Source organism: Labrenzia sp. OB1, assembly GCF_001624695.1.
Taxonomy (GTDB): Bacteria; Pseudomonadota; Alphaproteobacteria; order Rhizobiales; family Stappiaceae; genus Roseibium.
In genome coordinates, this window is sequence record NZ_JSEP01000003.1 from 398381 (window position 1) to 454295 (window position 55915).

The following is a 55915-nucleotide window of genomic DNA, read 5'->3' on the forward strand; positions in this document are numbered from 1 at the left end:
ACCGACCCGGATTGCGGCGGTCAGGGCCGCGCCGGAGGAAATACCGACCGGTACGCCTTCGGTCCTGGCGACCTCGCGGGCCATGGCGAAGGCATCCTCGTTGGCGATGGTCTGCACTTCATCATAGACGGATGTGTCCAGAATGGACGGGATGAAACCCGCGCCAATGCCCTGGATCTTGTGCGGCCCCGGCTGTCCGCCGGACAGGATCGGGCTGTCCGCCGGTTCCACCGCAACCACATGCACATCGGGTTTGCGCGTCTTGAGCACCTGGGACACGCCGGTGATGGTGCCGCCGGTGCCGATGCCGGAAACGAAGACGTCCACCTTGCCGTCCGTGTCGTTCCAGATTTCTTCCGCCGTGGTGTTGCGGTGAACTTCCGGGTTGGCCGGATTTTCGAACTGCTGCGGCATCACCGAGCCCTCGATCTCGCCCAGCAGCTCCTCGGCGCGGGCGATCGCGCCCTTCATGCCTTTCGGGCCTTCGGTCAACTCCAGTTCCGCGCCCATGATCTTGAACATCTTGCGCCGCTCGACGGACATTGTCTCCGGCATCACAAGGATCAGGCGGTAACCCTTGGCGGCGGCAACGAAGGCGAGAGCGATACCGGTATTGCCGGATGTCGGCTCCACCAGTGTGGTCTTGCCAGGAACGATCCTGCCGCCAGCTTCCATCGCCTCGATCATGGCGACACCGATACGATCCTTGACGCTGGAGATCGGATTGAAGAATTCCAGCTTGGCCAGCAGATTGCCCTTCACGCCATGAGTCTTCGCGAGACGGTCCAGTCTGACAATCGGCGTGTCGCCGATGGTATCCGTGATGGAGGAATAGATTTTTCCCCGGCCGCTGGTCTTGATGGTCATCGATGTCTCCCTGGAGCAACCTGTTCGCGTTGGCAGCACAGGAAAGCCGTGCAACCCTGATTGGTTGGTGGGCTAAGATAATACGGCCATTGGAAACTTTTAAGGGGTTTGAGATCCCTTTACCGCCGCGCGGGTAAAACCTTTTTTCCTGAAAAGCTCATGTTTTGGAAAACAGCAGGTCCGGAAGCTCCGTCATGGTCTCGAAAAGCACCGCGCCCGCCGCCCGCATCGCATTCCGGTCGCAGGCCGGATCCTCGACAAAGGCGAAGGCGCTCATGCCGGCGGCTCCGGCAGCCAGGACGCCCGGCACGCTGTCCTCGATGACGGCGCAGGTGTCCGGCCGGTGGCCCATCATCCGGGCGGCAAGCAGAAAGACATCCGGTGCGGGTTTGCCTTTTTCGCACTCCTCGGCCGAAAACAATTTGTCGCTCAAGCGCGGCAACAGACCGGAGCTGCCGAGCGTCGTTTGCATTTTCCGGTATTTTCCCGAAGAAGCGACGCAATAGGGCACCTTGCGCCGGTCCAGATCGTCCAGAACCGCCTCGATGCCGTCAATGGCGGCCACACCGGCCTTGAAGGCCTCCAGATCCCGGACGCGCACCTGGTCCGGCCAGTCTGACGGCAGGGCCAGGCCGGTCAGCTCCTCGACAAGCGCCTGCACGTCTTCCAGTGTCCGGCCCATGAACTGTTGCTGGCATTCCGGTCCGGTCATCGGATAGCCGAGTTCCGTAACGATGGCGGCCATGTTCATGTTCGCCATGCGTTCGGTATCGACGAGAACGCCGTCGCAATCAAAAATGACAAGACTTGGCTTCATGAGAGCTCCCCGGCGGTTCAGCTTCGGCCGGTCGAACCGAAACCGCCGGTTCCGCGCGCGGTATCCGTCAGGTCGGCGACTTCCTGAATGTGCGCCTGAAGCACGGGTGCGATCACCATCTGTGCAATCCTGTCGCCGCGGCTGATTTCGAACGGCGCGTCGCCGTGATTGATCAGAATGACTTTCACCTCGCCGCGATAATCCGCGTCGATCGTTCCGGGCGTGTTCAAAACGGTGACGCCGTGTTTGGCGGCAAGGCCGGAGCGCGGCCGGACCTGTGCCTCGAAGCCGGCCGGCAGGGCCATGGCGAGTCCGGTGGGAACCAGCGCTCTCGCTCCCGGAGCAAGAATCAGTGATTCGCCGACGGCGGCGAGAAGATCGAGTCCCGCAGCCAGATCGGACTGATAGGCGGGAAGAGGCAGGTCCTTGCCGTGGTCAAGGCGCTTCAGTTCCAGGGAAATTTGCATCGTCGGTTTCCGGCTGTGAGGTACCGGCTGAGTGACGATATTCGGCGCGTGCTGTCAAGAAGCGGACAGTAATTGCGGTAAGCATAATGATTGAAGAAATAGCCATACCTACTTGCAGTCGCGGCGTTCTCCTGAAACACTCCGGCGCATCACGATAGTGCCACGGCTGCGGGCCGTTTTGGGAGACAATCAATATGAGACAATTGATATTTGCGATTATGGCCTTTGCGATGCTTGCATCGGCGCCGGCCGTCGCACAGACCGTCGGCTTCGCCGAAGCCATCAAGATGCTGGGCGCGAGTTGCGGCAAGGACATCGAGACCTATTGCAAGTCCGCTTCCCTTGCCAACAACGGGATCACCAACTGTCTTGAAGAAAACAAGGCTAAGGTCTCTGCGCAGTGCAATGCCGACCGGGTGACTGTCCTGTCGTTGATCCGGGAACGCCTGGCAGCCCAGGCATCGGTCGCCAAGATCTGCAGCCGCGACTCCGCGCAATATTGCAAGGGTGTCAAGGAAGGCGCCGGACATATTCTTCGCTGCCTGTTGAAAGCCAAACCTTCCGTCAGCGCGAAATGCAACACCGCCATCGATATGGCCGGTTACCGCTAACACCGGTTTTTGGAGAATACCTATGAGAACATATCTTCTGGCCGGTCTTTCGGCGGCAATACTCGCCGTTTCCAGCGTCGGCGTTGCCGCACAAACCAAACTGAACCGCAATGAAATCATCAACTCCCTTCAGGGTGCGCAGCAGGAGGTGGACCTGACCGCCGACCAGATGCAGAAGGCGGCGATCGAGAATATCCGGAAATATCCCGGAGCCAATTCTCCGCACGACATGCCTCTGTCGGCCAAGTTGGCGACTTTGCGCCAGTTCAATGTCGAAATCACCTTTGACTTCGATTCCGCCCGCATCCGCCCGGAATCATACGAGACGGTCGGGGTGATCGCCGACGCGCTCCACACGCCATATCTGCAGGGACAGACCTTCGTCATCGTCGGTCATACCGACGCGAAAGGCCCGCGCCAATATAACCTGGACCTCTCCATCAAACGCGCGCAAGCAGTGCGCGAGGCGCTGGTGACAACCTTCCAGGTCCCGGCGCAGTATCTGTTTGCCGTGGGTCTTGGCGAGGAACAGCTACGCGATCCGTCCAAGCCTGATGCGGCAATCAACCGGCGCGTCCAGTTGATCAACCTGGGCTATAAATAAACAGCTCAGGGCAAGGCAGGCTCAAAGAAGCCTGAACGATGCCATGGTTTCCCGGTTGATTGTTCAAAAATCCGGAACAAATAATCTCCGGAATACGATCTACCGGGAACCGCCGAACTCTCTATCTTCTAAAGACAATAAGATGGAGATCCGGGGAGTGGCACGGTGACAGACATGCAATCCGGCGGCGGCGCGATGTTTTTTGCGCACGGCGCGCCGACGCTCGCGCTGGAAGACACGGCGGCGAGCCGCTTCCTGAAGTCCTTCGCCGCCGGCCGTCCGGAGCCGAAGGCGATCCTCATTCTTTCTCCGCACTGGGAAACAGACGGGCTGAAGCTGTCCGCGCCTGGACCGTTGCGCACCTATCACGACTTCCGCGGCTTTCCTCGGTCCCTCTACCAGATTTCCTACCCTGCCGTGGCAGGTGAGGATCAGGTCGGCGAGGTCGCGCGCCTGCTGAAAGCCGGCGGCCACGAGTTTGATCCGGACAACAGCTGGGGTCTGGATCACGGCGCCTGGGTGCCTCTTTCGCTTGCCTACCCGGCGGCCGATATCCCTGTGAGCGCCTTGTCCCTGCCCCACGACAGCACTCCGGCTACGCTTTTTGCCCTTGGGCAGACCCTTGCTCCTCTCAAGGAACAGGGCGTTCTGATTGTAGGTTCCGGCAGCACGACCCACAATCTCGGTGAGATCCAGCCGCAAGGCTCGGCGGTGCCGGACTGGGCGACAAAATTCGACCTCTGGCTGGACGACGGGCTGCAAACCGGCTCTATCGACAGTTTCAGCGCTCTCAACTCCGGACCGGAATTCCGCCGCAACCACCCGACGGAAGAACACCTCCTGCCGCTTTTCTTTGCCTTCGGAGCGGGAGGACCGGATCGAAAATCGAACCTCCTGCACCGCAGCTATGAATACGGCACGATCAGCATGAGCTATTTCGAGTTCGCCGGGCAGGCCTGACAGCCATCTTCTCCCGCTGCTTCATCAACTCACGTGTGGATCGCTTCAGGATTACGAAAGGTCTTTCAGAGATTCAGCCGCCCGGGCGATGATCCGCCGAGCAACCTCGGCCTTGGACATCTGCGGCCAATCGTCAACGCCGCTGCGGCTGACGACGTGGATGGTGTTGGCGTCCCCACCCATGATGCCGGTCGCCGGGCTGACGTCATTGGCGACGATCCAGTCGGCATTCTTTCGTTCCAGCTTGCCACGGGCGTTGCCGATCAGATCCGTTGTTTCGGCGGCAAAGCCGATCAGCAGCTTTGGCCGCAGGCTTTCATGGTGACCGATGGTGGCCAGGATGTCCGGATTTTCCGTGAGCTCCAGTGCCGGGGGCCTGCCACTTCCGTCCTTCTTGATCTTCTGCGTGCCTTCGCTCGCCATGCGCCAGTCGGCGACGGCGGCGGCCATGATGGCGATATCCGCCGGCAGCGCGGCCTCCACCGCTTTCAGCATCTCGGCGGCCGATTCAACCTGAGTCACAGCCACATTGGCCGGGGCGGGTTGAGTGACCGGTCCCGACACCAGTGTCACCCGCGCGCCGGCCGCGTAAGCCGCCGCCACCAGGGCGTGTCCTTGCTTGCCGGAGGACCGGTTGGCGATATACCGCACCGGATCGATCGGCTCGTGGGTCGGACCGGAGGTGATCAGCACATGCTTTCCGGCAAGCGGCAGACGTCCGGCTTCCAGATCCCTGTCCCGCAGCACGTCCTGCACGGCTGCGACAATGTCCAGCGGCTCACTCATCCGGCCTGTTCCGGCCTCGCCTTTTTCCGCCATTTCGCCTGCGGCAGGCCCGCAGAAGCGGAGGCCACGGTCTTCAAGAACCGCCAGATTGTGCCGGGTTGCCGGGTTCTGCCACATTTTCGGGTTCATGGCTGGGGCGGCCAGAACAGGCTTGTCTGTCGCAAGCAGCACCGCTGTCGCCAGATCGTCGACGATGCCATGGGCCACCTTGGCCATCAGGTTCGCAGTCGCCGGGGCGACCAGGATCAGGTCGTGATCCCGCGCCAGGCGGATATGGCCGACGTCATGTTCGGCTTCCCGGTCGAACAGGCCCGTGAACACCTTCTCCGCCGACAGCGCGCCGACCGCCAGGGGGGTGATGAATTCCTGCGCGCCACTGGTCATGACCGGAATGACGCGGGCACCGCGTTCCTTCAGCCGACGGATCAAATCGAGGGACTTGTAGGCCGCGATGCCGCCGCTGATGATCAGCACGATCTGTTTGCCGCTCAGCATCTTGACCCCTTACTCCCGGTGATGGCGGTTAACGTCAGAACCCGGACCGGAAATCCCTCGGTGCCGGAGAGATCACCTGCGCGCCGCTGCCGGTGATCTGGTAGACCGCGAGGCCGCGTTGGTTGAGGCCATTGGATTGGAAGCGGAACAATCCGTCAATGCCGATGAAGCCGTCGCGGTTGGTCAGGATGTTCTGCTGAAAGCGCTGCTGCCCGGCAGAGCGGGTCAGGCCTGCGGCGAGTGTCACACCATCATAGACGAGGCTGGCGTTGCGCGGCGGAACCGATCCATAGGCACTCTGGTAGCGCTGTGCGAAGGCCTGAAAGCTCTTGTCTTCCGGACCGGCAAACCAGGCGCCGGCCAGCACAGGGTTGCTTTTTTCCTGCGCCGTATCCCACTGACCCGAACCGAGCAGCTTGACGCGGCCTAGATTGGCGTTCTGGCTGACCAGCGTCTGCACGACGAGACCCGGAACACCGCCGGCTGCCGGCACGAACAGGGCATCGATGTTGTTCAGCACCGGTTGCAGTGCCTGTGTCTTGGCGACCAGGTCGGATGTGTCGGTGCCGTTCAGTTTGTAACGCTGGATGGTGGCGATGCGGCCGCCCCCCTGACCGACTTCCTGGCGGAACGCGGCCTCCACGACAGCGCCGTAGGAGCCTTCGGGAATGAGGGCGGCATAGGAGTTCTTCTGCTGGCTGTTGGCATAGCTGATCGTGCGCTTCACGTCGCTCTCCGGCAGGAAGCTCAGCAGATAGACACCTCTTGCGGCGACCGATGTGTCCGTCGAAAAGGCGATTACCGGCACGCCTGTCGCACGCGCAGCGGTGGCGGCGCCGGAAACGGCGGGGGCGAACACGGGACCGAGGATGAGTTCCGCACCCTCCGAAATTGCCGCTTGCGCTGCGGCCCGGCCGCCTGCGGACGTGCCGTTGGTGTCTTTCACCAGCAACTGGACATCGGCGCTCGGGAAATTCTGCAGCGCCAGCGTGGCGGCATTCTTGAAAACCGTTCCGATGGAAGCGTTGCCGCCATTGCTCGACAGCGGCAGCAGCAATCCGACGCGGACACTGCCTGTGCCGATCACCTCGCCGGTGACCGGTGGCTGGGCTCCGGGCTGCACCTGGTCCCCCGGCAACGAGCCGAGCGTTGAGCCCATGCATCCGGCGAGCAGCATCGCACTGGCGCCCGCCAGCACCGACTTCAAAACCAACCGTCTGTGCCGATGCACGTTTTTGCCCCGCATTCCACTTGCCCTGTTCTGTCGTCACACTTACCAAAAGACTTACGTATTCACTGCAGGCATGTCCAGTTTTAGCGGTGTTTCAATGCCGTATCCGCCTGATCAGCGGTGGATTTGCCTTGCATCGGCTGCGTCCAGCAGGTAGCGCAAGGAAGAAATCTGTAACCCGGAGACCGGATTCGCCGTTTGCCGCCGTCCTGTCAGGACCGGCCTGCCTTCAGGGCTTGCGCAGGATGGCAGGAGATCCGGACCAGCGTGAAAGGACGCCCGATGGGCACCGACAGTCCCCCGCCGGCGGCGGACAAGAACCGCTACAGCCTCTCCGAACACGCCTTTTCCGCGCCCAATCTGGAGCCGGCGCTCTACATCGTCTCCACCCCGATCGGCAATCTCGGCGACATCACGGTGCGGGCGCTGGAGACACTGGCCGCCAGCAGCGTCATCGCCTGCGAAGATACAAGGGTAACCGCCACTCTGACGCGGAAATTCGGTCTCAAGACGCCGCTTCTTGCCTACCACGAGCACAATGCCGACAAGCAGCGGCCGAGGATCCTGGCGGAGCTTCAGGCCGGAAGGGCCGTCGCCCTTGTTTCCGATGCAGGCACGCCGCTGGTCTCCGATCCGGGCTACCGGCTTGTCCGCGATGTGGTGGCGGAAGGTTACAACGTCATTCCCGTTCCGGGCGCATCCGCCCCGCTCGCGGGTCTGGTCGCCTCCGGCCTGCCGAGTGACACTGTTCTCTTCGCCGGCTTCCTGCCGCAAAAAGGCGGACCGAAAAGCAAGCGCCTGGCGGAGCTCGCCCGGGTTCCTGCAACGCTGATCTTCTTTGAATCCCCCCATCGCACCGGTGCGACCCTTGCCCTGATGGCCGAAACGCTGGGCGGGGAACGGGAGGCGGTGGTGGCGCGGGAAGTGACCAAACGCTTTGAAACCTTCGAACGCGGTTCGCTTGCCGAACTGGCGGAGCGCTTCGCGGACCGGCAGGTCAAGGGTGAGATCGTTATTCTGATCGGCCCGGCGGAGGAAAAGCCGGAAGACGAAGGCGCCGATCTGGATGCGTTGATCATGGAAGCGCTTGAGGACATGCCGGTCAGCACGGCTGCCAAGAAAGTCGCCAAGGCAACCGGACTTGACCGCAACGAGGTCTATAAACGGGCGCTGGACCTGAAATCGGGGGACGCCTGAATGGCGCGCGGACGCGGCGGCCCGGATACCGAACAACGCCGCCGCGCCCATGCGCTCGGCCTGTCCGCCGAAACTTTCGCTGCCTGGTATCTGCGCCTGACCGGCTGGCGGATCCTCAAGCGTCGCTACAAGACGAAGGCGGGTGAAATCGACCTGATCGCCAAGCGCCGGAAAACCGTCGCTTTCGTTGAGGTCAAGGCCAGAAAGACCCGCCGGGCGGCGGTCGAGGCCGTGTCGCCGGCAAGCCAGAAACGTATTTCGCGCGCCGCCAGGATATTCGTTGCCAAACACCCCAAAGCCGGTTTTTTCACGCTCCGCTTCGACGTGATCGTCATCCGCCCCTGGGCTCTGCCGGAGCGGATCGCGAACGCCTTCGAGGCCTGGGAATAGACGCCACTCCGCGTCCTACTGGACAAAGCCGACCCCGCACCGCATATCTGGACCAACCGTTCTCATATTCCTTGGCGCATTCGCTGCGTCCCCGCCGGGAGTTGCCTCATGGCTTTGAAAGTTGCGGTCCAGATGGACCATATCTCGACCATCAACATTGCCGGCGACAGCGCCTTTGCGCTGATGCTGGAAGCGCAGGCGCGGGGTCATGAGCTGTATCATTATACGCCCGACCGGCTCGCCATGCGCGGCAACGAGGTGTTCTGCACGATGGAACCTGTGAAAGTGCGCGATGAAAAAGGCAGCCATTTCACCTTCGGCGAAAGCCTACGTTTCAATATGCGCGAGATGGATGTGGTGCTGATGCGCCAGGACCCGCCCTTCGACCTTGCCTATATCGCCGCGACGCACCTGCTTCAGAAGATCCATCCGGACACGCTGGTGGTCAACGACCCGATGGAAGTCCGCAACGCGCCGGAAAAGCTGTTCGTCACCGAATTCGCCGACCTGATGCCGCCGACCCTGGTCACGCGGGACAAGGCGGAGATCGATCTCTTCCGCGAGGAATACGGCGACATTGTCATGAAGCCGCTCTTCGGACACGGCGGCGCGGCGGTCTTCCGCATCACGCAGGACGATCTCAACTACGGCTCGCTGTATGATTTCTTCGCCGCCACCTTCCGCGAACCCTGGGTTATCCAGCAGTTTCTGCCCAACGTGAAACACGGCGACAAGCGCATCCTGCTGGTCGATGGCGAATTCGCCGGGGCGGTCAACCGCGTGCCGGCAGCAGGCGATTTGCGCTCCAACATGGTGCGCGGCGGCGCCCCCACCGACAGCGACCTGACCGACCGCGAGCGCGACATCTGCGCCCGCCTCGGCCCGTCCTTGCGCGAAAAGGGCCTCATCCTGGTCGGCATCGACGTGATCGACGGCTGGCTGACGGAAATCAACGTCACCGCCCCCACCGGCATCCGCGCCATCCGCAAGCTCGGTGGCCCGGACGTTGCAGCAATGGTGTGGGACGTGCTGGAAGCGAAGGTGAAGGTCTGAGCCGCAAGGGTCACGCGCCTCCGCGTGGAGACAGGAGTGTCAGGCACAGGTGGCAAGGCTTTCTTTCAGCGGCTGTCACCCCGGCCAAGCGCAGCACTGAGCCGGGATGACAGCCGAGGGTGGTACTCAGCTATTCGGTTCACTCAACAGAGTTGATGACACCTGAGAGGAGAACAACCGCCCCTACTCAGCCGCTTCCGTCTTGATCACGCCGCGGCGGATCTGGTCTTCCTCGATGGATTCGAACAGCGCGCGGAAATTGCCTTCGCCGAAGCCTTCGTCGCCTTTTCTCTGAATGAATTCAAAGAAGATCGGTCCGATGACGGTTCTGGAGAAAATCTGCAGGAGGATCTTGGTCATGCCGCCGTCGACAACGCCCTCGCCGTCGATCAGGATGCCGTGACGTTTCATGCGCTCGATCGGTTCTTCATGGTCGATGACCCGCCCGTGGGACATCTCGTAATAAGTGTCCGGCGGACCCGGCATGAATCTCAGCTCGTTCGCGGCCAGCCTGTCCGTGCTGCCGTAAATGTCGTCCGTGCCGACGGCGATATGCTGGATGCCTTCGCCGTTGTATTTCTTCAGATATTCCTCGATCTGGCTGGTGTCGTCCTTGGATTCGTTCAGCGGAATGCGGATCTTGCCGCACGGGCTGGTGATCGCCCGGCTGACGAGACCGGTGATGCGCCCGTCGATGTCGAAATAGTGGATCTGCTTGAAATTGAAGAGATCGCGGTAAAAATCCCACCACTTGTCCATGTTGCCGCGAAAGACGTTGTGGGTCAGATGGTCGAGGTAATAGAAGCCGACACCCTTCGGTTTCGGATCGACCTCGCCCAGCCAGTCGAAGTCCTTCGAGTAGGCCGAGCCCTTTTCGCCATAGGTGTCGATGAAATAGAGCAGCGAGCCGCCGATGCCGACGATTGCCGGGACGTCCAGCGTCTTGTCGTCGCCTTCATAGGGTGTCGCGCCCTTTGAAACGGCGTGCTCGAAGGTCTTTTGGGCGTCGACCACCCGCCAGGCCATGGCCGGTGCGCAGGGACCGTGCGTATCGACGAAACTCATGCCGTGGCTGCCTGCTTCGGCGTTCAGCACATAGGTGATGTCACCCTGACGATAGAGCGTGATGTTCTTCGTCTTGTGCTTCGCGACCGGCTCATAGCCCATCTTGCGAAACAGCGCGTCCAGCTTTTCAGGCTCCGGATGGGCGAACTCGACAAATTCGAACCCGTCCGTTCCGGCGGGATTGTCATCGGTGATTTTCGCAACCGGTGCGTCGTGCGGAAACGGTCCCAAGGCGGGCTCTCCTCTGTGTGTTCGAGTGTTGGGACAAATATGCCGTCAAAGACACGCAGCAGGTGTGCAAAGCACGTGAAATTGCATAAGATGTTGCGTGAAATGTGTAAAAAATCAATGAGACATGCATGACAATTGCATTGGACGTTTATGACGTGAAACTTCTGACTGCCCTGCAGGAAAACGCCGCGCTCACCAATGCCGAGCTCGGCGATGTGATCCGCCTTTCCGCCAGTCAGGTGTCCCGCCGTCGTCAGAAACTTGAGGAGGCGGGGATCATCCGCCGTTACAGGGCGGCGCTCGACCCGGAGGCTCTCGGGCTGAACGTCACGGCCTATGTCGGCGTGACGCTTGGTGCGCACAGCAAGGAAAACGCCGGCAAGTTCAGGGACATGGTCAAGGCCATGCCGGAGGTTCAGGAAGCGCACACCCTGACGGGCGACGTCGACTACATGCTGAAGATCGTCGTGCCGGACCTGAAGGCCCTCAGCCGCATCATCAACGACGACCTTTTGCCCCAGGAAGCCGTCCATCACGTGCGGTCGTCAATTGCCATGGAAACGCTTAAGGACGACAACCTGCTGCCGCTTGCCCGCAGATGATCTGCGCGGCATGTTTGCAGGGATTTGTATTGTGAACTTGCGGGACTTGCAGAAAATCCCATTTGATAGGACGACAGACATTCACCCCCTTCGGGGTTATTTCAGGGAGACACTTATGTTCGACGCAAAATCCTTGCTGGATCAGTTTCTGGGCGGCCAGGCTTCAGACCAGTCCGGCGGCCGGGGCGGTTCTCAGCGGGGAGGGTCCGGTGACCTTCTCTCTCAGGGCAAGGATTTCCTGTCGTCGCAAGGCGGGGGGCTGGCGCTCGGCAGTCTTGCCGGGTTGATGCTCGGCAGCAAGTCCGGCCGGAAAATCGGCAAGAAGGCGGTCACCTATGGCGGTCTCGCTTTGGTGGCGGGTCTCGCCTACAAGGCCTATCAGGGCCACAAGGCCAACCAGCAGAACACGCCGCGCCCGCAATACCCCGCCGACGCGCCGATCCCGGTGGAAGACGCGCGCGGCAGCGCTTTCGATCCGCGCGAGCAGCCGGGCGGTGAAAACCAGGTGGCTGTGGCGCTTCTGACGGCGATGATCTCCGCTGCAAAGGCGGACGGTCATATCGACCGTGAGGAACAGGACCGGATTTTCTCCAAGATCGACGAGGCCGGTCTCGACAGCGAGGCCAAGGCTTTCCTGATGGACGAGTTGCGCTCGCCGCTCGACCTAGACAAGGTCGTCGCCAGCGCCACTTGTCAGGAAACGGCGGCGGAGCTCTATGCCGCCTCCCGCCTCGCCATCGATCCGGATCATCCCGCTGAAAAGGCCTACCTGCAGATGCTGGCCGCGCGGCTGCAGCTGGATGCCGGTCTGGTTGACGAGATCGAACTTGCTGTCAGGGAAGCGGAAATGGCGCAGTGAGCAGCCGGATCCCGTAGACACAGGACTTCGGGAAACGGCCGGTCACAAGGACTGCCACGAGGACGGCCGTCTCAGCTACACATATGGGAGGCATCCGCTCCGCGCAGGAGCCGGTGCCTCCCAGGTTCGTTATTGTGCGGTGTTGGCCTCTATCAGCTCCAGCGCGCGTTGATAGAGACCACTGCCGTCGAGACCCCTCTCATTCATTTCGGCAATCCATTTTTCCCGTGTGGGGGTCGCTGCCTTCTTCCAGAGGGCGACTTCCTCGGGCCCGAGATCGATCACCACTCCCCCTTTCGCGATGGCATCATCCCGGGGCGCGGCATCATCCAGTTGCATCTGTTTTCCGGCGAAGGCCGAAAACTCCAGACCGGAGTTGTTGTCGATCACCGCCTTCAGATCGTCCGGGAGCGCATCATAAGTGGCCCGGTTCATCGCCAGGACGAAGGTTGCGGTGTAAAGGGCGTCGTCTCCGAAGCTTGTGTGATTGTCGACAAGTTCGTTGATCTTGAGCGCGCCTGTCACCTCCCACGGCACCACCGTGGCGTCGATCACTCCCTTGGAAAGCGCTTCGGGAACTGCGGGGACCGGCATGCCGACCGGGGTCGCTCCCAGGCTTGCGAACATGTCGTTGGTTACACGGGTCGGCGCCCGCAGCTTGACGCCCTTCAGGTCGTCCAGAGAACCGATCGGTTGTTTGGAATGGATCAGCCCCGGGCCGTGAACCCACAGTCCCAGGACCTTCATGTCCTTGAAGTCCTGGTCCAGCATGGTTTCCTCCGCCAGTTGCCAGAAAGCACGCGAGACGGCCTCCGCATTGGTCATGACGAAGGGCAGTTCGAAGACTTCCGTGCGCGGGAAACGGCCGGGGGTGTAGCCGGGCAGGGTCCAGACAATATCGGCAACGCCGTCGATGGCCTGGTCGATCAGTTCCGGCGGCTTGCCGCCGAGTTGCATGGCGGGGAAATGCTGAACCTCGATCCGCCCCCCGGACTCTTCCTGGATTCGGGCCATCCACGGTTCGAGAATGTTCTTCGGGACGCTCGCCTGGGGCGGCAGCATCTGGTGGAGTCGCAGCGTGACATCCGCGGCCATGGAAGCGCCCGTTGCGCCCGCCAGCAAAAGGCTGGCTGCCAGGATCGGTCCGGCGGCGGCCGGCATAAGGTTCCGGTAGTTCAGCATGATTTCCTCCCTCTTGATTATATGGCCGGCGCTGTTGCGCCGGCCCGGTTTTGTCCTTGTTCTTTTGTTCAGGCCAACCTGACAGGCAGGTTCAGCGGGCCGCGGAAGCCGAACCCGCTCCAGACCACGTCTTCCGGCTTGTCCAGGCTCATGCCGGGAAAACGGTCGAACAGCATCGGCAGCATGATGTCCCCGACGGTGCGACGTGAAACATGGACGCCCGCGCAATGGTGCGGCCCGTTGCCGAAGGCCTGGTGCGGCACCTTCCGGCGAAAGACATTGAAGGATTCGCCGTCCTCGTGATCGTCCTCGTCGCGATTGGCCGAGGCCTGGATGGTCATCAGCGTCACGCCTTCGGGAATGTCGATGCCGTCGATTTCAAGGTCCCGCGTGGCCCGCCGCGAGGAGGCCTGAATCGGAGCGACCCAGCGCACACCTTCCTCGAACGCGTCGCCCCAGGCTTCCTGTCTCTTGACTTCCTCCAACTGGTCCGGGTTGGTCAAAAGCCCGTAGACGATGGTCGCAAGGGCGTCGCGCGGCTCGTTGATGCCGCCGCCAATGGCGATCTTGATGTTGGCGAATATCTGGCTCATCGGGATCGGGTCGCGCGCATTCAGCATCATGGACAGAGCGGAATTGTTGGGCGTTGCGCGATGACGCGGCACGAGGTTCTCGAACACGGCATCCATTTCGGCATTGGCCGCGTCCGAGCGCCGGAACGGTCCCTCGGCGAAGCCGAAATTGCCGGCCCCGTCGATCAGCACTTGCGACCAGCGTTGCATGTCGTCGTCGCCGACGTCATCGAGACCGAGGATATGCGCCAGTATCCGTGCCGCCAGCGGACCGCAAAGCTCCGTGAAAAGATCGACCGTCTCACCGCGCGGCAGCCGGTCAAGATAGTCGGCGCATATTTTCCGGTAAAGGCCGGCCCAGTCGGTGTCGATGACCTTTGGCGAATAGGCCCGCTGCATCGCCATACGTTCGCGCCGGTGTTGGTCGCCGTCCTTGCGCATCAGGGTGTGGGCGCGAAACGCTCTGCGCATGGGCGTTACCGGATCGTCCGAGCTGAACAGCACCGGATCATCCTTCACCATCCTGGTGTGTTTCGCCTTGGTCAGAAAGACCCGGTTCGCCGCCGGCACCTGCACGATGGGTGTCTCCGCCCGCATCCTTCTATAGATCGGATAGGGATCCCGTGTCAGTTGCGCGAGAGTCAGCGTCTCGTCGACGGGTGCTGTCGCCATTCGCCATCTTCCTCCCAAATCCGGCCGATAAGCGCAGTATTTCCGCCCTGATAAAATCAATCAATACGATTGACTTTATAGATTGCATCGAATTTTTTGATGCAATGGTGCAGATGGCGCTGAACCATCGACAGGAGAGGCGTGATGACGATGACGGTAGATCCCATGGGGGTCGATTTTCGGGCCTTGCAGGTTCTGGTGTGCGTGCACCAGCTTCGCTCGTTCACCCGGGCGGCCGAAGAACTGGGCGTCAACCAGTCCGCCGTGAGCTATACGATCAACAAGCTCAGGCAGGTATTCCAGGATCCGCTGTTCATCCGCCAGGCGCGCCGCCTGCACGCCACGGTCCGCTGCGAGGACATCGTCCAGCAGGCCAGGCGCCTCACCAGCGAATTCCGGCAGTTGGCCGCGCCACCCGACTTCGACCCGGCAATGGCGAGTCAGAAGTTCACCATCGCCTGCAACTTCTATGAACGGGTCCTGATCATTCCGGAAATCGTGCACACGTTGAAACGCGAAGCGCCGAATCTCGAACTGGAAATCATCGATGCGTCCGGAATCGGACATGAGCGCCTGTTGCTCAACGAGGCAGATCTTCTGATCGGTCCGTTTGAAAGATCCGGCCCGCATTTCTACCGGCGCGACCTTTACCAGGACCGCTATGTCTGCCTTCTGGATCCTGCCCATCCCAATGCCGGAAAACCGTTGAGTCTGGACGACTATCTCGGCCTCGATCACGTGTTGGTCACCTATGGAGGTCAGTGGCGCTCCCGCTACCTGATCGAACTGGAACGTCTGGGCAAGGACCTGAAGGTAGCCCTGCGCGTGCCCAGCCCGGCCGGGCTGGAACGCCTGGTGTCGGGGTCTGATCTGGTTGCGACCGTGCCCGAACGCCTGTCAAAAGCTGTCGGCGCCGGGCTTCGGGTGGTCGATTGTCCGGTCGATACGTCGGTCACGATCGGTCTGGTCTGGACGACCCTCAACCACCGCTTTCCGGTTCATATGTGGGTGCGCGACATGGTCTATCGCCTGAACAGCAGGGCCCGGAAGGAAGGCTAGATCCCGGCATCCGGAACCCTGAAGACAGCCCCCCAAGGCCTCAGGCGGGCTGCGGCCCCACATAGTGTGAGGACGGCCGGATCAGCTTGCCTGTTTGCTGCTGTTCCAGAACATGCGCGCACCAGCCGGGCGTACGGCCTACGGCGAACAATGGGGTGAACAGGGTCCGGTCGATGCCGATCGCATCCAGAAGGACGGCTGTATAGAACTCCACATTTGTTTCCAGCGGCCGGTCCGGCTTGGCCTGTTTCAAGGCGGCCAGCGCTGCGGCTTCGATGTCTTCCGCCAGTTTCACTTTGGGATTTTCCGCTCCAAGCAGCCTCAGTCCCGCCTTCAGGACATCGGCGCGCGGATCGCGCGTCCGGTAGATCCGGTGGCCGAAGCCCATCAGCCGCTCCTTGCGGGCAAGGGCCCCGCCGATCCAGGCTTCCGCGTTTTCCGGCTGGCCGATCGCGTCGATCATGTCGAGCACCGGGCCTGGCGCGCCGCCGTGCAGCGGGCCGATCAGGGCGCCCATCGCACCCAGAACCGCCTGCTTTAGGTTGGCCTGCGTTGAGCCGATCACCCGCGCGGTAAAGGTGGAAGCGTTCAGTCCGTGATCGAGAATGGTCACCAGATAGCGGTTCAAGGCATCAGCATGACCTTCCGGTGGCAGCGCGCCTGTCAGCATTCGCAGAAGGTCCGTGGCCGTATTCAGCGTACTGTCCGGCGCGACCGGCGCCAGTCCCGACGCGATCCTGTGGGATGCCGCCAGAAACACCGGCAGCGCTCCGCTAATGGCGACCGCATCGGACAGACCGCGTTTCAGTGGCAGGGCGGCAAGTCCGAGCTGCATGCGCTCGAAAACCGAAAGCTCGGGCGCTGCATCTTCAAGCAGCGGAACGACTGCGAAGGCGGCGGTGCGGGCCTGTCCGAACGCCGTGCGCAGGGAGCGGTCGCCGATCGGGTTGAAATCCTTCCAAAGATGCTCGACCGCCGCCTCGAAAGGCATATTTCCGGCAAGATCCTCTATTGTCTTGCCGCGCAGGATCAGGACGCCGTTCAGGCCGTCGACATGGCTCAGCTTCGTGGTGGCGGCAACGACGCCTTCCAGTCCGGCGGTCGGATCCGGGGTCATGTGGGCGGGATTCGGCGCTTCGGTCATGATTATCTCCTTATTTGTTTGCGTCAGATAACGAGAACCATTTGCATTGATCAATGTTGATAAATACAATCAATGTATGAGCAAACCGATCTACCTCTCAGCCCGCGAAGCTGCCGCCGAACTCGGCGTTCAACCGGCGACCCTTTATGCCTACGTCAGCCGGGGATTGATTTCTTCTGTGGCCGGTCCCGGCAAACAGCGCCGCTACGACGCGGCGGATGTCAGGCGTCTGAAAGGCCGCAAGGCGGAAGATCAGGCCGGTTTGCGGCCCTTGACGGGCGATCCGGTTCTGGAGACGGAGCTGACGCTTATTTGCGAGGAAGGCCCGGTCTACCGGGGACGGCGCGCGACCGATCTCGCGGAAAACTCCTCGCTGGAAACCGTGGCGACCCTGCTCTGGGGATCGGAGGACGATCCCTTCGCGGAAAGCGCGCCTGAAAAAGCGCCTGACCTGCCGCAGGCACTCGGCCCTCTGGACCGACTGATGATGGCGCTTGCCGCCTGGCCGCTGCAGGACAGGGCTGCCTTCACCCATGCGCCGAAACTCCTGCAGACCAAGGGCGCGGCGCTGCTGCGCTATGGAACCGCCGCACTCCTGAACAGCAAACCGGTGGCGGTACCGATCCACACCCAGTTTGCCGAAGCCTATGGCGTTTCGACCGCCGCCAGGAATGCGATCCGGGCTGCGCTGGTGCTGTCCGCCGATCACGAGCTCAACACCAGTGCCTTCGCGGTGCGCTGCGCTGCATCCACCCGCGCGCCGCTGCATGCGGCTCTGCTCTCCGGGCTCGGAGCTTTCGCCGGCCCGCGCCACGGCGCGGCGTCCGACCGGGTGACCGCCTGGCTCGCGGATCTGACGCCGGAAACGGATATTGAGGCAGCTCTGTCCGACCGGCTGGGCCGCGGTGAAAGCCTGCCCGGTTTCGGCCATTCCGTCTACCGGGAGCGGGATCCGCGCGCCGACTGCCTGTTGGATCTGCTGATCCGCAACGAACGCAGCCACCCGTTCGTCGAGCGGCTGCCGCTGCTGATCGATGTCGCCGATGCGCTTTACGGTCGCGCGCCCAACATCGACTTCGCCTTTGCGGCAGTGCAGAAAACCTACGATCTGCCCAGGGACGCCGGTAAGATCATCTTCTGTGCGGGGCGGATCAGCGGCTGGATCGCCCATGCACTCGAACAATATTCCTCCCCCGAGCAAATCCGGCCGAGAGCCGCCTATGTCGGCGAGCGATAAATCCTGAGCCAGACATCCTGCCGGCGTTGAGATTGATTTTGTGTCCTCGACAGATCTAACGTGTCCGGGAGGAATTCGGATTGGGGGGATTGGCGGGTGGCGGAGATTTTCACGCATGTTGTCAATGTCATGCTGCCGGTGCTGCTGTGCGTGCTGGTCGGCTACGGGCTGGCGGTTGCCAAAGCGCCTTTCGACCGGAAGATGCTCGGCGCTCTTGTGTCCTATGTCGGTTATCCGGCGCTGATCCTGTTTCATCTTGCCAAGCAGCACATCCAGCTCGACACCTTTCTGATCGTGCTGTCCGCCGCTGCCGGGTCGATTTTCATAGGCGGGGTCGTCGGGTTCTTCGTTCTCAAACTGCTGCGGATTTCCGTGAAGGCCTACCTGTCGCCGATGATGCTGTCCAACGTCGGCAACATCGGACTGCCGGTCACAACCCTTGCGTTCGGGCCGGAAGGAGCCGCCGTCGCCATCGGGTTTGTCATCGTTGTGCTGGTGGCGATCTTCACCATCGGCATTGCCCTGCCCATGGGCCGCCCGGACTTTGCCACGCTTGCCCGGCAACCGGTCATCTACGCGGCCTTCGGATCCATTGCCCTGATGGCCAGCGGCTGGAAAATACCCGGTCCTATCGATCAGAGCCTTGAAATTCTGGCCGGTCTCGCGATTCCCATCATGCTGCTAACCCTCGGCTACAGTCTCGCGACGTTGAAACTCGGCGGCCTGACACGGGCGGTCCTGCTGTCCGTCATTCACATCGCGATCTCGGCTCTCACGGCATTCGTTCTGACCTGGGTTTTGAACCTCGACGGCAAGATTGAAAGCGTCGTCATCGTGCTCTGCTTCATGCCGCCATCAGTCGCCACCTATCTGGCGATTTCCCAGTATCAGCAGGAAGAAGCGCCGGGTGTGGCCGGGTTCATATTCGTTTCCACTATTCTGACGCTGGTGACGCTGCCCGTGGTGCTGACCTATTGGGCCACAGGATAGTCATTCAGGGCCTTGATTTCAGGAAGGATTCGAAATCGACAGCCTCACTCATGCGGTCGAAGCACCCGAAGGCTCCGCCGTCCTTGATGTCAACGGCCGCCTCGGTGAAGGCCCTGTAGGCAACCCGGGCGAGGCCGGCGCCGATGGAAACGCGGGTGACACCCATATCGCCGAGTTCCTTGCGGGTGAGATGAAAATTCGGGCGGCCGCCCAGAATGTTGAGGGGCGCTTGTACGGCGTTCAGAATTGCGACGATCTGGTCCTTTTCCTTGACCTCTGGTGCATAGACACAGTCCGCGCCGGCTTCCACGAAGGCGTTGAGCCGCTTGATGGTTTCCGCCATCTCGTACTCTGTCTGCACCGGCCCCTCGCTGCGGGCCGTCAGTACGAAGTCGGGGGCCAGCCTGTTTTTTGTGTCGACTGCCGCCCTGATCCTTTCCACCGCCAGGTCAAGGGAATAATGGGGATGAACCGGATCGGTGGTGTAGTCTTCGATCGAGCATCCCGCCAGACCGACCTCGATGGCGCCCCTGACCGTTTCCGCCACTTCTTCCGGGCTGTCGCCGAAACCGTTCTCCAGGTCGCCGTTCACCGGCAGGCTGGTTGCGGCGATGATGTCCGCAGCATGTGCGAGTGCGGCGTCCCGGCTGATCAGACCTTCGGCGTCCCTGACCCCTTGCGTCCAGGCATAACCCGCACTGGAAGTCGCGATCGCATCGAACCGCATTCCATCCAGAATGCGTGCCGAGCCGATGTCGAACGGGTTGGGCATCAGGAAGGCCCGGCCTTTTTCATGCAAGGCCCTGAAAATTGCACGGCGGTTGGCGGCGGTCGGCATGACATGACTCTCCCATAAGTAGAAATAAGAGCTAATATATATATCTAAAGTTTAAATCAGCCCATGAAATTCATGACCGGCGACAATCCCCGAGGATGGCCGCTTCCGGAAGAGCCAGTTTACCGGGAAACATGGCGCCAGTTGGGGGACGGTTCGGGGAAAGCCGGAATTTGCCGGAAGCCTTGCGGAAAGTTGGCCCGCGAACTCCCGCAGGACAGCCCCGTTGACCGGCATTTACATGCCCGTGCGGGTGACTCTCGCGGCAAAGCAGCCACGGCGGGCGTAATGAACGTGGATGTAATCGGCATCCGGGTTGGTGAAAAACCTGGCGATCAGATCCGCGGCGTTCTCCCCCTCGACAATCTCGGCATCGATGATTTCATGTCTGACGTTGAAGGCTCGCACGGACAGAAGACGGCTGGAAATGGAGTGCGGGACCGATCCCGGCTCCGGGTGGCTTTCCTTCGCGCCCTGCCTGACAAAGATGGCATGGCTGGCACGGTAGGGCGTTCCGTTCGGCTGGTGCTCGAAATTGAGCAGGAATACCCGTTCGCCCGCTTCGGCATCGGCCAGGGACACGCGGCAGGGAAATGCGCCGTCCGAGATATGAACCTGGATATTCCGTTCTGCGAGTTCACGCTCCGGCAGGTCGTCCAGATAGGAAAAATCGGCTGCGGGAAGCGGGTGGATCTGAAACATGGACCAGGGTCTCCTCAAGTGATCTGAAGCGACCCTGGACCCGTGCGCTTTGGGAAACGACCCGATTTGCGAGCGTGGTGGCAATCTCGAGTAAAAACTTTTAGGCCCGCTCCTGCTGACGGTGCCAGCTGACCAGCAGGATCATGCCCATGATCACCAGATACGGCAGATAGAAACGGGTTTCGTAATGCGGAAACACCAGGTATTTGGCGCAGATCGATGCAAACACCGCATAAAGCAGGACTCTGACCCGATCATTCAGTTCCGACGGCGAAATGCATTTGGCGAAAAACAGCACTTCCGCGAACAGAAGCGCGAGCCAGGTCTGGCTCATCAGCGATCTGACCGTCGAACGAATGAGCATCACAAGATACCCGGAAACGGAAAATGGCGGGTCGAACCCTTCAAGGGTCGGTACGTATTCCACATGGGTGAACCACATGTGGATCCACCAGCCGGGATGATCCGCGCCGCCGGTCAGCCAGAGATAGGTGGCGAAACTGACGGCGAAGCAGGCCGTCATGCTCCATCGCCCGGGGCCGTAGATCGCGGCAAAGACGAAAAACACGCCGATGAAGGCGAGATGATCCGGGCGGACAAGAAAAGCGCCGAACAGGCTGACCGCTGCCGGCAAATCGAACCGCTCGAGATAGAGATAGGCCGCAAGCGCCAGGAAGACCGTGGCGTAGAGGTCCGGCGACAGCAATTGCGCCGCATCTCCGAAGGCCGAAGTGACCAGCAGGGCCACGACAACGGGCCCGTACATCAGTGTTCCGCTTCGCGCCATCCAGACCAGCAGAATGGCTCCGACAGCGACAGCCGAGGCCAGCGAAATCATCCGCAAAGCCTTCACCGGATCCATGAAACCGGAAAGCAGACGCGCGGTTTCCACATAGAGGATCTTGATCCGGTAAAAGCCGAGCATGGTGGCGAAGGCGTCCGGATCTTCCGCCTGGCGGATGCGGTAGGCGCGGTCCTGCGTCAGGGTCAGATATTCGCCCTCGGACACATTGTCCTTCACGAAGGCATAGCTCTGCCGGTGCAGCTCCGTCGGGTCGTTCACCTCGGGTTCCAGGACCGTCGCCGTATAGGCGAACATGTCCCAGTTGGAGAGCGGAAAGACGTGAACGACTGCCGCCGTCATGGCGATGAACACGCAGAAGATGCCCGCCCCGATCCAGGACCGCAGCGGTTTGTAGATCCGGTGGAGAAGTCCGTAGACGGCAAGGAACGTTCCCTCCAGGCTGCGCTGGGCAAGATTGGGCAATGGCTGAAACTCCCCGGTTGGTTGTCCCGGGTTGTCGCATTTCATTGTAAGAATTTCGTAAACAGTCGCGGATTGACCAGCCGTGATCGGTGCCCGTCCGCTCTTGAATAGATGCAGCGGCCGGATTAGCTACAAGGGTCTGGATGCAACGCCCGGGGGATTGATGTTTCAGCGCCTGTTCTTTGTCTTGTGCGTGCTCGCGGCGGCCGCTCTGCCGGCCCCCCCCGTGTCGGCCACAGACGAGAGGCCGCTGACCGTGTTTGCCGCCGCCAGCATGCGGGAAGCCATGGAAGCCATCGCGGACGCGTTTGAAGAAGAAACTGCTACGAAAGTCGTTTTTTCCTTCGCCGGTACGGGCACCCTGGCCCGGCAGGTGGAGGCCGGAGCCCCCGCGGATCTGTTTGTCTCCGCCGACGCCGCCTGGATGGACTACGTCCGGGACCAGGATGCAGTCAGCGCGGACACGATTGTCGAATTCGCCTCCAATGGGCTGGTTCTGGTCGGACTCGAAGAAAGCCCTGTCCTGGAACTGTCACCGGAGAACCTGCATGCGGTGCTTGAGACCGGACGGTTGGCCATGGCCGACCCTGAAACGGTTCCGGCCGGGCGCTACGGCAAGGCGGCACTGGTAACCCTCGGCCTCTGGCCCGCAGTGTCCGCGCGGCTCGCGCCTATGGAAAACGTCAGGATCGCGCTTGCCTCCGTTGCTCGTGGAGACGCGCCGCTCGCACTGGTCTACCGGACGGACGCCATGGTCGAGCCAGCGGTCGCCGTGGTTGCGGAGTTGCCACAGCAGAGCCACCCTCCGATCCGCTATCTTGCGGCGCTGACCAGTTCCAGGACACATCCCGCTGCACCCGCCTTCCTGGAGTTCCTGAACGGACCGCGCGCACGGGAAATCTTGCACTCACTGGGGTTTCTGACCGATAAGGTGAATTAATGTACGTTGCCTGCTCATGATTTCATGTGCAGGCAGGGTGCTTTGAGCGGCCGGATTCCGGCCGGTCTGAAACCGGCAGATTGAGCGCACGTGAACTTTTTTCATCTTCAACCCGCCGAATGGCAGGCTTTGGCCCTGACCGTGAAAGTAGCCGCCGCGGCGCTGCTGGTGGCGCTGCCGCTTGCCGTTCTGGTCGCCTATCTGTTGGCGCGCTACCGGTTTCCGGGACACGGCATCGTCAATGCGCTTGTGCACATGCCGCTTGTGCTGCCGCCCGTCGTGACCGGCTACCTGCTGCTTCTGGCCTTTGGCCGCAAGGGACCTGTAGGCGCATTTCTTTCCGAAACCTTCGGCATCAGCTTCGCGTTCAACTGGACCGGCGCGGCCCTCGCGGCCGGTGTCATGGCGTTTCCCCTGATGGTCCGCCCGATCCGCATTTCCTTCGAGGCGGTCGATCCCAAGCTCGAGGCGGCAGCCAAATCCCTCGGCGCCCATCGGGTGGTCGCTTTCCTTACGATAACTCTGCCCCTCGCCGTGCCGGGCATACTCGGCGGCGCGATCCTGGGATTTGCCAAGGCGATGGGCGAGTTCGGCGCGACGATCACCTTCGTCTCCAACATTCCCGGCGAAACCCGCACCCTGGCGCTTGCGCTCTACACCGCGACCCAGACACCGAGTGGTGACCTCGCCGCCTTCCGCCTGACGCTGATCGCCGCCGTCGTGGCCTTCGCCGCGCTGATCGCCTCTGAAGTTTTCGCCCGCCGTCTGCGCCGGAGAATTGGCGGCGATCATGATTGACATCAATATCAGCGGCCGTGTCGGCCGGATGGACATCGTGGCCCAATTCGAGGGGCGTGGCGGTGTCACGTCCCTGTTTGGACAATCCGGTGCCGGAAAGACCACCGTAACCAACATGATCGCCGGTCTGGCGACGCCCTCCTCTGGGCGTATCTCGGTCAACGGTACGGTCCTGTTAGATGGGGACAAAGGCATCGACTTGCCGGTTCAGGCAAGACGCATCGGCCATGTCTTCCAGGATGCACGCCTGTTTCCACACTTGAGCGTTCGCGCCAACCTCACGTATGCGCGCTGGGCGGGCCGCAGATCCGGGACGCGCGATTTCGACGAAGTCATCGATCTTCTCGGGCTGAAAGACCTGCTCGATCGCAAACCCGAAACGCTTTCCGGTGGTGAACGGCAGCGGGTTGCCATCGGCCGGGCGCTGCTGTCCGGCCCGCGGCTGTTGATCATGGACGAGCCTCTGGCGAACCTCGATCACGCCCGCCGCAATGATATCCTGCCCTATCTCGACCGGCTCTGTGTCGAAGCGGGCATTCCGATCCTCTATGTCAGCCATTCCATCGAGGAGGTGACTCGCCTCTCCAATACGCTGGTGCTCCTGTCGGAGGGCAGGACGCAGGCTTACGGTCCGGTCGCCGAGATGCTGGCCCGCGAAGATCTGGTCCATGTGACAGGCCGCCGCGAGGCGAGTGCGCTTTTGAGCGGTACCGTCAGCAGGATCGACGCGACCTGGGACCTTGCTCATGTCGATATTGGCGGCCCGGAGCTGCAGATCCCGGGACTGGCGGCCGCAGCGGGCGACGCGGTCCGTCTGCGCATTCTCGCCCGTGACGTCGCACTCGCCGCCGTCCCGCCGGAAGGTCTTTCCATTCGCAACGCGCTCACGGTGACAATCGAAAGCATTTCCGGAGAGACGGGACCATACGCGGAAATCCTCTGTTCCCTGGCCTGCCAGACGATCCGCGCCCGCATCACGCGGGCTTCGGTTTCGGATCTCGGACTGAAACCCGGCATGACCGTGACCGCGCTGATCAAGAGTGTTTCGATAGACCGGGGGCAGAGCACGCTGGCGCCGCCGGTATCCGTGGAGACCTGAATTGCAGGCAAACAGACAGCTGCCCTATACTGCTGCGATGACACGCGGACCCCGGCGCCGAACATGGCGCAATCTGAAACTGGGGATCGGGGTGGCCATGGTGGCCGTGAGCCTGGCGATCCTTTGGCTGACCGGGCTGGCCAGCCTGCGCCTGACCCTGGCCGAAATCGAGACCCGGGCGGAGGCCAATCTTGCGGTGCAGGCCGCCGTTCTGGAACGGCTTCTGGACAAGTTCCGGCTGCTGTCGCCGCTCCTGGCGCGCGGACCGGAAACGGGTCGTCTTGTGTCCGGCCTCGACATTGCCATGGACCGAACCATCACCGCCGTCGCGGCCGGCATGTCCGGCGCCGAGGAAGTTTGGCTGATGGACCCGCTCGGCCGCGTCATCGTCACGAGTCAGCACGGTGTCCCATTTGGAGCGATTGGCGGCGGCGCCTCCATTGCCGAAGCTTTCGGGCAGGCAAGACAGGGCCAGCTCGGGCGCCAGCTCATTCCCGGAAATCCGCAGACCGCGGCCAGCTATGTGTTCGCGTCGCCACTGCGCAACGGCGACCAGCTGATCGGCATTCTGGCCGTTCGCGTCAGTCTGGAGGATGTCGAACAGGCCTGGGCCCTGAGCAAGGATCCGATCCTGGCGCTGGACGAAGAAGGCCGCGTCGTGGTGACCAATGTGCCGGGATGGCGCGGTAAGTTCGTCTCCGAACTGGATTTCGGGCGGGATATCGCCCGCCTTTCCGGCCCGGGCCGTCTCAGCCTGATGTTGCCCTCTTCCGGAGGGGCGAACAACTACATGCCCCTGACCACATCCCTTCCCGTTCTGGGCTGGGCTGTCAAAACCCTGGCCAGCGTCGACGATGCACGCCAGCAGTCGGCCTGGGCCATGGTCGCCGCGCTGCTTGGCTGCGTGATCGCGGCGGGCGGTCTTTGGACCGTTCTTCTGAGGCGGGAGGAATTCAGCCGCCAGATTCGCCGTGACAAGGCTGTCTCCCTGCGGCTGGAACGTCGGGTTCGAAGCCGTACAATGGAATTGCGCAAGGCGAACGAACTTCTGGAAGAGGAAGTGCGCGAGCGCGAACAGGCGGAAACCAATCTGCGTCTGGCCCAGGCCGAACTGGTGCAGGCGGCGAAACTCGCCACCTTGGGACGGATGTCGGCGGCCCTCAGCCACGAATACAACCAGCCGCTGGCGGCCATCCGCTCGGACGCGGAAGTCGCCGGAATGCTGATCGATCGCGGCAGGGCGGAGGAAGCCCGCGCCAACCTCACCCGGATCGGCGGCATGGTCTCCCGCATGGCCGAAATCGCCAAGACCCTGAAAGGCTTCACCCGCAAGTCCGGGACGGAGATCCGGGCTGTTTCGCTTCGCAAGGTGATCGACGAGACGTTGTTGCTGCTGCAGCCGCAGATCAAGCAGAGCGCGGTCGAGGTGATCGCCGAGCTTCCCGAAACGGACATCATCGTCAGGGGCGGGCAGATCCGGCTGGAGCAGGTGATGATCAATCTGCTTTCCAACGCGCTGGACGCGGTCGGCGACCGGGAGCGGCCACAGGTTACTCTGGTGCTCCGCCGGGAGGGCAACGATGCCGTCCTGAGCATCCGGGACAATGGTTCCGGCATAGATGAGGACGTCATGCCGCAGATCTTCGATCCGTTTTTCACCACCAAGGATGTCGGCGCGGGACTTGGGCTTGGCCTGTCGATTGCCTATAAGATCGTTCATGATTTTGCCGGCTCGCTGAAAGTGGCGAACCGGGAAAGCGGCGGCGCGGAATTCACGATGCGGTTGCCGATCGCGGACAAACAGCTGCTGGCGGCGGAATAAGGCACACCATATGGACCAGGCGACGGTGCTTTTGGTTGACGACGAGGCGGATCTGCGCGGATCGCTTTCCCAGGGGCTGGAACTGTCCGGCCAGAAGGTTTTCGCATCGGGAACGCCGGAAGAGGCGCTGGAGTGCATCACTCGCGGGTTTTACGGAGTACTGGTGACGGACATCCGCATGCCTGGCACGGATGGCTTTCAGGTCATGAAGCGCGCCTTCGAAATCGACCCGGCCCTTCCGGTCGTCCTGATCACCGGTCACGGCGATGTTCCGCTGGCGGTCGAGGCGATGCGGGCAGGCGCATATGATTTCATGGAAAAGCCCTTCTCCGTGTCCCGGCTAGCTTCCGTGGTCGAGCGTGCGCTGGACAAACGCCGGCTGGTTCTGGAGAACCGCAAGCTGCGCGAAGAACTGGCCGACAGGACCGGGTTGGAAAGCCGTCTGGTCGGGCGGACGCCGGCCATGGATCTGCTGCGCCGCAACGTCATGGCGCTTGCCGCCACCGATGCGGACATATTGATCCTCGGCGAAACAGGGTCCGGCAAAGAAGTCGTTGCGCGGGCTCTGCATGACGAAGGACCGCGCCGTAAAAGACCGTTCGTTGCCCTGAACTGCGGTGCGCTTCCGGCGGAAATCATCGAATCCGAGCTCTTCGGCCACGAGAAGGGCGCCTTTACCGGTGCCAGCGGCCAGCGGATCGGCAAGCTCGAGCACGCCCATGGCGGCACGGTGTTTCTCGATGAAATTGAATCCATGCCGCTGGAACTTCAGGTCAAGCTTCTCCGGGTGATCGAAACCCGGACGATCGAGCGGCTCGGGTCCAACCGGCCGATCGAACTGGATGTCCGCTTCATCGCGGCCACCAAGGAGGATCTGGAGACGGCCGGCAAGCAAGGCCGCTTCCGGCTGGACCTTTTCTACCGTCTCAACGTTGTGAATGTTGAAATTCCGCCGCTGCGTGAGCGTCTTGAGGACATTCCGCTGCTGTTCCGCCATCTGGCCATCGAGGCCCGGGCTCGCTACCGGCGCGAGATTCCCGATATCGACGAGGAGTTCCTAGCCGGACTCATGACGCGCGACTGGCCCGGCAATGTCCGGGAATTGCGCAATATCGCCGACCGGTTCGTGCTTGGACTGGAGCCGGCCGGTGCGCCGCGAACGGCAGGCGGTTCATCCCTTTTCGATCAGGTCGCTTCCTATGAACGGGCGCTCATCTCCGCCGAATTGAAGCGCAACGACGGCGCCATCAAACCGACCTACGAGCATCTCGGGATTTCCCGCAAGGCTCTCTATGAGAAGATGCGCAAATACGGGCTCGGCAGGGAGGAAGTGGCTCTCGACTAGATTTCTGAGCCCTCGATATGGATCGGCATGTCACAAACAGCGTTCGCCGTGCGTCTCTTGAATGTTACCCCCGAACACATGGAAGACATTCATGACCAATGCGACGTCCATCAACTATCAGCAGTTCATCCCCTCGGTCTTGCAGAGTTTCGCTGCTGCAAACGGAGAAATCGGCAAGACGGACCTTGAACCGAAGCTGCGCCACCTGATCGACCTGCGGGCTTCCCAGATCAATCAATGCGCGTTTTGCGTGAAAATGCACACGAAAGAAGCGCTTGATGCCGGCGACAGTCACGAGCGCATCGAGCACCTGACCGTCTGGCGGCACGTGACGGATTTCACACCCGCGGAAAAGGCGGCATTCGCCTGGACGGAGGCCTTGACCAGCCTGGACGTTGAAACCGACTATGAAAGCCTGCGCGCTGCTTTGCGCGAGCATTTCGAAGATGCCCAGATCAGCGCCATGACGTCGGCTATCGCCATGATCAATCTCTGGAACCGTATACAGGTGTCGAACCATTGAAATGAGCGGGATTTCAGACAGCGGCCTTTTCGAAGCCGCCCGTCCGCGCCTCCTTGGCCTGGCCTATCGCATGCTGGGCTCCATGGCGGACGCGGAAGATGCGGTTCAGGACACTTTCGTCAAATGGCAGAGCGTTGAGAAGGCGTCGATTGTCAACGCCGATGCCTTTCTGACGGCGGTCTGCACCAATCGCTGTCTGGATCTGTTGAAATCTGCTCACAGGAAGCGGGTCGACTACGTCGGCCCGTGGATCCCCGAACCGCTTCATATCGAGGCAGAGGCAACGCCGGAAGGAGACCTGGACAGGGCGCAGTCGCTGACGACCGCCTTTTTACTCTTGCTGGAGCGTCTCAGCCCGAAGGAGCGCGCGGCCTACCTGCTTCGGGAGGTCTTCGCCAAGCCCTATGGCGAGGTCGCGGAGGCGCTGGGTATCAGCGAAACGGCCTGCCGCCAGCTCGTCTCGCGCGCCGGCAAACATATCCAGGACCCGGCGTCTCGTTTTGTGCCGTCGCCGGACCATCAGCAGCGCATGCTGGGCGCCTTCATGAAGGCACTGGAAAGCGGCTCCACCGAGCAGCTCAGCGGGCTCCTTGCGGAATCGGTTCAGTTCCAGTCCGACGGCGGCGGCAAGGCGACGGCTCTGGGCCGTGTTCTCGAAGGTCGGGCCGGTGTTGCCAAATATGTTGCGCGGATCATGTCCAGGCTTTGGGGCGGAGGTCCCGTTAAGCCTTGCGATATCAATGGATTGAAGGGATTCCTCCTGCTGGAGGACGCGCGTATCGTGACGGCTCTGACGCTCGGCTACGACGGCGATGGGCGGATCGACCGGATCTTGATTATCCGCAATCCGGACAAGCTCAGGCGCATCACAAGCCCGCTGCGGCACGATCCCGCCAGTGGCGCGCTCTGGCAGTGAGGCCGCAGCTTGCGCTTCAAAATGTGTCGATTTCGACACATTGGCCCCCTGACATGCGTCGCAAACGACCCATCATCTGCGTAACGAACCGCACTAGGTCTTCAATCAACACTTTGTTAATCTGCGGAAACAGGCGCTTTTCAGGACGCTGCAAGCACTTGGCACGGCTATTGCGATGATTGCGCCGACCAGCCAACGTGCTGTCCGGTCAGAACGGCCGTCATTCCGAAATGTCTGGGAGGACATCCGATGAAAAAATTCGTTCTCGCCGCTGCTACTGCGGCGACTTTTGCTCTGTCGGCGAATGCCTATGCGGCCGACGCCTGCGATGATGGCGAAATCGTCATCAAGTTCAGCCACGTGGTTGCCGCGACAGGCCACCCGAAGGGTGACGCCGCTACGATGCTGGCCGATCGGGTCAACAGCGAAATGGACGGCAAGGCCTGCATGCAGGTGTTCGCCAACTCGCAGCTCTTCGATGACGACAAGGTGATGGAAGCCCTGCTTCTGGGCGACGTTCAGCTTGCCGCACCGTCCTTGTCCAAGTTCGAGGCGTATACGCTGAAGTTCCGCCTGTTCGACCTGCCGTTCCTGTTCCAGAACCTGGACGCTGTCGAGCGCTTCACGACTGGTCCGGACGGCAAGGAGCTTCTGGGTTCCATGACCGACTACGGCTTCCTGGGTCTCGGTTACTGGAGCTCGGGCCTGAAGCAGTTCTCGGCCAACAAACCGCTTCTTCTGCCCTCCGATGCTGAAGGCCTGAAGTTCCGCGTGCAGACTTCCGACGTCGCGGTCGCCATGATCGAAGCCATGGGCGCCAATGCTCAGAAACTGGCCTTCAAGGAAGTCTACGGCGCGCTGCAGACCGGCGTGGTGGACGGTCAGGAAAACTCCTGGTCCAACATCTATACGCAGAAGTTCTTCGAGGTTCAGGACGGCATCTCGGAAACCAACCACCAGCTGCTGGCCTATCTGCTCGTCACCTCCGACGAGTGGCTGAACAGCCTGGAGCCTGACGTTCGCGAGCAGTTCCTGACCATCGTCGAGGAAGTCACGTCCAAGGCAAACGGCGCGGTGGCCGAAAAGGAAATGGCCAACCGGGCTCGTATCCTGGAAGCCGGTTCCACCATCCGTGAACTCAGCCCCGAACAGCGCAAGGCCTGGGTCGATTCGATGAAGCCGGTCTGGGAAAAGTTCGAAGGTGACATCGGCAAGGAGTTGATCGACTCCGCCGTCGCATCCAACAACGCCAGCTGATCGCGAATCGCAATCAAACTCGGGAGGGCCGGCGGGAGTATCCTGTCCGGCCCTTCTTTCAAGGATCCCGCCACCGCAGGAAACGCGGACACGGGGAAGCACAAGGGCCGGTAGGCCTGTTGGGGGGAACGCATGCAACGCGTCGACAATTGGGTCACGCGCTTCGAGGAAGGTGTCCTGGCCTTTCTCCTGGCGGCGATGACCATCGTATCCTTCACCCAGGTGGTGGCGCGGTACGGATTCAATTCCGGCTGGACCGGGGCCCTGGAATTCACACGCATCCTCTTTGCCTGGCTGATCCTGTTCGGCATGAGCTACGGCGTGAAGATCGGATCGCATCTGGGTGTCGATGCGGTCATCCGCCTGTTTCCCAAACCGGTGTTCCGCGTGATCGCCGTTTTTGGCGCGCTGTGCGGCGCGGTTTATGCCCTCACCCTGCTGCACTCCGAATGGCTTCATATTTTCGGACTGAACACCCGCGGCGGCGCCATCGACTACTGGCAGAAGATGTACAAGATCGGCATCGGTCTGGACGATCTGCGCTATCCGCAGGCCATCATCGACAATTTCGGAACCCAGGAACGCGTCCAGCGCTGGATCGCCTATCTGATCCTGCCCATCGGCCTGGCTCTGTTCCTGTTCCGCTGCCTTCAAGCGGCCTGGCAGATCATCACTGGTGAGCGCGAGATGATGATCGCCGCACACGAGGCGGAAGACCTCGTTGCGGAAAACAAAGACATTCTGAAGGACTGAGGCCGGACCGATGGAAGCTGCAATTCTCTTTATCCTCGTCCTCGGGCTTTTGTTCCTGGGCGTACCTATCGCCATTTCGCTGGGCCTTTCGAGCGTCCTGGCGATTGCCCTTTTCTCCAGTGACTCGATCTCTTCGGTGGCTCTGCAGCTGTTCACGGCGTCGCAGAACTACACCCTTCTGGCGATCCCGTTCTTCATCCTGGCCTCCGCCTTCATGTCAACCGGTGGTGTCGCCCGTCGCATCATCCGTTTTGCAATTGCCTGCGTCGGCCATATTCGCGGCGGTCTGGCCATCGCCGCGGTCTTCTCCTGCATGCTGTTTGCGGCGCTGTCCGGTTCGTCTCCCGCCACCGTTGTCGCCATCGGTACGATCGCTATCGCCGGCATGCGCCAGGTCGGCTATACGAAGGAATTCGCAGCGGGCGTCATTGCCAACGCCGGTACACTCGGCATCCTGATCCCGCCGTCCATCGTCATGGTGGTCTATTCCGCCGCGACCGATGTGTCCGTCGGCCGGATGTTCCTGGCAGGGGTGATACCGGGCATCGTGGCCGGCCTGATGCTGATGATCGCCATCTATGTCAACGCGCGCATCAAGAACATGCCGAAGCAGCCCTTTGCAGGGATGCGTGAGATCCTCGGCGCCGCCGGAGAAGCCGCCTTCGGGCTGCTGCTTATCGTGATCATTCTGGGTGGCATCTACGGGGGCATCTTCACACCGACCGAGGCTGCTGCCGTCGCAGCAGTCTACGCGTTCCTGATCGCGATTTTCATCTATCGCGACATGGGCCCGCTCAAGGACGTGCCCATGCGCAAGGACGGCGAGACCATTGTGGCAGCGGTCGTCCGAAACGTCCTGCTGACCGCCATCTACTTCCTGCCTGGCTGTTTCCATGCAGACACGAAGAAAGTGCTGATTGACGCAGCCAGAACGACAATCATGCTGATGTTCATCATCGTCAATGCGCTGCTCTTCGCCCACGTCCTGACGTCCGAGCGAATCCCGCAGGCGATCACCGACTGGATGATCGGTGCCGGGTTCAACTGGTTCACCTTCCTGATCGCGGTCAACATTCTGCTGTTGCTTGGCGGCCAGTTCATGGAGCCGTCGGGTCTGCTGCTGATCGTGGCGCCCGTGGTGTTTCCGATCGGCATGGAACTCGGCGTCGATCCGGTTCATCTCGGCATCATCATGGTGGTGAACATGGAAATCGGCATGATCACGCCACCCATCGGGCTGAACCTGTTCGTGACCTCGGGAATAACGGGAATGAGTCTGGTGCAGGTCGTCCGGGCAGCAGCGCCCTTCGTGATGATCCTGTTCCTGTTCCTGATTCTGGTGACCTATGTCCCGGCTCTGTCCACCTGGCTGCCCTACAGTCTGATGGGACCGGAGATTGTCACAAACCGCTAGGGTAGCGGATCACAGGCGATGTCAAGCGGCGGGCCCTTGGGTCCGCCGTTTCCACATGTCGAGGACGCTACTTGTCGCCGACAAAAAAACCGGCCCCAATCGGGGCCGGTTGAAACCGTCACTGCGTTTTGGCGGGAGGCCTTAAACGATGCTGCCGAGTTTCATGGCGACACTCATGTCACCTTCCACCTGCATCTTGCCGCCCATGAAGGCAGCCGTCGGGTTGAGGTCGCCGGACAGGAGGTCGTCCAGGTCCTCGGCGCTCATCTTGATGGTGCAGTCGGCTTCCTGGTCCTCGTTGGACACCTTGGAGCCCTGCAGATAGATGATACCGGTTTCGCCGAGATCGAACTTGACGCTTTCTTCAATGCCGCCATCCGCAACTTTCGCGCGGACACCTTCGGTAAGCTTTTCCAGGGACATCTGTCTTCTCCCGTTTGAATGAGGCCTACGCCCCTTGTCGCTCCCTTGAAGCATGCCGTTTACGTAATCGTCAAGTGCGAATGTCGCGCCGCCATCCACTCGCCCATGGCGAGAGGGACCCGGTATGGAGCGACGGACGTCCAGTGTTTGAACCTCTTCCCGGCCGGCTCAACACACGGGCCGGATGAGTGCCAGATCAGTGCCAGATCAGTGCCAGATCAGTGATTGTCTCGTGGCAGTCCCCTGGTATGCGCCACATCCTGATATTTCACCGCCGGTTCCAGCACCATGCCCTTGTCGAACTGGCCGATCATGGCACGTTGGATTTCCTGCCAGGGGGTCTGGCTTTCTGCCACCTTGAATCCTCCGTCGGCCTCCAGGTCGGCGCGCCGCTGGGCCATCTCCCCGTCGGAGATCAGGATGTTGGCGGTTCCCTTGCGCAGGTCGATCCGCACCGGATCGCCGGTTTTCAGAAGCGCCAGCCCGCCCATGGCGGCAGCTTCCGGAGAGGCGTTCAGGATCGATGGCGAACCGGATGTTCCGGACTGGCGGCCGTCGCCGATACACGGCAGCGAAGTGATGCCGCGCTTGATCAGCGCCGTTGGCGGCTGCATGTTGACGACTTCCGCCCCGCCCGGATAGCCGATCGGTCCCGTGCCGCGGATGAAAAGCATGCAGTGTTCGTCGATGCCGAGATCCGGATTGTCGATATTATGGTGATAATCCTCCGGCCCCTCGAAGACGATGGCCCGACCCTCGAAGGCCTCCGGATCGTCCGGGTTGGAAAGATAGCGGTTGCGGAATTCCTCCGAAATCACGCTGGTCTTCATGATCGCGCTGTCGAAGAGATTGCCCTTCAGGTTGATGAAGCCGGCATGCTCCTTCATCGGCTTGTCGTAAGGTTTGATCACATCCGGCAGGTCGGTGGTGATGCCCTGGCAATTCTCGCCCATCGATTTGCCGTTGGCGGTGACCGCACCGGGATGCGGCAGCTTGCCGTGGCGCATCAGTTCCGCGACAACGGCCGGCACGCCGCCGGCATGAAAATAATCCTCGCCGAGATATTCCCCGGCCGGCTGAAGATTGACCAGCAGCGGAACTTCGTGGCCCAGCCGTTGCCAGTCGTCATTGTCGAGCGCGACGCCGAGATGGCGGGCGATGCCGTTCAGGTGGATCGGCGCGTTGGTCGACCCGCCGATGGCCGAGTTGACGACGATGGCGTTTTCGAACGCCTCACGGGTCATGATGTCCGACGGTTTTCGGTCCGCGTGAACCATGTCGACGATGCGTTTGCCGGTCTCGTAGGAGATCGCGCCGCGCTCCCGGTAAGGAGCCGGAATCGCTGCTGCGCCGGGAAGCTGCATGCCGAGCGCCTCGGCGAGCGAATTCATCGTGGTGGCCGTTCCCATGGTGTTGCAATAGCCGACGGATGGTGCCGAGGAGGCGACGAGATCCATGAAGCCTTCGTAGTCGATCTCGCCGGCGGCAAGCATCTCGCGGGCCTTCCACACGATGGTTCCCGATCCGGTGCGCTCGCCCTTGTGCCAGCCGTTCAGCATCGGGCCGACGGACAGCGCGATGGCCGGAATGTTGACGGTTGCCGCTGCCATCAGGCAGGCAGGAGTTGTCTTGTCGCAGCCGATGGTCAGCACGACACCGTCAATCGGATAGCCGTAAAGCAATTCCACAAGGCCGAGATAGGCAAGGTTCCGGTCGAGGGTCGCGGTCGGGCGCTTGCCGGTTTCCTGGATCGGATGCACCGGGAACTCGAAGGCGATGCCACCGGCCTCGCGGATGCCCTCTCGCACGCGCTTGGCAAGCTCCAGATGATGGCGGTTGCACGGGGAGAGGTCGGACCCGGTCTGGGCAATTCCGATGATGGGCTTGCCGGATTGCAGCTCTTCACGGGTGATGCCGAAATTAAGATAACGCTCGACATAAAGCGCGGTCATGCCCGGGTTGTCCGGATTGTTGAACCAGGCCGCGGACCGCAGCTTCGGTTGTTTGGTGTCGCTCATGAAGCCTCTTCCCTCAACTAAATCCGTTTGGGGTGGGGACTCATAAATGAAGATGAAATGGCTTCACTCCGGTGCCGACAGCGTGCTTGACCGGGCAGGACGTCCGCTCGGCGCACGCTTTCTGGCGGTGTCCCGCCATTCCCGATGCCACTTCACCTTCATTTATGAGTTCACACCCTGGGTCACGGGTTCATCGCTATTTGTAAATCCGTGACCAGAACAGCGCAGAGTGGATAAACACCAGTGTCATAGCGCTGTAAAGGCGCTGGCCGCGCAATTCTGTTCGACGGGAAATTATTCGGCTTTAAAGACCCGAGCGTCTCCAGCGAGTCAGGCGATGGCAGGCCTTCTTCCGGTGTTGGCGACGGAAAATCGGGCGAAGGCCCAAAGGATCGCCAGGCAGAGTGCAAACAGCATCGGCGCCACGGAAAAGGGCACGAGGAAGCAGGCACCGCAAAGTCCGGCCAGCGCCCAGATACCGGTCAGAAGCCGTCTGGCATGCAGCGCAAGCAGGTTGCGGCGCATGGCAAGAGACTTGAGGGCCGGAAACGCTCCGATGTCGTCGGTGTCGCTGACGGCGATCGGTACGGTGTCCTCCCGATCTCCCTCCGGAGCAGGGCAATCCCTGAGTTCAAGGGCAGTGCGGTCGGGCGAGAGTGTAAGCACGAGCGGGCTCCGCAGCCCCGCACTGGCGACGGCGTCCCGGGCGGTTTCGCCCGGCTTGGGATCATCGAGGAGTTCCAGCCCGAGCATGTCGCCAAGCGCTTTGCGGGTCTTCTGGCTGTCGCCGCTGAACAGCCAGGGAACCAGACCTTCCGCACGCAGGGCGAGGCCTGCGACACCCGCGTCCTGGCGCAGTGTTCCTTCAAGGCCGAGCACACCCACGACCCTGCCGCCGACCGCAACGCGCAGCACGGTCTTGCCGTCCGCTTCCAGGGAGCGGGCAATGGCATCGGCGGTGAAGCTGTCGATCTTGAGACGGTTGAGCAGAGCCGTGGTGCCGATCACCACCGTCTGACCGCCCAGAAGGGCGACGACGCCAAGACCCGGCTCCGGCTCGAAACGGTCCGGCGCTCTTACCGCCACATGCCACTGGGCGGCCAGTTGGCGCAGAGCGACGGCAACCGGGTGGCTTGACTGGGCCTCGGCCGAGGCGGCGACGGCAAGCAGGGTTTTCGGTTCGTTGTCGAAAGCCATCACATTGGTGACCATCAGATCGGGGCCGGACATCACCGCGGATTTGTCGATAACGATGTCCCGGGCGTTTGCGATACGTGTGAATGCGCCCGGGCCGAGATCGCGCGCTCCGGCCGCCAGCGCAGCCTCATGGAACACCTTGTCCGCAAAGGCATTGATCCCATCGATAAGGTGCGGCCAGGAGAGCAGCAGTGCGGCCGCCACCGCCCCAGGCACCAGGGCGGGATCGACGATCCACCACACCCAGGCCGTTCCCGTCGTCAGCAGGAGCGACAAGACGGCTTCCCGCAGACCGTTCCTGTCACCTCGGGGAGGAAGCAGGGCAACGCCGAAGGAACGCAATGTCATCATGAATGCTGCCGAGATAGCCGGGGTGCTGGCAAGGTCGGATGGAACCCCGGCAAGCAGAAGCAGAACCGTAAATCCCAGAAGAACGGAACTCGTGGCGACAGTCATCAATGTGAGAGGGCGTCCGATCATGCAATTCATGGAAAAAGAAAGCGCAAGCAGAGAGAAAATCGAAGAGAACATGCCGAAAAACAGGACGCTGTATTTTTCAAAAATCAGGATCGGCTGGTCGGTCGCGTCGCTTCCCAGGGACATCGCGCTCATCGCAAAAACCAGAAAGACCACTGAAGTCCCTGAGAAAAGAAACCAGAGTGAGGAAGAAAAAGATTTTTTCGGCATGGCCGGAAACTTTCGCCTTGTGGTTTTTTGCTGTGCCCCCGGTTTGCGTCAGTTGCGCCAGCTGGGGAGAAGATCGCAGGATCGCACTTAAAAATGCGGGATGGCGTTTCAGCGGGCAATGGCGTGAGGATTGGCTAACGGGTGCAATGCCGGCGCGAAATGCGGGTCCTGCGCAAAAGTGACAACCCCTTATACAGGGCGTCGATTGTTTTCTTTTTCACCTGGAGCAAGTTTCATATGTAAAGAAAATCGGAGCCCCGTGTATTCAACGGTCCCCCTAAAGTAGCCTGCTGGACGGACATGATTTCGAAGCTTTTTATATTGACGGGAAGGCCGGAAAGTCCTTCCTTTTTCCCAAGTCGTTGAAAGTTTGTGTCCCGATCGCGGATCTGGCCGCGCCATGAAACCAGCGGTTTGATTGCCGCTTTGCGGAAGTCCCAGAGAGTTTTTCTGAGCCAGGGAAACTGTCGGGCAGGAACGCGGAAAAATCTGCCGGGTCGGGACTCGATTGTGGTTATCGGTGTGGGGCCAACCGGGAATCAGGGCTGTTGCCCGAGTCAACAGCGCGACTCGGAAGAATCCGAAAAAAGACTCATCCTCAGGGACTTACGTTGCCATACCCGAAAGCCTGACGTCAGGCACCTTCCAGATTGGCACGCGACAGCAACTCCATTGAGGGCATCAGAGTCAGAAGTTCGCGCGTATAGGCGTGCTGCGGCGCTTCGAACAGCTGGTCGCACCCGGAGACCTCGCACAATTCGCCATGGCGCATGACACCGATGCGGTTGCACATCTGCCGGACCACCGCCAGATCGTGGCTGATGAACAGCATGGTCAGTTGCAGCTCCTCCTGAAGGTCCTTCAGGAGGTTCAGGATCTGCGCCTGGATGGAGACATCGAGCGCCGACGTCGGCTCGTCGCAGATCAGGAAGCGCGGACGGGTCGCGAGCGCGCGGGCGATGGAAATGCGTTGTCTCTGACCACCGGAAAACTCGTGCGGGTATTTCTGCCCTGCGGCCGTTCCCAGACCGACATGATCCAGCAGGTCATCGACGATCCGCCTGACTTCCGCGTTGCCGGAAGCAAGTTTATGGAACCTGATCGGTTCGGCAATGATCTCGCTGACGCGCATGCGGGCGTTGAGAGAGGAATAGGGATCCTGGAAAATCATCTGCATCTGTCTGCGCATCGCCAGCACGTCCCGGCGGTTTTTCAGCGATGTGAGATCCGTTTCTCCGAAAAGGATGGAGCCGCTGGTCGGCTGGTAAAGTCCGGTGACCATCCGGGCGATGGTTGACTTGCCCGAGCCGCTTTCACCGACAAGGCCGAAGGTTTCGCCTTGCTCGATATCGAAGCTGACCGACTTGACAGCCTGAAAGTACTTCCGCCGGGACGGGAAAATCGATCCCCGGACCTCGAACCGCATATCGAGATCCCGGATGCGCACGAGAGGACCGGAAATCTCGCTGAAATCGCGGGCCTTTCCGAGCCAGTGGGTGGAAATATCGATCTGTCGCTGCGGCGTACCTGCCGCCTCGATGTAGTTCACGACCGGAAATCGGTCGACCTTGATATCCGGCCGCGGCACCGCGGAAATCAGGGATTGCGTATAGGGATGTTCCGGCGCGCCGAGAACCTTCGTCGTCTCGCCGTATTCCACGAGTTTGCCCTGATACATCACCGCGACATGATCTGTGATGTCGGCGATCACGCCCATATCGTGGGTGATCACCATCATGGCGACGTTACGCTCGGAGCAGAGCTTTTTCATGAGCTCCAGGATCTGCGCCTGAATGGAGACATCCAGTGCCGTGGTGGGTTCATCGGCGATCACCAGTTCCGGTTCGGCGCACAGGGCGAGTGCGATGACCACCCGCTGGCGCATGCCGCCGGAAAACTGGTGCGGATATTGTCCGATCCGTTCTTCCGGATTGGGAATGCCGACCGCGTCGATCAGCTCCACGGCCCGCTTCCGCGCCTGCCTGGCGCTAAGCGACAGATGGGTGCGGATGGTTTCCACCAATTGTGATTCGATGGTCTGCAGCGGATCGAGCGAGGTCAGCGGATCCTGGAAGATCATCCCGATCCTGCGGCCCCGCAGCAGGCGCTGTTGCTTGTAGGGTAGCTGGTCGATGCGCTGGCCATGCAGGAGGATCTCGCCCCCTGCGATGTGTCCCGGCTCCTGCAACAGTCCGATCACCGCATTGCCGACTGTCGACTTGCCGGCACCCGATTCCCCCACCACGCCAAGTATCTTGCCGGCCTCTATGCTGAGACTGACGTCGTCAACGGCGACAAAGACGGATTTCCGGGCCGGAAATTCGACAGTGAGATCCCTGATATCGAGCACGCTCATTTCGCCCTCACCGTAGTTTCGGGTTGAGGGCGTCGCGCAGCCAGTCGCCCAGAAGATTGACGTTCAGGACGAGAAGGGCCAGCGCAACACCGGGAAAGATCGCGATCCACCATTCACCGGAATAGAGAAAATCGTTGCCGATTGCGATCAGCGTGCCGAGAGACGGCTGGGTGGGTGGCATACCGACACCGAGAAAGGACAGCGTTGCTTCGGTCACGATGGCAAGCGCAAGATTGATGGTGGCGATCACCATCACCGGCCCCATGACGTTCGGCAGGATGTGACGCGCCATGATGATCACGGAAGGGAGACCGATCACCCGCGCTGCCTGCACATATTCCTTGCTTTTCTCCACCATGGTCGAGCTGCGCACGGTACGGGCATATTGGACCCAGAAGGATAGGGCCAGCGCCACGATCAGAATGTAAAAGGCAAACACGTTGCGGTCGAGCGAACCGAAAATTCCATGCGCGATACCGTCGATCAGCAGTGCGATCAGAATGGCAGGGAAGGTGAGCTGCACATCGGCGATGCGCATGATGATCGCATCGATCCGTCCGCCCATGTAACCGGCGACCAGTCCCAGGGTGATGCCGATGACGGCGGCGGCAACTACGGAACAGAAGCCGACAATCAGTGAAATGCGCATTCCGTAGAAGATGCCGGAGAGGAGGTCCCGTCCCTGATCATCGGTTCCGAGCACGAAGCGCGGGTCGGAATAGTCCATCCAGACCGGTGGGACGCGGGCGTCCATGATCGATATGGAGGCAAGATCGAATGGGTCGTGCGGAGCGATCCACGGCGCCAGAAAGGCGAGGAGAAACAGGGTCAACGTTCCGCATGCGGCTATGACCGTGATCTTTGACCTGAGGAAGGCATGGAAGAAATCATTGTCGACCATTCTGGTAATGCGTCCGGGTGCGGCTTCTACCCCGCTCCGGTCCTGAACCGCCGCTTTTGCTTCTTCGTTGGAGACTGTGGGCATGGTGTGCTGTCTCCCTTAAGGCCGTCCGACCCGCAAGCGCGGATCGATGAGAAAATAGAGAATGTCGACGATGAAGTTGATTGCCACGAACATGAAGGCTGTCAGCAGCAGATAGGCCGACATGATCGGAATATCGACATTCTGCACCGCCTGCAGGAACAAGAGCCCCATGCCCGGCCATTGAAACACGGTCTCGGTGATGGTCGCGAAGGCGATGATCGCCCCGAGCTGAAGGCCGGTGATGGTAACCACCGGAACCATGGTGTTCTTGAGCGCATGGCGGAAATTGACCAGCCGGTCCGGCAGGCCTCGGGCGCGGGCGAATTTGATATAATCGGTGCGGATAACTTCAAGCATCTCGGCGCGGATCAGCCGCATGATCAGGGTCATCTGGTAGAGGCCGAGCGTGATCGACGGCAGGATCAGGGCTTTCAGGCCGGAGACCGTCAGGAAACCGGTGGTCCACCATGATCCGATCTGCACCGTCTCTCCGCGGCCGAAGCTCGGCAGCCATTGCAGGGTCACGGAAAACAGGAAAATCAGCAGGATCCCGATAAAGAATGTCGGCAGCGATATTCCTATGAGGGACACCGAAAGAAACAGCTTCGAGATGGGCGACTCTCTGTTGAGGCCCGCGAAGATTCCCATGGGAACGCCGACAACAAGGGCGAACAGCGCCGACGTGAAGCTGAGTTCAAGCGTCGCCGGAATACGTTTGGCGAAAAGGTCCGAAACCGGCTGGCGGAACTGGTAGGAGGTGCCGAAGTCGAACCGCACCGCCTTGGACAGAAAATTGTAGAACTGAATCGGGATCGGATCGTTCAGCCCAAGCCGCTCCCGCAGGGCTTCGCGTTCTTCAAGCGAGGTTTCGATGCCGACCATCTGGTTGATCGGGTCTCCGACAAAACGGAACATGGTGAACGACAGAAGCGCCACCACCAGCATGACAATCATCGCCTGCGCGAAGCGGCGTGTCGCAAATCCAATCATATCGGCTCTTCATTTCGGAACAGGAATACGTCCCCGCCCGGAATTCGGGCGGGGACGTGGCGTTGGAAATGGCGGGATCAGTTCTTGGTCACGAAACGGAACTTGAACTGATTGTCGGCGCGCTGAACCAGCTGTACCTTGTCCGAAACACCCCAGGCAAGACCCTGCTGGTGAAGTGGGAGGTAATACACGTTGTCATGGCTGACACTGAAGGCCTCGGCGATAAGGTCGTCCCGCTTGGCCGGATCGATCTCGACCAGGATCTCATCGGTCAGTTCATCGATCTTGGGATCGCAGAAACCGCCGATGTTGAAGGGGGCGCCTGCGCCGGCCTCGTCGCGGCAGTTCATCAGGTCATTGAGCACGTTCCAGCTGTCGAGCGAGCCGGGCGTCCAGCCGAGCAGATAGAAGGAAGTGTCAAAGCCGCCCGAAGCCAGTGTCTTGGCGAAATACTTGGCTTTCGGCTGGGCGTTGAGATCCACTTTCACACCTACACGCGCCAGCATGGACGCAACCGCCTGGCAGATAGCTTCATCGTTGACATAGCGGTCGTTCGGACAATCCATGCCGACGGTAAATCCATCCGCATATCCGGCTTCCGCCAGAAGCGCCTTGGCCGCTTCCGGATCGTACGGATAGCGCTCGAAATCACCCGCTTTTGAGAACAGGAACGGCGAGATCATGATGGCGGAGGGCGTCGACAGGTTCCGCATGACCTTCTGCTTGATCCCTTCGATGTCGATCGCCTGGTAAAATGCCTTTCGGACCCTCGCATCCTTGAACGGGTTCTTGCCCTTCACATCGGAATAGAGCAATTCGTCCCGCATCTGGTCCATGCCCAGAAAAATGGTCCTCAGTTCCGGTCCGGTCAGGGCGACGGTGCCTGCGTTTTCGTTGACGCGTTTGATGTCCTGAACCGGGATCGGATAGACCATGTCCAACTCGCCGGACAAAAGCGCGGCGACCCGGGTCGCGTCAGAGGAAATCGGAGTAAACTCGACCGTGTCGAGATTGTGGTCAGCCGTATCCCACCAGCCGTCGTTTTTCTCAAACACGGTCTTTACGCCGGCTTCATGGCTGGTGATCTTGAAAGGACCGGTACCGTTCGCATGCAGCGCGGCATAATTCGCGGCCGTGTCGGACGCGGAAGTGACCTTGACCGCGTCGTTTTCGATCGTCCATTCCTTGTCCATGATAAAGAACGTATCCCACTCGTAATGCAGGATCGGGTTCGGACCGCTCAGGACAAAATCGACTGTGTAATCGTCCACGATCTCGACCTTGACGTCGGCCGGAACGCGGGTGCTCAGATCCGATCCTTCGGAATGGACCCGATCAACCGAGAATGCGACGTCTTCGGCATTGAAGTCGTTGCCGTTATGGAATTTCACGCCCTCGCGCAGATGGAAACGCCAGCGGTTCGGTTCGACGATTTCCCAGCGTTCCGCCAGACCTGGTTCAATCGACAGATCGGAGGCACGCCGTGTCAGTCCCTCATAGACATTCCCGAGTGACGACAGGGTGAAAGTCTCATTGAGGCTGTAAGGATCCAGCGCGTTCAAAGAGCCCTGAAAGGCGAACTTAAGTGTTTCAGCCTGAACAGCCGACCACGAACCCGCAACAGACAATGCTGCGGCGATCACAAATGATTTCTTTTTCATTTTCCCCTCTTTCCGGTTTCCCGAACTGCAACCCGAGCAAGATAGCTCTTCCAGCGATTGCAAGTCTGCCCTGCAACTGAGAACTATGACATTGCAACTGACTGAATTCAAATCGGTTTAACTGTCTATTTGCGACAGATCCGCTGTCAACCTGTCCAAAAATGCAGCACACCGATCCAATTCTGCTATTTCAATGAATTCATCCGGTTGATGAGCCTGGTCGATGGATCCCGGACCGCAGATGATTGCTGAAAGCCCGTGGCGCTGAAAGATACCGCCCTCGGTCGCATACACGACCACATTGCGGGCGTTGTCGCCGGTCAGGCGCCGCGCGACAGTTTCCGCCTTGCCGTTGTCTTCCTCCCGGAGCCCGGGCACATTGGCCATTTCCGTCACGTCGATCCGGCATTGCGCTGAAATCGCCTGCATGTCGGGCAGGACCTCGCGTTCGATGAAAGACTTGTAGGCTGTAACCCAGTCGTCCACGCTTTCTCCCGGCAACAAGCGGATATCGGTAACAAATTCGCAGTTTTCGGCTGTGATGTTGTGCGCCTGCCCGCCCTGGATCACGCCGCAATGGAGTGTCGTGTAGGGTGGATCAAAAGGACAATCAGGATCGGCCTCGGCCTTGTTCTCCGCGGTTTTGCCATCCAGCCAGGAGATCAGTTTCGCGGCCGCTGAAATAGCGGACACGCCCCTGTGCAGCCTGCTGGAATGCACCGGGTGGCCCTGTATGCCCGTCTTGAGCACGACAATTCCCTTGTGCCCGCTGACCACTTTCATGCGTGTGGGTTCCCCTACGATGACGAAGTCCGGCTTCGGTCCCCTTGCGAGCATGTCCTCAATGAGTGGCGAGACACCCGTGCAGCCGGTTTCCTCGTCATAGGACAGCGCGATATGCACCGGCCTCCCGAGATCGGCGGACAGAAAATCAGGCACCTTCGCAAGCACTGTGGCGGCAAACCCCTTCATGTCCGCCGCGCCGCGACCGTAAAGCCGTCCGTCGGCTTCCCAGGCGGTAAATGGATCCTGTGACCAGTTCTGGCCTTCCACGGGCACCACATCCGTGTGCGCCGACAGAACGGCGCCGCCGTCGAGCGCCGGGCCGATCATGGCGTGAAGCGACGCCTTGGTGCCTTCCTCGCTCGGAACACGGACCGATGTAACGCCCAGCCCGGCAAGGTATTCCTCGACAAAGTCGATCAGGGCAAGGTTGCTGCGGTCTGAAACAGTGTTGAACGAGATCAGTTTCTTCAGCATGTCTCGCGGTGTCAGGAACTGGTTCACGGTCTCTCCAGGCTGGTTATCGGTTGGCTGCGGTGGGTTTGCCGCCGGCCCCGGTATCGGGCACAAGCAGGCCATCCAGGTTGGTCATCGTGAATATCTGCAAGGCAACTTCCTTGCCCCGCAATTTGATATCCGACGTCTCCGCGTCCGAAATGTCGGCATCCGCAGCGTCGATCACGGCTTTGGAAACGGCGAGGAAACTTCCGTGAACCTTGTTCTCGGTTTCCAGCCGGCTGGCCGTGTTGACCACATCACCGAGCGCCGTCAGGCCGCCTCGTGTCCCGTCGGTTCCTGCCGCGCCGATGCGGCCCAGGATGGCCGGACCCAGATGAAGCCCGATCCCCAGGCGGATCGGATCCTTGAACTGCGGCCCTTTCTCCGCTTCCAGGGCCGCCATGACAGCTTCGATGCGCTTGCTGGCCTTGAGCGCCTGACGGGCGCCGGTCTCCGCATCGCAGTCCATTCCGAAGATGGCCATGATGCCGTCGCCGATGAACTTGTCGACATAACCTCCTTCGGCACGGATGGCCGCCGAGGTCTGATCGAGATAGCTGTTGAGAAGATGCACGACATCGTAGGCGAGCTGGGATTCGGTGATGCGGGTGAAATTGCGCAGATCGACGAACATCACGGTCACGACCTGCTCCACGCCCCAGAAATAGGCATCCTGAAGGTGCCGGGTGGAACCGGCCGCCGCTCTCACCGGGACCAGAGGCTGGACTTCGATATTTCCCCTGGGACGGATCTGGCAGGCCAGGCGCACGTTTTCACCGGCCGAAATTCTGGAGAGTACGGCCGCTTCCGCCGGTCCCGGCTCGCCAAGCGTATCGCTGCCCGAAAGAATCCGTACCCGGCAGGTCGAGCAACGCGCCCGGCCTCCGCAGACAGCCGCGTGTGGAATGTCTTTCATCCGGCTCATCTCCAGAAGGGTCGGGCCCGGAGATACGCGGATCTTGAGGTCACCGGGATAGGAAACCGAAATACCGGAGGCGAAACGCTGAACAAGGAAGCGGATCAGCACGATGAAAAGGCTGATCAGAATGAGGCTGAAGATGAAGGCCCTGAGCTGAAGGATCAGGCTATCGGCCCAGAGGTGCTGATCCGCCGTGACATGCATGGTGATATCCTGGCTCAAGGCCAGGCGCCGGGCTCCCTCGATCCAGCCCCACAGGGCCAGGACCGGTACGGCGGCCGCAAAGGTCGCCGCCAGCGGCAGAAGGCGCCTATAGAGCGGATAAAGCCTCAGCCAGAAATGGAGGCCGATCATGGCGTGAAACCAGACCACAAGGAGAAGGATGGACTGGCTCACAGCGCCATCGGGCCACAGCATGGTCAGCATCTGGGAATAGGTCGGCACGAAACCGAACTCCTTGGCCACGCCCATCGTGAAGGTGACATGCGGGATCAGGGACCAGGGAATGTAAAGACCGAGCGCCAGCTGACAGAATTCCCAGCGCGGCATCTTCAGGGTGCGGCGCCGGCTTGTTCGCCACAGTGCGAGCGTTACGTGGGTCAGCGCCGCCAGAATCAGAAGCGTTTCGCCAAAGGGATTGCGCCAGATCCGGTAGTGCCAGAGTGAGGCCTTGTTCATCGCCTCGACGGAAATGATGCCAAGCCCATGGTTGAGGAAGTGGCTGAGGCAAAAGGCGAACAGGATGAGCCCGCTCCACAGCCGCAGACGCTGGCGCCAGTTTCCCATCCCCGGCCGCGATCTGGTCTCGGGTTGCCGGGATACGGGTTTGACGGGAACGGAAGCAGATCCGGGCTCGCTCATAAGGTCTCCAGGCATCCTTGCCGGTTTGATGACGCCTCTCGCAGGCAGGCCAGAACCGTATGAATGCAGCAAAGTGGTCCTATTGCAAAGACAGACACGCCTGTCGGGCCATTGAACGGGGATCAGTGACCCGCGAGCCTCGCGGGGTCAACCCGCCGCGGGGCCGCAATAGTGGAAAGTCTTTCCGGGTGCTTGAAACTCGATCCGCCAGACGCAACTGTCCGGCAGGACACCGTCACGGAGAGAGTTGATCATGAAGGTCTACGGCATCAGGAATTGCGACACCGTCAAGAAGGCCCGGAAGTTCCTGGAGGAAGCCGGCATGGACTACACGTTCCACGATTATCGTAAGGACGGTGTGGATGCGGACAGGCTCGCGGCCTTTGTCGGTGAATTCGGCTGGGACACAGTCTTGAACAGGCGCGGCACGACATGGCGGAAACTGGATGACGAGATAAAGGACGCCGTGGTCGATGCAGCCAGCGCTCTCAGTGTGATGATCGAACACCCTTCGGCGATCAGGCGACCGATCGTCGAGTGCGAGACGAAGAACTTCATCGGATTCGATCCCGTTGCCTGGGAAATGGCACTGGAGTTGGGCGAACTGAAATGACGCTGCAGAGCCAGGCGTGTCCGCGGGATCCGGCGTCACCAGGTCCGGCGCGGGCCGGTGTCGATGTGATAGTGGCCGGAGGAATAGTGCTTGTATCCGCCGACTTCCTTCTGGCTCTTCAGATAGGCGAGGACTGATGAGGGGTTTCCTGCAACCGAAAAGTCCACTGCGCGGCAGTTCAGGTGATAGGAATTCTTTGCGCCGCCCTTCCACCAGTTTTCCAGCCACCAGCGTTTGGTGGAATGCACTGTGACATTGCCGTAGCGCTTGGCGACGCGGTTGAGAACCTTCTTCAGCTTGCGCGGCACGCACCAGGAGCTGTCGTCATAGTCGATCGAATTGTGAGACGCGGTCATCCAGCCCATGCCTGTCACACCGGCGACGGTGCCGCAGCCGGCGAGTGTGACGGTAAAGCCGATGAATACGATCCAGGCGATGAGGCGCTGACGCATGACGGGCAAGCCTTGTCGAAACCAATTGCAATGTCGTCCCCCGGGCGAAGGCTCAGACAATTTGATTAAAATTGTGATGAAAAACTTGGTTAACGAACAGACAAACTGAACTTTCAGCGGGCCACTCTGCCACTCACGGTCATCCGGAAGTTGGAAGGCAAGCCGCAGCAATGCGTGGCAAATCGATGTCTGGTCGGCTATGCCTGTCCCGGTTCGGACCGCAATTATCGGCCTCTGTCGGATTTTCATGTCGCTGTGCCGGTATTACAGGGTCATGGTTTTGCGGAAGCTGTTGAAAAATACGGTCTCGACGACCGGCTCAGGCTGGCCGGAAAACGGGACCAGAGACACCTTGGAGAACTGAAGAACATGTCCGATAGCCTATTCGTCCTGACGCTCTCATGCGCGGACAAGCCCGGAATCGTGGCCGCCGTGACGACGGAACTCGCGGATTTCGGTGCCAACATCGCTGAAAGCGATCAGTTCTGGGATCGGGTCACCAATCAGTTCTTCCTCAGGATCGCGATGCTGGCCCCTGAAGGCGTCACTCTGGAAAGCGTCCAGAAGTCGCTGGATCCGGTTATCAGCCGGTTCGACATGAAGGCGAAACTTGTCGATACCGCCAAGCGGCCGAGAGTGATCGTCATGGTGTCGAAATTCGACCACGCCATGCTGCATCTTCTCTACCAGATCCGGGTCGGCTGGATGGATGCCGAGGTCGTGGCCATCGTCTCCAACCACGCGGACGGCCGCCGGACAGCCGAACATGAAGGCATCGCCTTTCATCACTGGCCGGTGACAAAGGAAAACAAGGCCGAGCAGGAAGACAAACTCCTGAAACTGGTCAAGGAAACCGGTGCCGACCTGGTGGTGCTCGCCCGCTACATGCAGGTCCTTTCCGACAATCTTTCCAAGCGCCTGTTCGGCAAGGTGATCAACATTCACCACTCTTTCCTGCCGAGCTTCAAGGGCGCAAAGCCCTATCATCAGGCTCATACGCGCGGCGTGAAGATGATCGGCGCGACGGCGCACTACGTCACGCCGGATCTCGACGAGGGGCCGATCATCGAGCAGGACGCGGAACGGGTCAGTCATGCCTTGTCCGCGGAGGATTTCGTCGCCCGCGGCCGGGACATCGAAGCGCGCGTGCTTGCCCGCGCCGTGAAATACCATCTGGAAAACCGAGTGATGATCGTCGGCAACAAGACGATTGTGTTCACCCCGTAACCTTGAGCCTGTGCGTCGCACCCGAAAGGGACAGGCCCGTCGCTTTTACCGGATGCCCCGGACCTTCACAGCACCAGCGACCAGAGCGTTGCCGCGATCATCGCCACCGCCATCGACACGGTGATCGTCCGCATCAAGGGGCCGTCACCGATCAGCGCGAGGATGGACACGCCTGCAAGCGCCCACAGCGAATGAAAAACCATACCGCCCAGGGTGAAGCCGGTAACCAGAATCAGGGCGTTTTCGTGAACGCTCAAGGTGTTCCCGGCCAGAAAGGTCGAGAACGCCACCAGGTTCATCGCCCAGGTTTTCGGGCTGAGCGGATGGATCAGCAACCCTTCCCAGAAACTCGGCAAGGCGACCTCACCCTTCGGTCTGACGCTCAGGGAAACGATGCGCCAGGCGAGATAGGTCATATAGGCCATGCTCAGCACCTTGAAGATCGTTACGATCGGTCCGCCACCCGCCATCACATGGCCGAGACCGTAGGCCACACTGAGCTTCAGCGGCAGGGACCCGATCTGGGAGGCGACGATGACGGGAAACGCCGTGCGGTAACCGGCGGATGCGCCGATCGCCAGAAAGGTCAGGTTTCCGGGGCCGGGAGTTCCGGTCATGACGATGACGAAGATCGCGAAGGCGAGAAATGTAGCAGGATCCATGACGCGTCTCCGGATAGATTTAGATACAATAGATACAAAGTAGGCGAGTATACCAATTGTCTTGAAAAATTGTATTCGTCAATGTAAACATTGTCCTCATGACAATGTGGATCCCGGACATAACGGCGGCTCAGGGCCCGATTTATCTGGCAATTGCCGACGCGCTGGAAACGGACATCGGCGCAGGCGCCCTGGCGCAGGGAGACCGGCTGCCGCCGCAACGGGAACTGGCCTATCGGCTGGGTGTGACCCTCGGCACCATCACCCGGGCCTATGGCGAGGCGGAACGGCGCCGGCTGGTGAAGGGCGAGACTGGCCGCGGCACCTATGTTGCCTGCAAAAAGCAGAAGGTCTCGCCCCTGATCCCCAGGGAGGAGGAACCGGAAGCTGTCGATCTGGCCCGCAATTTCGCCTATCCGCATCTCAACCCGAGCCTGTCCGACGGTCTGGTGCGCATGGCCCGAACTGTCGGTATCGACGGGTTGAACGGCTTCGTGCCGTCCGAAGGTCTGAGGACTCATCGCGAAACCGGGGTTCTCGTCTTCAAGGACTACGGTCTTGACGCCGATCCGGCCCGCGTCGCGGTCACTTGCGGGGCGCAGCACGGCATCCAGGTGACCTGTCAGGCCCTCTTCAGGGCAGGCGATGCGATTGCCGTCGACTGTTTCACCTATCCGTCGATTTTCAGCTCTCTTGCGGGCATCGGGTTGAAACCGGTTCCGGTCCCCGCTCTGCGGCGCGCGGATGGCGGTTTCGGCGCAATGGATCCCGAAGCGCTTGCCCGGGCGGCGGCGGCCCATGGCGTCAAAGGCGTTTTCCTGATGCCGAACATGCAAAATCCGACGACCCACACCATGACGGTGGAGGAAAGGCAGAATCTCGTCCGGGTGGCGCGGTCCCAAGACATCAAGATCGTCGAGGACGATCCCTATACGCCTTTTCTTCCCGAAACACTGCCGGCTTTCGGGGCGCTCGCCCCGGAACGGACTGCCTCGATCGCCAGTATTTCGAAGGTCTGTTCTCCCGGCAGCCGGATCGGCTTTGTCCATGTGCCGGCCTCTTTCGGAGACAGCATCCGCAACAAGATCGGCGAAAGCACCTGGATGGCTTCGCCGATCACCGCCGAGCTGATCGCCGGCTGGGTGCGCGAGGGGCATCTGTTCAAGACGCTGCGCCTGAAACGGAAAGCCAATCGCGTCAGGTTCCTGAACGCCCGGGATCTCCTGTCACCCTATTTTCTCCAGGGGGATCCCGAAAAGGTGTTCGGCTGGCTGCGGCTGCCCGACGCAGTTGACCCGGATGCCCTCCAGGCCGCCCTCGGACACCAGGGCGTGGCCGTGCTCTCGTCGCGATATTTTCAGGTAAGGGATCACGCCCCGGCTCCCTATCTGCGCATTACTTTCGGGTCGGAACAATCCGAGGACCGCTTCCGCTGGGCTCTTGGAAAGGTCAGGGCGACGATTGATCAATTGGCCGACTTGCCGGAATTGAAGCGGCCGGTAGGTTAGGGCGTAAACTCACAAATGAAGCCATTACGTCTTCATTTGTGAGTTTACGCCCTAAGTCTGTCCGGAGAGGCTTTGACAACCGGCACGGGCCGGTCGATAAGCGGCGCGACAAGGACGTTGGAACCGCGTGCTCCGCTGCGCCCGGCAGTGGCTCGCGACGAGGTGATATGGCGTATTGGCCGAAAAAGAACAAGAAACAAAGACCGCTCGTCTGTAATCCGGAAGCAAGCCCCTATGCGGTGTTCCGGGATGTCGGGCTCACCATCGGCAGCCGTCGTATTCTGGAAGGGCTTTCCCTGACCCTGTCGGAGCGCAGGATCGGTGTGATTGGTCTGAACGGGTCGGGAAAGAGCAGCTTCGTCAGGCTGTTGAACGGGCTGAGAACACCGGATAGCGGCAGCCTCAGCCTTTTCGGCGCGTCTGGCGACAAAGCCCTGCCGGAACTGCCGCGCCATGTCGGCTTCGTTTTTCAGAATCCGGATCATCAGGCGATCTTCCCCACGGTCGAGGAGGAAATCGCTTTCGGGTTGACGCAACTGGGCGTCGGCAAGACAGAAAGCCGCGACCGATCCCGGGAATTTCTCGTCCGTCACGGCTGCGGGCAACTCGCCGGCAGTCCCGTTGCCGAACTATCCGAAGGCCAGAAGCAGCTCATCTGCATTCTGGCCGTCCTGGTCATGGAGCCGCGTCTGCTGGTTCTCGATGAACCGATGACCAGCCTCGACGCGCTTGCCACGGGCCGGATCCGGGACAAAATTCTGTCTCTGCCGCAGAAGATCGTCATGGTCAGCCACGATCTCAGCCATTTGTCAGGCTTCGACCGGGTCCTGTGGCTGGAAGACGGGCGCCTGCGCATGGACGGAAAACCTGATAAGGTTCTGGCGGCCTATTCTGAGGACATTCGCAGCAGGATGGGAACGGAAGCGGAGCTCGCAGCCCTTTGATCTCGATATATCTGAAAGGCGACAGCTGGGCGCACCGGACGCCCGCCGGCATCAAGCTTCTTTCGGTGGCCCTTGCCAGCCTGCTGTTGTTCCAGGTCGCCTCTCTCTGGATTTTTCTGCCCTGCCTGCTCGCCGTCGTCGCACTCTATGCGTCCCTCGGCCGGGAAGGTCTTGCGCAGTTGAAACTGCTGCGCGGCCTCACGCTGTTTCTCGCAATTTTGCTCGGCCTGCATTGGCTGTCCGGCACGCTCATGGAAGGTGTCGCTGTTGTGTTGCGCCTGGTCATCATGTTTCTGGCGGCGAACTTCGTTTCGGTGACCACCCGCCTGGACGATATGCTCGAAGCGGTCCGGCCGCTTTTCCTGCCACTGGAATGGATCGGCCTGTCCTCCCGAAAACCGGCATTGGGCGTTGCGCTTGCCCTGCGCTTCGCGCCCCATATGATGCAGGTCTTTTCAATGCTGCGGGAAGCCTGGCAGGCACGGACAGGGTCGAAGACGTCCTGGCGGCTGCTTGCACCTTTTGCTGTTCAATCGCTGCGCATGTCGGATAATGTCGCCGAAGCCCTGAAGGCGCGGGGCGGGTCCGAGGGACTTTCGGGCCGAGCGGGAAACGCGCGGTCTGGGTCTGGTTTTTGGCGGTGAACTGCGCTATCGGGCCGGCGGACGGCCGCGGCATCGGAGCTCTCCTGCGGGCCAGACGGACAACAACAAGGAAAAACAGATGACTGACCGGTCTCTCGTACACATTGCCTTTTACGCTGCCCTGATTGCGGCCCTTGGTCTGGTTCCACCGGTTGCCATTCCCCTCACGGGCGGGGTTCCGATAACCGCACAAACGCTCGGCGTGATGCTGGCCGGGGTGATGCTCGGTCCGGTGCGCGGCGGGCTCGCCGTTCTGCTGTTTCTGTTCCTAGTCGCCCTCGGCGCGCCCTTCCTGTCCGGCGGCCGGGGCGGCTGGGGTGTCTTCACGACGCCGTCGGTCGGCTTTTTGATCGGCTGGCCGGTCGGTGCGTTTGTGGCCGGATGGATCATGCGCGCCACGTCCGACATGAACATCTTCGTTGCGACGGCCGTTTCAGCGGCCATCGGCGGGATTGTCGTGGTCTACGCCTTCGGGGTGCCGGGTGTCGCGATCATGGCGGGCTTGTCCTTGCCGAAGGCGGCCCTTGCCAGCGTCATCTACATCCCCGGCGATCTGGTCAAGGTGGTTCTGGCCGCGCTGATCACCCAAACGGTTGCCCGCGGTCTGCCGGGAGCGGTTCTCTCGCGCTCGTCGAGCGGTGCGAACGACAAGATGGCCGATTGATCCGGCTGTAGGAAACCGTATCCGGAAACGCTCTGTCATGGCATATGTCGGCGACAACCTGACGGCTTTCGCTGCGGAAAAGCCGGAACGGTCGGCTTTGAAATGCGGGACTGCCGGCTGGAGCTGGCAGGATCTGGTCCGCGACATCGCGGCACTGGAATGTCATATCCGGAGCCGCGCGCCAAATGGTGGCCGGGTTGCACTGCTCCTGCATGACCCGGCGGCGCTGCTGATCTGCTTCTTTGCCTGCGCCCGCACCGGCCGGATCGCGGTGGTTGTGGATGCGAACTGGCCTGATGGCCTGAAATCCGTGGTGCTCACCGAGGTCAGGCCGGATCTGCGCATCGACGACAAGAGTTTCGCGACCGTCTGCAGAGAGAAGTCCCGCTCCGCCCCGCCTGCTTCGGCGCAGCAAGCACCGCCCGGCGACGCGGATCTCTTTTATGCCGGCTTCACGTCCGGCACCAGCGGTGCGCCCAAGGGTTATGTGCGCACCCACGGGTCCTGGCTGAAAAGTTTCGAGCTCAGCAACCGGGCCTTCGGTCTTGCGCGGACAAACCGGGTGGTGCTGCCGGGCGGGCTGACCCATTCCCTGCACCTCTACGGCGCTGCTTGCGGCCTTGCCTGTGGCGGGGAGGTCGTCCTGCTGCCCCGGTTTGACCCGCGCGCCGTCCTTGCGGAGCTCGCCGCCACCGGATCGGGAGCGGTTTTATACGCAACGCCCACGCAGCTTCATTATCTTTGCGAAGCGGCGCGCCGTAGCGGACCGGTCGATGCCGTCCGACAGGTTTTCGCCAGTGGGGCCAAATGGCGGGAAGAAGACCGTGCGGCGCTGGCCGGCGTCTTTCCGCAAGCGCAGCTGATTGAATTCTATGGGGCATCGGAAACCAGCTTCATTGCCGTTTCCAGACCGCAGGACAAGGTTCCGGCGGGGTCTGTCGGGCGCCTCGCCCCGGGTGTTCAACTCGTCATTGGCGATCCGCAGAACCCGGCGCCCCCAGGACGCTCCGGCCCGGTATGGGTCAAAAGCGGCATGCTGTTTTCCGGCTACATCTGCGGAGACGCCCCGGACACCCGCTGGCAGGACGGTTGGCTGACGTTTGGAGACGACGGCTATCTCGACAGCGATGGGTTTCTGTATCTGACCGGGCGCGGCAACCGGATGATCATCACCGGTGGGCTGAACGTCTATCCGGAGGAGGTCGAAGCGGTTCTGGCCGATCATCCCGCCGTCGTGTCGGCTGTGGTTGCCGGCCTTCCCGACAGTGTCCGCGGCCAGAGGCTGGAGGCGGTCGTCCAGCTCTCGGGTCCCTCGGCCGATGCGGCAAGAGTGCTTCAGCGTCACTGTGCGGCCCGGCTTGCCCCCGGAAAAGTGCCCCGGAAGTTCCATATCCGGGAAACCCTTCCTCTGACGGCGGGCGGCAAAGCGGACATTCAGCAGGTCGTTTCCGATCTTCTTGAAGATGGCAGCAAGGAGGGCGCATGAGCGCAAAACGCCCGGTTGTCATCGCAGCGGCGAGACGCACGGCCATCGCGCCGCGCGGTGGTGCCCTGTCCCGCTTTCAGGCAGATGAACTGGCGGCGCCCGTTCTGGCGAGGCTGGTCGCCGATGGCGGGCTGGCCGCCGGGCAGGTCGATCATGTTATTCTGGGCAATGCGCTTTATGGCGGCGGCAATCCGGCCCGTCTCGCCGCCTTGCGCGCCGGCCTGCCGCCTTCCGTTCCCGCGCTCACAGTGGATACGCAATGCTGTTCCGGTCTCGACGCCATTCTGCTGGCAGTCCGCATGATCGAAACGGGGGCGGCCGATTGCATACTGGCAGGGGGTGCGGAAAGTTTCAGCCGCGCGCCGGTGCGCATGCACCGTCCGCAGCGGCCGGAGGTCCGGCCAGTTGCCTATGCCCGGCCCGCCTTCGCCCCGCCGCCCTTTGAGGATCCGGACTTAGCGGATGCCGCAGCGCGGCTGGCGGAAGAGCGGGGTGTTACGCGCAACGCTCAGGCGAAATTCGCCATGCACTCGCATGCCAAAGCCGCTGAAGCCACTGAGATCTTGCGCCGGCGTCTGGTGCGGGTGGGGGAAACGGGTCCTGATCTGGATACCTTTACAAGAGCGCTTTCGCTCAGGACGGCGATGCGGGCCCCGGTCCTGACAGGTACCTGCGACACCGGCCTGAGCGCCGCGACGATTGCCTGCGAGGCCGATGGCGCCGCGGCGGTCCTGCTAATGGCGGAAGATCACCGGGTGGACGACGGCCGGCCGGCCCTCAGGATTACCGGCGGCCTGAGTTCGGGAGGCGATCCGGCAACGCCCGCGTTGGCGCCGATCGGCGTTGCTGAAACCCTGCTCGCGCGTCTCGGCGTTGGCCCGGAGGATTTCTCGGCGATCGAACTGATGGAAGCCTATGCTGTTCAGGCGATGGTAACGGCGGACACGCTCAAGCTCGATCCGCAAAGGCTCAATCCGCTCGGCGGCGCTTTGGCGCGAGGCCATCCTGTCGGAGCCTCCGGTGCCGTTCTGGCGGTGCAATTGTTTGAAAAACTGCTCAGGTGCGGGTCTCGTCCGGAAATTGCCCGTTTCCGGGGCATGGCGCTGATTGCGGCAGCAGGAGGATTGGCCTCGGGCCTGGTTGTCGAGGCCAGTTCCGGGACTATTCGGGACCGGCCAAGTACAAAGGCGGAGAAAGACTAACTGGCTGAATTTGTGAGAAAAAATATCTACGGTGAAATTATTTTCAGGTTTTTTGATTTTTTTCGAATTTGTCCGTTGACGGGTTCAATTGTGCTGCGTATAACGCGGCTCATCGACGGCGGCAACGTCGCTGGCGAGAGGGTTTTTTGTACTAAATTCCTGAAAATCGGACATTTGGTTCCGGGCTGCGAGGTTCGGGTGTGGCTGGTTTTCGCTGGATTTTGGTGGTCCCGAGAGAGCGTTTGTTTCTCTGTTCATTGACAATTTGATTTTGAAGGAAGGGAAGCGTAGGCGGCGTTGGCCTTGCGGGAAGCCATTATCGGATCACTTGTGTTTTGGTTTTGGTTTTTAAGTAAGGGTTACGCAGGTACGT

At 61.1% G+C, this 55915-nt stretch carries 53 protein-coding genes (1 of these 53 only partly in view); 30 read left to right on the forward strand and 23 right to left on the reverse strand.

Annotation, left to right across the window (positions count from 1 at the left end):
• The 3 genes from cysK to dut all read right to left on the reverse strand — a co-directional run.
• Window positions 1-867 carry the 5' portion of a cysteine synthase A gene (gene cysK, locus OA90_RS06365; protein WP_068408605.1) on the reverse strand. Its footprint begins 93 nt before the window's first position, so the window shows 867 of its 960 coding nt (coding positions 1-867); the start codon lies at window positions 865-867; the stop codon falls past the left edge of the window.
• Window positions 868-1024: 157 nt separating this feature from the next.
• Entirely contained in the window at window positions 1025-1684 is a 660-nt protein-coding gene (locus OA90_RS06370; protein ID WP_068408607.1) for an HAD-IA family hydrolase, read from the reverse strand.
• Window positions 1685-1701: 17 nt separating this feature from the next.
• Window positions 1702-2151 carry a dUTP diphosphatase gene (gene dut / locus OA90_RS06375; protein ID WP_068408609.1) on the reverse strand — a complete coding sequence of 150 codons (450 nt, stop codon included), beginning with the start codon at window positions 2149-2151 and terminating at the stop codon, window positions 1702-1704.
• A gap of 194 nt (window positions 2152-2345) precedes the next feature.
• On the opposite strand from dut, the gene OA90_RS06380 reads away from it, so the two are divergent.
• The 3 genes from OA90_RS06380 (at window position 2346) to OA90_RS06390 (ending at window position 4326) form a co-directional block, all read left to right on the forward strand.
• Window positions 2346-2762, forward strand: coding sequence for a hypothetical protein (locus OA90_RS06380; RefSeq protein ID WP_244274552.1), 417 nt, complete (start codon window positions 2346-2348; stop codon window positions 2760-2762).
• A gap of 22 nt (window positions 2763-2784) precedes the next feature.
• Window positions 2785-3366, forward strand: a complete 582-nt coding sequence (locus tag OA90_RS06385) for an OmpA family protein (RefSeq protein WP_068408611.1) — start codon at window positions 2785-2787, stop codon at window positions 3364-3366.
• 174 nt (window positions 3367-3540) lie between these two features.
• Entirely contained in the window at window positions 3541-4326 is a 786-nt protein-coding gene (locus OA90_RS06390; RefSeq protein ID WP_068408613.1) for a class III extradiol ring-cleavage dioxygenase, read from the forward strand.
• Between the two features lie 51 nt (window positions 4327-4377).
• Here OA90_RS06390 and coaBC read toward each other — a convergent pair whose 3' ends face one another.
• Together coaBC and OA90_RS06400 are read right to left on the reverse strand one after the other, a co-directional pair.
• A complete protein-coding gene (coaBC, locus tag OA90_RS06395) occupies window positions 4378-5607 on the reverse strand; it encodes a bifunctional phosphopantothenoylcysteine decarboxylase/phosphopantothenate--cysteine ligase CoaBC (protein WP_068408615.1) in 1230 nt (409 codons plus the stop codon).
• Between the two features lie 34 nt (window positions 5608-5641).
• The gene (locus OA90_RS06400) at window positions 5642-6853 is read right to left on the reverse strand and encodes a penicillin-binding protein activator (protein WP_068408616.1); all 1212 of its coding nucleotides are present in this window, start codon (window positions 6851-6853) and stop codon (window positions 5642-5644) included.
• A gap of 267 nt (window positions 6854-7120) precedes the next feature.
• Here OA90_RS06400 and rsmI point away from each other — a divergent pair, with 267 nt between their 5' ends.
• The 3 genes from rsmI (at window position 7121) to gshB (ending at window position 9478) form a co-directional block, all read left to right on the forward strand.
• On the forward strand, window positions 7121-8035 hold the full coding sequence (gene rsmI / locus OA90_RS06405) for a 16S rRNA (cytidine(1402)-2'-O)-methyltransferase (protein ID WP_068408618.1): 915 nt from the start codon (window positions 7121-7123) through the stop codon (window positions 8033-8035).
• Window positions 8036-8425, forward strand: a complete 390-nt coding sequence (locus OA90_RS06410) for a YraN family protein (protein WP_068408620.1) — start codon at window positions 8036-8038, stop codon at window positions 8423-8425.
• Window positions 8426-8533: 108 nt separating this feature from the next.
• The gene (gene gshB / locus OA90_RS06415; RefSeq protein WP_068408621.1) at window positions 8534-9478 is read left to right on the forward strand and encodes a glutathione synthase; all 945 of its coding nucleotides are present in this window, start codon (window positions 8534-8536) and stop codon (window positions 9476-9478) included.
• 183 nt (window positions 9479-9661) lie between these two features.
• Here gshB and hppD read toward each other — a convergent pair whose 3' ends face one another.
• The gene (gene hppD, locus OA90_RS06420) at window positions 9662-10774 is read right to left on the reverse strand and encodes a 4-hydroxyphenylpyruvate dioxygenase (RefSeq protein ID WP_068408623.1); all 1113 of its coding nucleotides are present in this window, start codon (window positions 10772-10774) and stop codon (window positions 9662-9664) included.
• 128 nt (window positions 10775-10902) lie between these two features.
• Between hppD and OA90_RS06425 the strand changes: the two genes are divergently transcribed.
• Together OA90_RS06425 and OA90_RS06430 are read left to right on the forward strand one after the other, a co-directional pair.
• A complete protein-coding gene (locus OA90_RS06425; protein WP_068408625.1) occupies window positions 10903-11376 on the forward strand; it encodes an Lrp/AsnC family transcriptional regulator in 474 nt (157 codons plus the stop codon).
• Between the two features lie 115 nt (window positions 11377-11491).
• Window positions 11492-12235: a tellurite resistance TerB family protein gene (locus OA90_RS06430; RefSeq protein ID WP_068408627.1), complete on the forward strand. Its 744-nt coding sequence runs from the start codon at window positions 11492-11494 to the stop codon at window positions 12233-12235.
• A 129-nt stretch (window positions 12236-12364) separates the two neighbouring features.
• Here OA90_RS06430 and OA90_RS06435 read toward each other — a convergent pair whose 3' ends face one another.
• Complete coding sequence (locus OA90_RS06435) at window positions 12365-13417, reverse strand: TRAP transporter substrate-binding protein (protein ID WP_068408629.1); 1053 nt, start codon at window positions 13415-13417, stop codon at window positions 12365-12367.
• 68 nt (window positions 13418-13485) lie between these two features.
• Entirely contained in the window at window positions 13486-14661 is a 1176-nt protein-coding gene (locus OA90_RS06440) for a cytochrome P450 (RefSeq protein WP_068408631.1), read from the reverse strand.
• Window positions 14662-14805: 144 nt separating this feature from the next.
• Here OA90_RS06440 and OA90_RS06445 point away from each other — a divergent pair, with 144 nt between their 5' ends.
• Window positions 14806-15720 carry a LysR family transcriptional regulator gene (locus OA90_RS06445; RefSeq protein ID WP_208985996.1) on the forward strand — a complete coding sequence of 305 codons (915 nt, stop codon included), beginning with the start codon at window positions 14806-14808 and terminating at the stop codon, window positions 15718-15720.
• Between the two features lie 40 nt (window positions 15721-15760).
• Here OA90_RS06445 and OA90_RS06450 read toward each other — a convergent pair whose 3' ends face one another.
• Window positions 15761-16864: a citrate synthase/methylcitrate synthase gene (locus OA90_RS06450; protein ID WP_082836874.1), complete on the reverse strand. Its 1104-nt coding sequence runs from the start codon at window positions 16862-16864 to the stop codon at window positions 15761-15763.
• A gap of 76 nt (window positions 16865-16940) precedes the next feature.
• Between OA90_RS06450 and OA90_RS06455 the strand changes: the two genes are divergently transcribed.
• Window positions 16941-18101 carry a citrate/2-methylcitrate synthase gene (locus OA90_RS06455; RefSeq protein ID WP_068408633.1) on the forward strand — a complete coding sequence of 387 codons (1161 nt, stop codon included), beginning with the start codon at window positions 16941-16943 and terminating at the stop codon, window positions 18099-18101.
• 96 nt (window positions 18102-18197) lie between these two features.
• Window positions 18198-19091 (forward strand): AEC family transporter, encoded by an 894-nt coding sequence (locus tag OA90_RS06460; protein ID WP_208985997.1) that lies wholly within the window; start codon window positions 18198-18200, stop codon window positions 19089-19091.
• A 4-nt stretch (window positions 19092-19095) separates the two neighbouring features.
• Here the strand turns inward: OA90_RS06460 and OA90_RS06465 are convergent, their stop codons facing one another.
• The 3 genes from OA90_RS06465 to OA90_RS06475 all read right to left on the reverse strand — a co-directional run bounded on the left by OA90_RS06465 (window position 19096) and on the right by OA90_RS06475 (window position 21895).
• Complete coding sequence (locus OA90_RS06465) at window positions 19096-19929, reverse strand: isocitrate lyase/phosphoenolpyruvate mutase family protein (protein ID WP_068408634.1); 834 nt, start codon at window positions 19927-19929, stop codon at window positions 19096-19098.
• 234 nt (window positions 19930-20163) lie between these two features.
• Window positions 20164-20628 carry a DUF1203 domain-containing protein gene (locus OA90_RS06470; protein WP_068408636.1) on the reverse strand — a complete coding sequence of 155 codons (465 nt, stop codon included), beginning with the start codon at window positions 20626-20628 and terminating at the stop codon, window positions 20164-20166.
• A 100-nt stretch (window positions 20629-20728) separates the two neighbouring features.
• Entirely contained in the window at window positions 20729-21895 is a 1167-nt protein-coding gene (locus OA90_RS06475; protein ID WP_068408822.1) for a hypothetical protein, read from the reverse strand.
• A gap of 163 nt (window positions 21896-22058) precedes the next feature.
• Here OA90_RS06475 and modA point away from each other — a divergent pair, with 163 nt between their 5' ends.
• From modA to OA90_RS06525, 10 genes are all read left to right on the forward strand, one after another.
• Entirely contained in the window at window positions 22059-22835 is a 777-nt protein-coding gene (modA, locus tag OA90_RS06480; RefSeq protein ID WP_068408638.1) for a molybdate ABC transporter substrate-binding protein, read from the forward strand.
• A 90-nt stretch (window positions 22836-22925) separates the two neighbouring features.
• Window positions 22926-23633 (forward strand): molybdate ABC transporter permease subunit, encoded by a 708-nt coding sequence (modB, locus tag OA90_RS06485; protein WP_068408640.1) that lies wholly within the window; start codon window positions 22926-22928, stop codon window positions 23631-23633.
• Window positions 23626-24732 (forward strand): molybdenum ABC transporter ATP-binding protein, encoded by a 1107-nt coding sequence (gene modC, locus OA90_RS06490; protein ID WP_068408642.1) that lies wholly within the window; start codon window positions 23626-23628, stop codon window positions 24730-24732. Before modB ends, modC begins: the two co-directional genes overlap by 8 nt.
• A 1-nt stretch (window position 24733) precedes the next feature.
• Window positions 24734-26554, forward strand: a complete 1821-nt coding sequence (locus OA90_RS06495) for an ATP-binding protein (RefSeq protein ID WP_208985998.1) — start codon at window positions 24734-24736, stop codon at window positions 26552-26554.
• Between the two features lie 10 nt (window positions 26555-26564).
• On the forward strand, window positions 26565-27899 hold the full coding sequence (locus tag OA90_RS06500) for a sigma-54 dependent transcriptional regulator (RefSeq protein ID WP_068408645.1): 1335 nt from the start codon (window positions 26565-26567) through the stop codon (window positions 27897-27899).
• Between the two features lie 91 nt (window positions 27900-27990).
• Window positions 27991-28422: a carboxymuconolactone decarboxylase family protein gene (locus OA90_RS06505; RefSeq protein WP_068408647.1), complete on the forward strand. Its 432-nt coding sequence runs from the start codon at window positions 27991-27993 to the stop codon at window positions 28420-28422.
• Between the two features lies 1 nt (window position 28423).
• The gene (gene sigJ / locus OA90_RS06510) at window positions 28424-29338 is read left to right on the forward strand and encodes an RNA polymerase sigma factor SigJ (RefSeq protein ID WP_068408648.1); all 915 of its coding nucleotides are present in this window, start codon (window positions 28424-28426) and stop codon (window positions 29336-29338) included.
• Window positions 29339-29587: 249 nt separating this feature from the next.
• Complete coding sequence (locus OA90_RS06515) at window positions 29588-30595, forward strand: DctP family TRAP transporter solute-binding subunit (protein WP_068408650.1); 1008 nt, start codon at window positions 29588-29590, stop codon at window positions 30593-30595.
• A 132-nt stretch (window positions 30596-30727) separates the two neighbouring features.
• A complete protein-coding gene (locus OA90_RS06520) occupies window positions 30728-31348 on the forward strand; it encodes a TRAP transporter small permease (protein WP_068408652.1) in 621 nt (206 codons plus the stop codon).
• A gap of 10 nt (window positions 31349-31358) precedes the next feature.
• Window positions 31359-32762, forward strand: coding sequence for a TRAP transporter large permease (locus OA90_RS06525; protein WP_068408654.1), 1404 nt, complete (start codon window positions 31359-31361; stop codon window positions 32760-32762).
• Between the two features lie 141 nt (window positions 32763-32903).
• Here OA90_RS06525 and OA90_RS06530 read toward each other — a convergent pair whose 3' ends face one another.
• From OA90_RS06530 to OA90_RS06540, 3 genes are all read right to left on the reverse strand, one after another.
• Window positions 32904-33185: an SCP2 sterol-binding domain-containing protein gene (locus OA90_RS06530; RefSeq protein ID WP_068408656.1), complete on the reverse strand. Its 282-nt coding sequence runs from the start codon at window positions 33183-33185 to the stop codon at window positions 32904-32906.
• A 218-nt stretch (window positions 33186-33403) separates the two neighbouring features.
• Entirely contained in the window at window positions 33404-35203 is a 1800-nt protein-coding gene (locus tag OA90_RS06535; RefSeq protein ID WP_068408658.1) for an IlvD/Edd family dehydratase, read from the reverse strand.
• 330 nt (window positions 35204-35533) lie between these two features.
• Window positions 35534-36880, reverse strand: a complete 1347-nt coding sequence (locus tag OA90_RS06540; protein ID WP_208986000.1) for an HAD family hydrolase — start codon at window positions 36878-36880, stop codon at window positions 35534-35536.
• On the opposite strand from OA90_RS06540, the gene OA90_RS28975 reads away from it, so the two are divergent.
• Window positions 36879-37178, forward strand: a complete 300-nt coding sequence (locus OA90_RS28975) for a hypothetical protein (RefSeq protein WP_208986001.1) — start codon at window positions 36879-36881, stop codon at window positions 37176-37178. The genes OA90_RS06540 and OA90_RS28975 overlap by 2 nt on opposite strands.
• Before the next feature lie 543 nt (window positions 37179-37721).
• Here OA90_RS28975 and OA90_RS06545 read toward each other — a convergent pair.
• The 6 genes from OA90_RS06545 to OA90_RS06570 all read right to left on the reverse strand — a co-directional run bounded on the left by OA90_RS06545 (window position 37722) and on the right by OA90_RS06570 (window position 46140).
• Window positions 37722-39443, reverse strand: coding sequence for an ABC transporter ATP-binding protein (locus OA90_RS06545; RefSeq protein WP_068408660.1), 1722 nt, complete (start codon window positions 39441-39443; stop codon window positions 37722-37724).
• 7 nt (window positions 39444-39450) lie between these two features.
• On the reverse strand, window positions 39451-40428 hold the full coding sequence (locus OA90_RS06550; protein ID WP_068408661.1) for an ABC transporter permease: 978 nt from the start codon (window positions 40426-40428) through the stop codon (window positions 39451-39453).
• A gap of 15 nt (window positions 40429-40443) precedes the next feature.
• On the reverse strand, window positions 40444-41418 hold the full coding sequence (locus OA90_RS06555; RefSeq protein WP_068408662.1) for an ABC transporter permease: 975 nt from the start codon (window positions 41416-41418) through the stop codon (window positions 40444-40446).
• Between the two features lie 77 nt (window positions 41419-41495).
• On the reverse strand, window positions 41496-43079 hold the full coding sequence (locus tag OA90_RS06560; protein WP_068408666.1) for an ABC transporter substrate-binding protein: 1584 nt from the start codon (window positions 43077-43079) through the stop codon (window positions 41496-41498).
• A 117-nt stretch (window positions 43080-43196) separates the two neighbouring features.
• Window positions 43197-44366, reverse strand: coding sequence for an acetylornithine deacetylase (gene argE, locus OA90_RS06565; protein WP_199823624.1), 1170 nt, complete (start codon window positions 44364-44366; stop codon window positions 43197-43199).
• A 16-nt stretch (window positions 44367-44382) separates the two neighbouring features.
• Entirely contained in the window at window positions 44383-46140 is a 1758-nt protein-coding gene (locus OA90_RS06570) for an adenylate/guanylate cyclase domain-containing protein (protein ID WP_208986003.1), read from the reverse strand.
• Window positions 46141-46393: 253 nt separating this feature from the next.
• On the opposite strand from OA90_RS06570, the gene OA90_RS06575 reads away from it, so the two are divergent.
• Window positions 46394-46753 carry an ArsC family reductase gene (locus tag OA90_RS06575; RefSeq protein ID WP_068408671.1) on the forward strand — a complete coding sequence of 120 codons (360 nt, stop codon included), beginning with the start codon at window positions 46394-46396 and terminating at the stop codon, window positions 46751-46753.
• Window positions 46754-46788: 35 nt separating this feature from the next.
• Here the strand turns inward: OA90_RS06575 and OA90_RS06580 are convergent, their stop codons facing one another.
• Window positions 46789-47205 carry a D-Ala-D-Ala carboxypeptidase family metallohydrolase gene (locus OA90_RS06580; RefSeq protein WP_068408673.1) on the reverse strand — a complete coding sequence of 139 codons (417 nt, stop codon included), beginning with the start codon at window positions 47203-47205 and terminating at the stop codon, window positions 46789-46791.
• Window positions 47206-47574: 369 nt separating this feature from the next.
• Between OA90_RS06580 and purU the strand changes: the two genes are divergently transcribed.
• Window positions 47575-48432: a formyltetrahydrofolate deformylase gene (purU, locus tag OA90_RS06585; RefSeq protein WP_068408829.1), complete on the forward strand. Its 858-nt coding sequence runs from the start codon at window positions 47575-47577 to the stop codon at window positions 48430-48432.
• Between the two features lie 65 nt (window positions 48433-48497).
• On the opposite strand, the gene OA90_RS06590 is transcribed toward purU, so the two are convergent.
• Window positions 48498-49094 carry a LysE family translocator gene (locus OA90_RS06590; RefSeq protein ID WP_068408675.1) on the reverse strand — a complete coding sequence of 199 codons (597 nt, stop codon included), beginning with the start codon at window positions 49092-49094 and terminating at the stop codon, window positions 48498-48500.
• A 98-nt stretch (window positions 49095-49192) separates the two neighbouring features.
• Between OA90_RS06590 and OA90_RS06595 the strand changes: the two genes are divergently transcribed.
• The 6 genes from OA90_RS06595 to OA90_RS06620 all read left to right on the forward strand — a co-directional run bounded on the left by OA90_RS06595 (window position 49193) and on the right by OA90_RS06620 (window position 55542).
• Window positions 49193-50602 carry a PLP-dependent aminotransferase family protein gene (locus OA90_RS06595; RefSeq protein ID WP_208986004.1) on the forward strand — a complete coding sequence of 470 codons (1410 nt, stop codon included), beginning with the start codon at window positions 49193-49195 and terminating at the stop codon, window positions 50600-50602.
• 167 nt (window positions 50603-50769) lie between these two features.
• Window positions 50770-51546 carry an ABC transporter ATP-binding protein gene (locus tag OA90_RS06600; protein WP_068408678.1) on the forward strand — a complete coding sequence of 259 codons (777 nt, stop codon included), beginning with the start codon at window positions 50770-50772 and terminating at the stop codon, window positions 51544-51546.
• On the forward strand, window positions 51543-52190 hold the full coding sequence (locus OA90_RS06605) for an energy-coupling factor transporter transmembrane protein EcfT (protein WP_068408680.1): 648 nt from the start codon (window positions 51543-51545) through the stop codon (window positions 52188-52190). The genes OA90_RS06600 and OA90_RS06605 overlap by 4 nt, the downstream gene beginning before the upstream one ends.
• A 79-nt stretch (window positions 52191-52269) precedes the next feature.
• Window positions 52270-52854: a biotin transporter BioY gene (locus OA90_RS06610; RefSeq protein WP_068408682.1), complete on the forward strand. Its 585-nt coding sequence runs from the start codon at window positions 52270-52272 to the stop codon at window positions 52852-52854.
• Between the two features lie 37 nt (window positions 52855-52891).
• A complete protein-coding gene (locus OA90_RS06615) occupies window positions 52892-54340 on the forward strand; it encodes an AMP-binding protein (RefSeq protein ID WP_068408684.1) in 1449 nt (482 codons plus the stop codon).
• Complete coding sequence (locus tag OA90_RS06620; protein ID WP_068408686.1) at window positions 54337-55542, forward strand: thiolase family protein; 1206 nt, start codon at window positions 54337-54339, stop codon at window positions 55540-55542. The genes OA90_RS06615 and OA90_RS06620 overlap by 4 nt, the downstream gene beginning before the upstream one ends.
• The last annotated feature ends 373 nt before the right edge of the window (window positions 55543-55915 follow it).

What these genes read in the sequence shown, in the direction of transcription:
- OA90_RS06610 (WP_068408682.1), top strand. Translation starts at nt 52,270, where the DNA reads ATGACTGACCGGTCTCTCGTACACATTGCCTTTTACGCTGCCCTGATT.
- OA90_RS06560 (WP_068408666.1), bottom strand. Translation starts at nt 43,079, where the DNA reads ATGAAAAAGAAATCATTTGTGATCGCCGCAGCATTGTCTGTTGCGGGT.
- OA90_RS06620 (WP_068408686.1), top strand. Translation starts at nt 54,337, where the DNA reads ATGAGCGCAAAACGCCCGGTTGTCATCGCAGCGGCGAGACGCACGGCC.
- gshB (WP_068408621.1), top strand. Translation starts at nt 8,534, where the DNA reads ATGGCTTTGAAAGTTGCGGTCCAGATGGACCATATCTCGACCATCAAC.
- OA90_RS06520 (WP_068408652.1), top strand. Translation starts at nt 30,728, where the DNA reads ATGCAACGCGTCGACAATTGGGTCACGCGCTTCGAGGAAGGTGTCCTG.
- OA90_RS06425 (WP_068408625.1), top strand. Translation starts at nt 10,903, where the DNA reads ATGACAATTGCATTGGACGTTTATGACGTGAAACTTCTGACTGCCCTG.
- OA90_RS28975 (WP_208986001.1), top strand. Translation starts at nt 36,879, where the DNA reads ATGCAATTCATGGAAAAAGAAAGCGCAAGCAGAGAGAAAATCGAAGAG.
- OA90_RS06600 (WP_068408678.1), top strand. Translation starts at nt 50,770, where the DNA reads ATGGCGTATTGGCCGAAAAAGAACAAGAAACAAAGACCGCTCGTCTGT.
- OA90_RS06410 (WP_068408620.1), top strand. Translation starts at nt 8,036, where the DNA reads ATGGCGCGCGGACGCGGCGGCCCGGATACCGAACAACGCCGCCGCGCC.
- OA90_RS06515 (WP_068408650.1), top strand. Translation starts at nt 29,588, where the DNA reads ATGAAAAAATTCGTTCTCGCCGCTGCTACTGCGGCGACTTTTGCTCTG.
- OA90_RS06385 (WP_068408611.1), top strand. Translation starts at nt 2,785, where the DNA reads ATGAGAACATATCTTCTGGCCGGTCTTTCGGCGGCAATACTCGCCGTT.
- OA90_RS06435 (WP_068408629.1), bottom strand. Translation starts at nt 13,417, where the DNA reads ATGCTGAACTACCGGAACCTTATGCCGGCCGCCGCCGGACCGATCCTG.
- OA90_RS06455 (WP_068408633.1), top strand. Translation starts at nt 16,941, where the DNA reads ATGAGCAAACCGATCTACCTCTCAGCCCGCGAAGCTGCCGCCGAACTC.
- rsmI (WP_068408618.1), top strand. Translation starts at nt 7,121, where the DNA reads ATGGGCACCGACAGTCCCCCGCCGGCGGCGGACAAGAACCGCTACAGC.
- OA90_RS06525 (WP_068408654.1), top strand. Translation starts at nt 31,359, where the DNA reads ATGGAAGCTGCAATTCTCTTTATCCTCGTCCTCGGGCTTTTGTTCCTG.
- OA90_RS06470 (WP_068408636.1), bottom strand. Translation starts at nt 20,628, where the DNA reads ATGTTTCAGATCCACCCGCTTCCCGCAGCCGATTTTTCCTATCTGGAC.
- OA90_RS06545 (WP_068408660.1), bottom strand. Translation starts at nt 39,443, where the DNA reads ATGAGCGTGCTCGATATCAGGGATCTCACTGTCGAATTTCCGGCCCGG.
- OA90_RS06580 (WP_068408673.1), bottom strand. Translation starts at nt 47,205, where the DNA reads ATGCGTCAGCGCCTCATCGCCTGGATCGTATTCATCGGCTTTACCGTC.
- OA90_RS06390 (WP_068408613.1), top strand. Translation starts at nt 3,541, where the DNA reads ATGCAATCCGGCGGCGGCGCGATGTTTTTTGCGCACGGCGCGCCGACG.
- OA90_RS06555 (WP_068408662.1), bottom strand. Translation starts at nt 41,418, where the DNA reads ATGATTGGATTTGCGACACGCCGCTTCGCGCAGGCGATGATTGTCATG.
- OA90_RS06590 (WP_068408675.1), bottom strand. Translation starts at nt 49,094, where the DNA reads ATGGATCCTGCTACATTTCTCGCCTTCGCGATCTTCGTCATCGTCATG.
- OA90_RS06370 (WP_068408607.1), bottom strand. Translation starts at nt 1,684, where the DNA reads ATGAAGCCAAGTCTTGTCATTTTTGATTGCGACGGCGTTCTCGTCGAT.
- dut (WP_068408609.1), bottom strand. Translation starts at nt 2,151, where the DNA reads ATGCAAATTTCCCTGGAACTGAAGCGCCTTGACCACGGCAAGGACCTG.
- OA90_RS06595 (WP_208986004.1), top strand. Translation starts at nt 49,193, where the DNA reads ATGACAATGTGGATCCCGGACATAACGGCGGCTCAGGGCCCGATTTAT.
- coaBC (WP_068408615.1), bottom strand. Translation starts at nt 5,607, where the DNA reads ATGCTGAGCGGCAAACAGATCGTGCTGATCATCAGCGGCGGCATCGCG.
- OA90_RS06465 (WP_068408634.1), bottom strand. Translation starts at nt 19,929, where the DNA reads ATGCCGACCGCCGCCAACCGCCGTGCAATTTTCAGGGCCTTGCATGAA.
- OA90_RS06505 (WP_068408647.1), top strand. Translation starts at nt 27,991, where the DNA reads ATGACCAATGCGACGTCCATCAACTATCAGCAGTTCATCCCCTCGGTC.
- OA90_RS06615 (WP_068408684.1), top strand. Translation starts at nt 52,892, where the DNA reads ATGGCATATGTCGGCGACAACCTGACGGCTTTCGCTGCGGAAAAGCCG.
- OA90_RS06430 (WP_068408627.1), top strand. Translation starts at nt 11,492, where the DNA reads ATGTTCGACGCAAAATCCTTGCTGGATCAGTTTCTGGGCGGCCAGGCT.
- OA90_RS06530 (WP_068408656.1), bottom strand. Translation starts at nt 33,185, where the DNA reads ATGTCCCTGGAAAAGCTTACCGAAGGTGTCCGCGCGAAAGTTGCGGAT.
- sigJ (WP_068408648.1), top strand. Translation starts at nt 28,424, where the DNA reads ATGAGCGGGATTTCAGACAGCGGCCTTTTCGAAGCCGCCCGTCCGCGC.
- OA90_RS06570 (WP_208986003.1), bottom strand. Translation starts at nt 46,140, where the DNA reads ATGAGCGAGCCCGGATCTGCTTCCGTTCCCGTCAAACCCGTATCCCGG.
- OA90_RS06400 (WP_068408616.1), bottom strand. Translation starts at nt 6,853, where the DNA reads ATGCGGGGCAAAAACGTGCATCGGCACAGACGGTTGGTTTTGAAGTCG.
- OA90_RS06535 (WP_068408658.1), bottom strand. Translation starts at nt 35,203, where the DNA reads ATGAGCGACACCAAACAACCGAAGCTGCGGTCCGCGGCCTGGTTCAAC.
- purU (WP_068408829.1), top strand. Translation starts at nt 47,575, where the DNA reads ATGTCCGATAGCCTATTCGTCCTGACGCTCTCATGCGCGGACAAGCCC.
- OA90_RS06550 (WP_068408661.1), bottom strand. Translation starts at nt 40,428, where the DNA reads ATGCCCACAGTCTCCAACGAAGAAGCAAAAGCGGCGGTTCAGGACCGG.
- OA90_RS06540 (WP_208986000.1), bottom strand. Translation starts at nt 36,880, where the DNA reads ATGATCGGACGCCCTCTCACATTGATGACTGTCGCCACGAGTTCCGTT.
- modC (WP_068408642.1), top strand. Translation starts at nt 23,626, where the DNA reads ATGATTGACATCAATATCAGCGGCCGTGTCGGCCGGATGGACATCGTG.
- OA90_RS06500 (WP_068408645.1), top strand. Translation starts at nt 26,565, where the DNA reads ATGGACCAGGCGACGGTGCTTTTGGTTGACGACGAGGCGGATCTGCGC.
- modA (WP_068408638.1), top strand. Translation starts at nt 22,059, where the DNA reads ATGTTTCAGCGCCTGTTCTTTGTCTTGTGCGTGCTCGCGGCGGCCGCT.
- OA90_RS06575 (WP_068408671.1), top strand. Translation starts at nt 46,394, where the DNA reads ATGAAGGTCTACGGCATCAGGAATTGCGACACCGTCAAGAAGGCCCGG.
- OA90_RS06450 (WP_082836874.1), bottom strand. Translation starts at nt 16,864, where the DNA reads ATGACCGAAGCGCCGAATCCCGCCCACATGACCCCGGATCCGACCGCC.
- OA90_RS06380 (WP_244274552.1), top strand. Translation starts at nt 2,346, where the DNA reads ATGAGACAATTGATATTTGCGATTATGGCCTTTGCGATGCTTGCATCG.
- OA90_RS06445 (WP_208985996.1), top strand. Translation starts at nt 14,806, where the DNA reads ATGACGATGACGGTAGATCCCATGGGGGTCGATTTTCGGGCCTTGCAG.
- OA90_RS06440 (WP_068408631.1), bottom strand. Translation starts at nt 14,661, where the DNA reads ATGGCGACAGCACCCGTCGACGAGACGCTGACTCTCGCGCAACTGACA.